Here is a 57,671-nt window from a genome sequence, read left to right on the forward strand (position 1 = left end):
TGCCTTTTCATATTTCCCTAAATCACTATAAATTATACCAGTAACATTATAATTAAACCCAATTTTTATATGATCTGAGCCTAATTCTCTTAACCTTATAGCGATTGCTTTTTCATTATATTCTAATGCTAACTTATATTTATTAATTCTGTAATTGAACATTGCCAAATTGCTATAAGATATGGCTAAATCAAGATGATTTTCGGGAAACAATTTCTTTCTTATATCCAATGCTTTTTGAAAATAAATCAATGCTTCATCATAATTAGATAAACCCTGAAAATAAACCCCCTGATTATCATAAGCATTGGCTTTTTCCGGATTATCTTTTTCTAGATACGTAGAACTTATATGTAAAGCTTTTTTAATATTATCCAAAGATTTATCAAATTTCATTGAATTTCCGTAATTCTCAGAAATTTTATTATAGCAACTTGCAACCTGTTTCCAAGATTTATTTTCCCTATAAATATTTAATGCTTCTTTAAAATAGGTAATAGAGCTATCTGCTTTTTTTTCCAATAAAAAGTAATTTCCTTTTTCAAAATATTTGTATGCTGTAATTGTATCGTTATTAACTTGGGAATAATTTTTATAAAACGAATGAAATAGAATAACAAAAAATACGAATCTGTTTAAAGAAATTAGTTTTATTATTTTCATAAACTGGGACAATATTACTTTATATACTTAATTATAATCGGGAGAATGTTGTGAACATATGATCACAATTGTCGATATTCTTCTAAAATTGCATTCCAAACTTGTTTTCGTTCATATCGTTGGCATATCATGTCTCTTGCTTTCAAGGACAACTCGTCAGCATATTTTTTGTCAGATACAAACTTCTTCATGGAGTCATAAAGTGCTTCAGAACTTTTAACTGGTATAATAGTACCATTTACACTTTCTGAAACAATTTCGTTACAACCATTAATATTAGTAACAATACTCGGTAAACCCATAGATCCCGCTTGCATTACAACATTAGGAAAACCCTCTCTATAACTAGGAAATGCTAAAGCATCAGATATAGAAAAAAATGGTCTAACATCATTTTGCCAACCAACAGAAATAATATTAGGATTATTATCAATCTCATTTTCTGTTTCTGGTAATAGTGGATCAAGATCTCTCTCATACGTTCCTACAAGCAATAATTTTGTTTGCTTATTTTCGGTATTTAACTTCTTAAAAGAAGTCATCAACTCATTAATCCCTTTATCTTTTACAAATCTTCCAACAAATACAAAAACAAAATCCTTCTCATCAATACTAAGCTCTTTACGTAACTTTGCGTTATCTTGATCTGTATACTTAGAAGGATCAAAATGAGCTGTATCTATACCATTAGAGCTTCCCTCTCCGATTACTTTCAATTTTTTTGCTCGAGTATATTTATTTTCTAAAATGATATCATTAAGACCAAAAGAATTAGGGTATATCATAGTTGCACAAGCGTATGTCATTTTTTCTACTGTATCTAATAACAATCTTTTTGCTCCAGTAGCTTCTAACAATGGTAATCCAGCAATAGTATGTAATCTATGTTTAACTCCAGCCAATCTTGCTGCCAACATAGATAACGTTCCAGCTTTAGGAGTATGACTATGGACAATATCAGGCTTTTCTTTTCTAAAAACCTTGTATAATTTGTAAACAGCTTTTAGATCCTGAATAGGAGTAATTTTACGAGTCATTTCAATAGGAATTACCTCTATTCCTTCTTGTTTGGCTACTCTATCTAAAATATTTTCATCTTTACTAGAAACACCTATCACCTCATAATATTGAGACATAAACTTTAGTTGTCCTTGAAGTAATCCTCCTAGAGACCTAGGAACAGTGGTTACACGAATAATCTTACCCTTATTTTTCACTTGTTTATTAAAAATGTATGTTTTCGGTGCAAATATATAGATATAACAGGCTATTAAAGTTTTTATTTATATTCTTTTTTAACATACATATATTATATATATTGGAAAACATTTTAGATTCAAAGATCTAATTTAGAACATAAAAGAAAGAAAAAACTCACAGACATACTCCTTTTATTGGGGAATAAACCCATTAAATTTATGACTCATACACCCTCCATCAGTAATCCTATAACTTTTTCTAATTACAAATCAGGTTTTGATCTCGATATCAAAAAGAATTACGGTAAACCCATAACTGTTTAATTGTTTAATTATCAATTGATTAAGATTTGTAAATTTTAACATTTTTTTTCGACATAATGCACAATAGTATCGATGAAACTCCGTTAAAAATGAAATTAAAAACCAAAAACACCCCCCAACCAAAATGAAAAAGTTACCCTATTTTCTATTAATTGTATTTACTATGAGCTTCTTTGCTTGTAGTACGGAAAACATCGAAGATGTAATTTCTGAAGAAGAAGAAGTTATTGAAGACGAAGACGACGATCAAGAAGAGGAAGAAGATGATGAGATTGTCTCGGATACTTTATGTGATTTTGATCTTTCTGGTCTAGCTGCTAACTCTACAGTAACAATTGACTGTCTATTAGATTTAGAAGGACAAACTATTAATTTACCGCCAAATGTAACATTTGATTTTGATGGTGGTGATATTTTTAATGGTACTCTAGTTTTCTCTGGAGGAACTATTGATGGTAGACTTTTAAATTCTAAATTAGGAACTGAAGGTACTGTAAATCTTAAAGATCCAATATTTAAGTTTACAGCAACCAGATGGGAAAATATTGTTCAGGGACAGACTACATCTGATATTGCTTTGAAAAATACTGCTGAGTTCGAAAATTTAATGATCCGGATTAAAGAAATGGGTGGAACAACTTTTGAAACTAATGTTTTTGATGCATTTTTCGAAACTACCAAAGTAACTAGTACTACAGCAGATCAGAATTTTTATGCTTCTGTAGAAGCTATTAATGTACCATCTGACTTTCATTTAAAAATGTCCAATAGCACCAATTTACGTCAATTTCCTGCAGGATCAAGAATTGCAAACGGTGCGGTTTTAGCTGTTAGAGATTCTGATAATGTTACAATCTCTGGAGGAAATATAATTGGTGATCGAAATGTTCGTGAGTATGCAGCTGATGATGTTGGTTTATATGGAACTCACCTTCTTCATGTTCATTCTGGAAGAAATGTAACCATAGATGGTGTTAATTTTGTAGAAGGATCGAAAGGTGCTCTTGCAATTTATTCTTTAGGTTTCAGATTTAACCCTGATTATGTGCCAACATATGGTATCAAAGTTATCAATTGTTCTTTTACAAATATTAGAAGAATGGGTATTGCTCTTACTGATGGTAGTGATATATTAATCGAAGGAAATACCTTTACCAATGTAGGTCAGCCAATGTCTGGTTCTGATGGAGGTGAAGTTGGGTATGCTATTAATATAGAGGCTTTTAGAACTAGAGACGCTAATGGTGTTCTTATGGAAAATGAAAGAGCTTTTGATATTCTTATTACAAGAAATACCGAAATCAATAGTAGAGTTGGTTTTACAGCTGCTACAATTGGTCAAGACATAACAATTGATGATAATGATATAGAAACTAGATGTATTATCTCATTGGCTTCTGGTACAAAAATTACAAATAACAGGTTTAATGCGTCTGCTGCTGCTGCAGAAAGATTTGCAATTTTTGCCGCAGGTAGTCATAGTGAAACAGTTTTTGATAATGAAATAGCAGATAATAGCATTGTAGGGTATGCGATAGGAATTGCAACTGATACCAATGATATTAATGTTCATGACAATACAATTACTAATGGTGAAATAGGAATTCAATTAAAAGATACTTCGGATTCTATGTTTCACAATAACATTATCAATGTTAATGGAACTGGGATTAGTGCTACAAATACTTTTGTAAATAATACTAGTATTAATGAAAATGAAGTTACTGCTGGTGGATTTCATTTGTTCCTTACAGGATTTAATAATACTACGGAATCTAATGGATATACAATTTCTTTTGAAAGAAATAAATTCTTGAATTCTAAGAAAATTACTATCAATAATGCCAATGGTATTACATTTAAAAATAATGAAGTAACAGGTGGTATTGAATTAGGCACTTCTGCTAATATTGATATCTCTTCAAATACTAAAATAGATCCTAACGATAGTGATGGAATAAGATTATATGGATCTCATTCTGACGTTTCTATTACTAATAATAATATTTTGGAACCATCAGGTGCTGAAAGATTCGATTGTATTAATAATAACTCGGATACCCCTAACGCTATTGTGTTAAGTGGTAATACATGTGCTACTAGATAAGAATTAACCTTTTGTATATATAATTAAGAAGGGATGTCAAATATGATATCCCTTTTTTTTATTATGAATGTTATTTTATTGATTTATATGTTCAGAAACAAGTTTAGTAAAATACCTTGCTCCTTTATCATTAAGGTGTGATGGATCATGAAACAAATCTAATCGATTATTAAAATTTTTATCCTGAGAAAAGTCTAATACACGTATCTCCTCTTTATCAGCAATTTCATTAATTAATGTTAAAGATTTATTATTAGAACTAATCTTTCTTAACGTTGGAGAAATTACAAAAACTAAATCGATATTATTAGATTTTGAATTATCTATAAACTGTCTTAAAGCAGAAACAAAGTTTTCATCAATTTCTTGATCTTGATCACTAACATTTATTAAATGAGAGTTGATCTGGTCCTTACGTAATGTACCATGAAGAGGTCTATACCCATTATAATCTTTTTGAGGAGACGCATAATATCGAAGTATATGAATGATTGTAGAGTTTAATAAATATGATTTAAAAAACATCTCTACATCTATAAATTTAGAATTTAATCTAAATAATGGTCTTAGCTCATCTTTAAATTCGCTATAATATGGATGTAAGTCATTAAGTCTATCATAAGCAATATCAGAAGAATACAAAAAATCTTCATCTATATTAAGAATAAACAAACCAGGAGTGCTACGTTTTAGAAGCATTTCTTGCAATGCTAAATGATATAACAACTGTTGCCCTTCTGCACCAGCATTATAGGCCGTAGTATTAAATTGTTTCTCCAAAACTTCAGGAACATAATGTCTATGCGCGTGTGAACTTCCAAAAATCAATACTTCTGCTTCTGTTTCATAGATTGCGTGATTAGCTCTGGCATATTTACCCGTTTCTTGTAAAAAAAACACATGATTACTAACTACTCCTAAAAGTACATCTACAATCAAAATAATTATTACAAACTTTATGATTTTTGAAAATATAGAAGTGTATCCTTTCATAAATGAATCCTTAAAATTGAAAATAAATAAATTGGCTATGTCCGAAAACACCTAAATAAAGAATTAAATATATTAAGGTCGCATATATAAACATCCTTCCAACTTCACTTTTTGTAATAACAGCTACGAATGTATTATTGTTCCAATATTCTCTTTTAAGTTCAAGTATAACTAATAAAAGTATAGCCAATACAGCATATATAGAAGCAGCTATATCATCACCACTGCCAATATATAACTTACCGGGTTTAGTGAAAATTTTATTAATAATGTAAAAGGCATCACCTACACTATTAGCTCTAAAAAATATCCAAGCAAAACTTATAAAACAAAAAGTACTTATAATACTAAAAACTCCTTTTCTTTTTTTACCGCTACAAAGTATTTCTATGATCAAATAAACCCCATTAATAGCTCCCCATATAACAAATGTCCACTTAGCTCCATGCCATAAACCACTTATTAAAAATGTAATGAATAAATTAAAAAACCATCGGTATCTACCAACACGATTCCCTCCTAAGGGTATATATAAATAATCACGAAACCATGTAGATAAAGAAATGTGCCACCTATTCCAAAATTCATGAATTGATGCAGAAAAATAAGGCCTTTTAAAATTCGTCATTAAATCAAATCCAAAAAGTTTTGCAGTTCCTATTGCTATTAAAGAATACCCTGCAAAATCACCATAAATTTGAAATGCAAATAAAATAGTTGCAAAAACTAAACTTAAACCATCATGATACTCGACATTATTATAAACAGAGTTTACATAAATAGCGGTTCTATCGGCAACTACTAGTTTTAAAAAAAAACCCCATATAATTAGTTTTATTCCATAAGAAATTGACTCTTTTGTATATTTTCTTTTTTCTAAAAACTGTGGTAATAAATGTGTTGCTCTTTCAATTGGTCCTGCCACTAACTGTGGAAAAAAGGAAACGAAAGCCGCAAAGGATATAAAATCTCTTGTAGGTTGTAGTTTACCTCGATAAACATCAATTGTATAAGACATCGTTTGAAAAGTATAAAAAGAAATACCAACCGGAAGAATAATATTTAAGGTTGTAACATCCTGTATATCATAACCTATAGAACTACATAAGTCAACCCAAGAATCAATAAAAAAGTGGCAATATTTAAAAAATGATAACACACCTAAATTAAAAAAAATACTTACTAAAAGCCATCTTTTCCTTAATTTTTGAACATCACAAAGGTTTATTTTGATACCTACCAAATAGTCTACTATAGTACTTAAAGCAATTAATGCTAAAAACCTATAATCCCACCAACCATAAAAAATATAACTTGAAATTAACAATATTATATTTTGAAATTGAAGGTTGCCTTTCTGGAAGAGCCAATAAACAACAAAAACAATTGGGAGAAATATTAAAAAATCAAAAGAATTAAAATACATGATCTAAATGAGTTCTTTAAATCTCTATTGTAAAATTTCTTTTTACTGCATCAAATTTTCCATTTGGTCCTAATGGAATATCCTCAACAACATGTATTTGATAGTTTATGGTTTCACCTAATCTATCCTTCATATTGTATATAAGTTTTTGCCTCATGTGATCATCAAACTTTTCATCAGCAATCAAATTAACTATAATCTCATTAGGGCTTTCTTGTACAATTTGACTTTTTACTATTCCTTCTAGACCTTTATATGCTGTATCCATTCTACCAACATATCCTTTTTCTTTGGTCCATAATATATCATCTTCTCTACCTGTCAATTTCTCTATCATTGGCATTAGACATCCACAGTCACAGGTCTTCCCTGCTTCAGAAAGTAACACTGTATCTTCTATATTATATCGAATCAAAGGTGTTTTAAGATTTGTAAAACTCGTAACTACTAATTGAGCAACTTCTCCAGCCTTTGCTTTTTCTCCTTTATTATTTATAAACTCAAAAATTCCTGAATCTGTATTTAAATGCAAATTACCTTGAGTACATTCGGTAATAAAAGGACTACCTTCACTAGAAGCGTATTGATTATATACGTGGCAATTAAATGCCTTCTCGATCTCCAGTCGTTGATAATCATACAATGTTTCTGCCGTAACTGCAATTGCTTTTGGAGTGAAGTTTAATGTCAAATTATTCTTATTAATGAACCTACTAATAATATAAATAGCAGATGGATATCCATCTAACAAAATAGGTTTAAAACGATTTAGTTTTTTTACATAATGACCTAAATTATCATCTGTTAAATGATATGTAGACATTAGTAGTTGATTCTCGAAATAATTATATACCCAAAATGGCGGTTTTTTAGAATCTGGTTTTACAATTAACCTTCCAGAAAACCTAACTTGTTTCACCCTCTTTGTTTCTAGACCAATCGCTTTATGAAACCTTCTCCATAAGGCAAATGATCTATTGATTGATTCCTTATCTAAATAATTAATGGTAGGAGCGCCTGATGTTCCGCTGGTATAACCAACACCATCAGTATTTCGGCTTTTATTAACCAAAACATCTGGATTCTTTTTACGTTCTGCTTTGGTAAGAATCGGCATTTGCTTAAGAGCATTGTAAGGATTCTCCTCTATATCCTTAAGTGTTATTCCTAATTCCTTCATTTTTTCGCTATACCAATCAGAGTAATTAAAAGCTTCGGATAATAAGAGAACTAATCTACTCTTTTGATATGCATCTATTGTTTTACTATCCGCATTCCACAAATCAACATACTCTTTTAAGAACGCATCAAACTCTTTTGTATATCGCTGTTTAGAATTTTGAAAAGCCTTAATATTGAGTAATATAAACTTAAATGGATAAGGCAAATTATTATAAATTTTCTCTTGCAACTTTCCCATAACTACCGTCTTACTTGTTCTTTATAAAATTCATGAATTTTTTTAGTGTTCGAAACGATGTCATAATCTCCTTTTACTATTTTTTCTGTATTGTCATTCTTTTTGGAAGCATCCGTCTCGATTATTTTTCCGGCCCAATATTCCGCAGGTTTATCAATAGACAAAAATTCTATATCATCGGTAAGGCTAACTTCTGTAGTAATACTATCCGAAGCAAAAACTTTAATTCCTGCAGCTTGCGCCTCAATCAATGTAACCGGCAATCCTTCATAAAAAGATGGAAAAACGAACACATCAAACATTTGAAATAATTCGGGTACATCTGCTCGCACTCCTAAAAAATGTACATTATTTTGAATCCCTAAATTCTCTACTTCTTTTTCAATTACTTTTCTAAGAGGACCATCTCCTATCATAACCAAATCACAATCTGGTTTTTCATTCAATACAGCTGAGAAAATTTTTAATAAAAAAGCATGGTTTTTTTGACTAGCAAAACGTCCTACATGACCAATTACTAAACGATTCTTTAAATTAAACTCTTCCTTATATTTATTTGCTACCACTGAATTATGGGCAAACTTTTCTGTATCAATCGCATTATTCATGGTAATAAATGAAGTACTATTTCCAAATAACCATTTCCCAGCTTTATCTCCACAAGAAAATAGATGCGTAGCATCTTTCTTTACCTTCTTTTTAAGCTGAAGTTTGATTAATTTCTTAAAAGTTTCTTTTTTACTTTCCTTATTAGAAAATAATGACATAAAACTAACATCATCAATTGCAATATGCGCGTGTGCAATTCTACAAGGAATATCAAACTCTTTAGCTATTTTAAGAGGAAAACAACTAAAAGTATTTAAGTGAGAATACACGACATCATACTCTTTATGTTCTTTAAAAAACAATCTAAGTTTTTGGTAATAGTCTCCTGGAAAGAGTGGGTTTATAGGATCAAATCTATATATTTTGCCTCCTCGACTCTCAATTTCGTCATCAAAAGCAGCTTTTTCTTTCCTATGCACCAAAAAGTCAAATTGTACTTTATCTTTATCTATCTTTCTATAATAATTCATGATCATAGATTCCGCTCCTCCTCTATTCATGATCGTAAAAACTTGCAAAACACGTATTGCCCCCATTAGAATTCTCCTTTTGTTTTATATCTTATATATAGGTTTAATAGTATTCCAAATGGTATAGCTAAAACAGTTGTCATTTTTTTTGGAGATTCACTAATAAAAGATCCATTTTTAGTAAAAATTGCACTCGATACATAATGAATTGCATTCTTAAATTGATCTTTAAAATTTTCCGCTAGTTTCATTCTACTTTTTCTAGAAAAAGCGAAACCTTTAGGATGTCTTCTATATTGTTTTAAGATATTCATACTAGATCCATCTTGCATATACTCTACCTCGCATAACACTTCATTAATAGGTAGTAATTTATAATCTTGATCTATTAATTGATACAAATACCCTAGAGGAACAAAACGTTCTCCTTCGAAAATAGGATACGCAGGGTATTTTTTTACAACCTCAGTTCTGTACACTAACTTTTTATCTCCAAGTACTTTATGTACGTTATATAAATCATATAGTGTAGTTTCTTTTATATGCTCAGGAATTTTAGTTCCTATAATTTTTCCTTCAGGATCGGCATCTAAGCCTACCAATCCAGCAAATTCGGGTTTGTCCTTTATTTTTTCCCAAGCAACAAGAATTTTTTCTATTGCTTCTTCTCCTATACAATCATCACTATCAATACATACGTTTAGTGCAGTTTCTGTCAATCTATACGCAGCATTGTGCCCTCCATGCATCCCTTGATTCTCTTGATAATGATATTGTATATCAATTTTTCCTTCCTTAATCCAAGAAGACACCAACGTTTCTGTATCATCAGTAGAACCGTCATCAATAATTAACCAAACAAAATCCTGGTTAGACTGCTTGATTAAACTCTCATAGCACTTATGCAAACAGTAAGCTCTGTTATAGGTTGGTGTAAAAACGGTTATAGTTTTCATTAGTTAATTTGTTGTTAGTGATTATCCCCAATATAAATAGTACATCATATATGTAAAAGAAAAATAGGCCAGCATTACTTTCCCTATCATAAAATGCTGGTCTTTAAAAAATTGTTTCTTCAAAAATGGATATATGATTATTATTGCCATCATAAACCAAGATAGATAAGCAAATCTATTAGAATAGTTTGCTTTTATAACTAAAATCCAAAAACCATTACAAATCAAATATGTATTAAGCAATTGGAAGTAAAATTTATCTTCAAAATTCTTTTTATAAATAAAGTACCATCCTGCAAATACAGCAAAAGCACTATGAAATAAAAAATCCCATCTAAATCCAGTACTAGCAAATGCATTTGCATCTACTTCTGATGTTAAATATCCAGTAAGTCGATCATCTCCAAAACCTAAACTAGCAAAAAGCGTAACCCATAAACTTCCCATTACTAATGACAATGGAATACAAGCTAACCATCCTTTAAAAAACACTTTAGGATTGTTATAAAAATTAGTAATTACATAAGCGAAAATTGGCAAGAACAATGTTTTATGAAAAAAGGTAGCAGCGAGAAAGAATAGCCCCATAACAACCTTATTTCGGTGATAGCATAATCCCCATAAAAAAAGCGATGTCGCGGCTCCGTTACGCATACCATTCACTCCATATGTCCAAAATGAAAATGAAACAATAAACATCACAAAAGAATAGTACCAATACTGACCAAATAATGTTTTTGATATTTTATATAGTGGAAAAATGTATATAAATGCGCAAATCGTAAAAAAAGTATGGGCTGATACAATCTGTGCCAATGTTTTCATAAACACATGCCAACCGTAATCATTTACCTCAGGAATATCTCCTCCTAATCTATATCTATCAAATGTGACTATATAATTGACGGTATCCCCAAAAATCCCACTAATTGGTCGTTGACCAATATATAAAATTAAAAAGATCAATAGAAAATAACCCGAAAAGTTTACAAACACGATATTTTTGTGCTCATTAATCTGTAACAGTCGGGTATGTAGTAATGTAAAAACAACCAAAAAGAAGCATAAATTAATATACAACGGGTAGTAAAACTCTAAAGGCACAAAAGTGTTCATTCTACTAATTAATTTTAACCGTTATGTTATTACTATTTTGCTTCACTTTTTAAGATCTTCTCTTTTGTTTTTTATAAAAATATAAAATTATACTTTTTTACCATCTTGCTTAATAATTCTTGCTGGATTTCCAACTACAACGCAATTGTCCGGAACATCCTTAACAACCACAGAACCGGCACCTATTGAACAATTATTACCAATCTTAATATCTCCAATAATAATAGCTCCCGTGTAGATAGATACGTTATTACCAATTGTAGGTCTTTTTCCATTTACTTCTCCTACAGTAACCAAATGATTTACATATAGATTTTCTCCAATTGAATCTGCATTTAAGATAGTACTATAAGGGTGTCCTGTTAACACACCTCCTCCTAATTTTGTACTAATATCAATTCTAAAATACTTTTCTTTCTTACAGTAAATGTTGAGTAAAATCGATACAATACCTCTATTTCTGAAATAGAATAATGTTCTAAAATCTGGAGAGTTTGCTAAAAAATTTAAAAGTAATGATATCTTACTTCCTTTTGTTCCTTTAGCAGTTGCCCACCTATCTATATCCATATCAATAATCCCTCTATTTTTACTCGTCTTATAAACGAATACATGAGGCAACAAAAAGATTTTATATATATTTAAAATTAATGATCTCATTTCTTTGGTATTAAATCATTAAACATTTTTTGCCAAAGAGTCATCACAGCATCTAACTGGTAGTTCTTTGCATTTTCTCTAGCATTCTTACCCATTTCCTGTATACGATCTCGATCACTCATTAATTTATTAAGCTGATCTACAAATGTATTATTATCATATGGAGGTATCAGGACACCTGTATTTTCGTCAATAATATTTCTTGGTCCATATGGACAATCAAAAGATACAATTGGTAACCCACAAGCTTGTGCCTCCAATAAAACTAAAGGAAAACACTCATTATGAGATGTCATCACAAAAACTGATGATTGCATCATCTCTTCCTTAATTTTATCTGTTGACCCCATTAACTTAATAGAACCCTGTATACCTGCAGCATCAATCTTATCCTGAAGTTTCCTTACATAATTAGCTTCTCCACTACCAAAAATATCAAGCTCACAATCTTTTCGGATTTTCGAAAACTCTTGCCAAATATCTATCAAAATATCATACCCTTTCACAGCAGCAATTCTTCCTGCTGTAATAATCCTATTATTAGAAAGGTCTGATACATTATCTGGATAAAAAGTTAACGGGTTAGGGATAACTATAGTATTGTTACTCTTGTAGTAATTGGATTCGTCTTTATTTAGAATAACCAACCTATCGTATTTTGACTCTACGTAATCCGCAAACTTGAAAAAATATTTTTTAAAGAAACTCGGATTTTTCCGCTTTTCCTTCTCAATAAATCTGGAATAATGAAACTCTTTTACTTTTGGAATACCCTTAACTATAAATGGCACAAAATACGTATCTACACTATGACTACAAACAACTACGATGTCCGGGTTTATATCTTTTAATACAGCTTTAGTTTTAGAAATATGTTTAGGTAGTTTCTTAAGATTTTTTGGATGAAAATAAGATTTCCTTCGATTATAATTAATCCCTAGATCTCTAAAAATTATTCTTTGATCAAAAGTGTAACAGGGTTTTTCTTCTTTTTGTTCTGTTGTAATAATATGAACTTCATTACCTTCTTGTTCCGCTAAATAATTAGCTTTTATAGAAAGTACTCTTTCTATTCCTCCGTGTAGATATACTTGATCAATAATAAAGACTATTTTCATTCTGATCTTGGATTCATTAAATTAGAGAATAACTGATCCCATTCTTCTGCAATAGTCTCAGGTAAGTATTTTTTTACTGCTTCTTTTGCCTTAAGCCCCATAGATTTTCTTTTCCCTTCATTCTCTATTATGGCAATTATCCCTTCTGCAAAAGCATCAATATCTCCGTTTTCTATTAAAAGTCCATTCTCTGTATCTGTTATAATATCAGACGGTCCATACGGACAATCAAATGAAATACAAGGAACACCATACGCCATAGCTTCTGTAAGCACCATACCAAAACCTTCAAATCGTGAAGACATTGTATAGATGGAAGCTTGTTCATATTTTTCTGCTATGTTTTTTACAGGAGGATAAAAATTAATTGTCTTTGTTATATCTAAGTTCTCCGCTAATACTGCTAAACCTTCTGATTCACTAATAGTGCCATATATATCTAGTGTCCAATCAGGGTATTTTGATACAACTTGTTTCCAACTCTTTAACAATCGATCATATCCTTTTTGAAAACTATGCTTACCTACGGCAAGTACTTTTTTATTTTCAAGTGTACTTTTTGACTCAGGATAAAATGATAAAGGATTAGGAATTACCTTAAGATTTTTAAAAGACCATTCATTAAGGTTTCCTTTTGTTAATACTATAAAATGATCATAGTATGCTCCTCCAAAATTCATGAAACCAAACTTAGTAGCGGTTGTGATTCTTTTGATAATAGATCTTTTCCCTTTTTTAATCTCTACACTTCTAGAAACATGCCTTTCATAAATCATAGGACAAGGTTTTCCTAGTATTAAAGGAACGAAAAAACCTTTTAGACCATCATCACATACAGCAATTATATCAGGGTTTAAACCCCTAATAACACTACGCAAACCAGAAGCATATCTGTACATTCTAGATATCGGATTACCTTTCGCTCGCACGTTATGATATGAAATTTTAAGGCTGAAATCGTAGAACAAGTCCTTGGTTTCTTGATTTAATGTAACTATATGTATATCGTAATTATAATCTTCGGCAAGTTTACTAGCTTTAATAGAAAGTACCCTTTCCAGTCCACCAGGACCATCTATACGATTAACAATATATACAAGTTTCATCAAGTTTGACTTTAGAAAATGTCTGATCTATTTATTATTTTTTTATTACAATATCCAAATAAGGATAACAGAATCCGCTGGTTAAATTTTTATTCAGTGATTTTAAAAACTTAATATATCGTAATCCTTTAAAACCTACTTTCAAAAAAGCAGACTTTTCAAATTTCATTAAACTACTAACCACGTTTATTTCATTTAAAGGCGCAATCGCTACTTCGAACTCATGATAACTTGCTCCTCTCCCCCATCTTTTAAATTTCATCATACTTTCATCATCTAATTCTCTATAAGAATCTTTGAAATTTTTTCTACTAGAAAACTTAGAATAATAATATCCTAAATCATCCGGTAGCCAATCGTAAAAGGGTAATGCAGCAGTATGCGAATCATAGTACCACAATCTATTAGGCGTTTCAATAACCGCTAGATATCCACCTTTTGATAACATACCCCAGGCTTGTTTTAAAGATTCTAATCGTTCACTAACAGTCATATGCTCCAATACAGCATAATAGATAATAAAATCAAATTTTTGATCCTTAAAATTCTTTTCTATTTCCTCTCCATTCACATGATGCAACTCTGCTTCATATCCTGCAATCTTCATTCTATCTTTAGCTACTTCTAAAGCTCCTGCATCAACATCGACACCAACTACTTTGGCCCCTTGCTCGCTTAAAGCTAACGTAGAAATACCAGTCCCACATCCAATTTCTAAAATACTTGCTCCATTTAAGTCCTTAACACTATGTAACCAAGGAGCTATTCTATTTCTATTATAATATAGGCGTTCAAAAAGCTGTCCACTTATCGCTTGATTATATTCTTCAGTGGACAATCTACTTTTAGTGTTTCCTCTGTCTAAATAATTTTCTTTAAGCGATTTTGTTAATTCTTCTAATTGCTCTTTGCTAAATGCAGTGTGTTTTTGTTGCATTTTTTTTGGAGCTGTAAAGAATCTATCTTTTAACAGTTTTTTGAATACCCTTTTCATCGTTTGTGCGGTTGATTAGATTTTATTAGTAACTTTTTCTTTTAATGCATTGGCAAGTTCGTGGTGTTTTTCGAGGTTTTTTACGGTTGTATCGTTGGTTATTTTTCCTTCTAATCCAAAATTAGAAGTATATGATCCGGTTTTACTGTCAATATCAATTCTATTAAATAATTCTAGAATACCATCAAATCGACAAGAATCTACAAAACTATCAAAACCGTTAACAAAAATTACAGGTGTTCCCATTGCTAAACAAGGCAATGCGCAATGAATTCTAGAGGTAATAACAAGTTTTGCTCTTGCATATTTATTCAATAAATCTACGGCCATATCAAACTTTTCTTCATCTGTGTAGGTATTAGAAGGTGGTTCTTGATTAATAAATGTTGCTGTATCTAATACTTCTTTACTGATAAATTTTTTGATATGTTTATTCTTCTTTCCTAATTTAAAAGCCGATCCATTAAGAATATTTTTTATCGTAATCTTTGTGTTATAAAATACTTTTTCGGCTCTTGGGTAACTGTATAAAGGATCTACGATATAAATATCATCTCCTCTTTCTGAATCATCAACTTTATAAGAATCCAATGTTAATGTAAGGCATCCTGTAAAATGCGCATCAATACCTTTCGCTTTTAATGTATCTGCAGTAAATTGATCTCTACATCCAATCGGTTCGTGCTTCTTTAAATAAGCAATACCTTTTTCGCTTAACATTGCAGGAGCAGCAGTATTGTTCATATGAAAAGATACGAATACAGGATCTATATCTTCTGAAGGAACCCAATTATGAATATTGTGTGTAAACCACCCATTCATTATTAACTTTATTGGATCTCCCTTGTATTCTCCTAATCGTTCTCTATTTAATAGCGTATCAACTTTTGGTAAAAATTGTTTAGCTGCTAAACTTTGAATATTATCTCCAACATTAAAGAAATTTTTATTCTCATCGTATGTAAGTAGTCCGTATTTCATGAATTCTACAATTTACCTAGTTTTTATCTATTTGAATTTTCTATATATCTTTTGCAACCAAGGGAACTTATTTCTGATAATAAATTTCAATCTGTTTGTTCCTTTATTTGCATTATTTAATTTTTCTTCTAAAAGCCTGTCCACCTTACCGTTTCTAAAATCATTCATATGTTTAGTTTCGGTTTCAAGATCATCAAAAACAAAGAAAGTATCCACATTTTTAGCCTTTTCCATAAGTTCCCACCAGAAGTATTTTACTCCCTTGCTTCCGGAACCTATATGTAATATTTGATAAATTTTATCATAAACACTACTGTCAACATTAAATCCATATTCATTAGGATTTTGATTATTAAGTATCAATCCTAGTATTGTTCTAAAACATTTTTCGCAGTAGCTACAGTTAAACTCCGTTCTTTTTTCAGAATAGCAAACACGCAATCGAAATCTTTTATCTTTCTCTGATGCAAATTTGGCAATCAAGTCTACCTTATCTTGCCTTTTTAGTTCATACCCATCATGAAATACCTTAAAACCAGATCCCCAAGTAATCTTCTCATCAATCTCAGGTGTTGATCCCCAGTCAATATCTATATGATCTGTATAAGAAGAAGCAATATGAACTGAACCATATTTATTTACAAATGACAAAGGTGCAATCGAACCTACAAGAGCTAATCCATGTTGTACTTTTCCCCACCATCCAATATCATTTAACAACAGTTCTACTTGATAGGTATAAAAATCTCTAAGATTCGTTTCTATAAACTCCTTATTATTATCATTTAAAAGCTCTTCGTTCTCAATAAAATCCGTAAAATCATTCCATTGCTCTTTATCCTTGATTGTAATATCAGCTCCGTGAAGTGTTATTAAATCCGGTTTTTGGTCATAGATTCTAATATATGTTGCAAACGCATCTACTCCTCCACTAAAAAGCATTGATGACTTAGATTTTTCTATTGAATTTTTTATTAACTTTTTTGCAACCAATGTTCCTTCAAAACTACTAGAACTATCTCTTTTAACAAATTCTTGTTTTATTTTCTCTTGCGCATTATAAAAATCTTCATCTACTTCATCCACCTCAATGGTAAAACCAGCAAACCAAGCCATTGGTAATACATTGGACAAAAATGGAATTACCGCAATACTTAATGGAGTTTCACTAACATCTATTTGATATTTTACGTAAAACAACTCATTATCAGTAAATAATTTTTGGATATTAGCATCTACCGAATATTCATAGTTAATCTTACGACCATCTTCTGAATATGTAATTGCATGTAGCTTTAGTGTATCCATTTTTAAATTTATTTTCGTTTCAATAATGAAACTATAGGTTTTCTGAATAATTCTCTTTCATATTCCAACATACCGACAAAATACATCATAATCGAAAAAACAATGGTATATGAAACTCCTTTAGCTATAAAGTTAAACCATCCCTCTCCAGGAATATAGTTAATAAAATACCCTACGGTTACTACCAGTAAAACTACCAATAAAACCTTATGAAATAACTCTTTAAAAAATCGTATAATATTCAATCCAATTTTATTATGATAATAAAAATTCATCACATTCTGTACAATCATCCATCCACCGACAAGCCCAACTATCATTCCTACTGCACTGTGCTTCATTGCTAGAAAACCACCAACAACAACTCCAAAAATCATAAACACTAGATAAAGAATCGCCTTGAACGATAATTTATTCTTCGCTTCTAATATAGAATTCCCAAAAGCTTGTAATAAAGGTAGTGTATACCCTATCATAATAATTAGAGCAATCATATAAATTTCTCTACATTCTTCTATTCCATACCTGCCATCTGCAGAAGAATCTCCTCCACCAACCCAAAGGCTAATAAACTGTTCTCCATATAACATAAAAGCCCCAAAAATATACATCAATATAATAAAGGATAATCTTCCAAGTTTAATCATCATATTAGTTAGCTCTTCTCCAGTAGCATTATTAACCGACATCTGTGTTGCTCTTGGTAAAAACACACTTGAAATTGCTGTAGAGAAAGCGCCGTAATACGTTCCTAATGCGATTCCTATTCCGTAAATACCTAAAACTTTTGGTATACTAATAGCACCTAAAACCCAACTACCTGATTTCCATTGTAACATATTTACAATTGCAAATAGAAAAATCCAGCTAGAATATTTGAAAATTTCTCTAATAAAATCTTTAGAAAATTGATGTAATTTAAATCTTACTTTTAGTTTAACCAGCACATAATAGGCAGATACTGAAATCGTCAGAATATTAAACACGGTATCTACAATTACTAAAGCGATAGCTCTTCCTCCAAAAAATAAGACGGCTACAATAGTTAAAGATCTTAGAATATATCGAATGATCCCAACAGATTCTGGAAAAACAAATTTTTCATATCCTTTACAAATCCCAGTAAATATCATTCCAGGAAGCTGAATTGCTAAATTAAAAACTAGAATAACAAACATCATTTTTGCAATTCTTAGTTCTTCGGGATTAAACTTCGTAAAGTAGGTATCAATAAAGAAGTAAAATATAGTTCCAGAAATAACCACCAATGTAGAAACCGCGAAATAAAGTATCCTAACCGTTCCTAAGAAATTCTCTTCCCCCTTTTTATCTTTCTCTGCTCTATATTTAGCTACAAAACGAACTACCGTATTGGTCAATCCGAAATCGAGTAATGCAATTGTACCGATTAAAGCACCAATTGCATTAAATATACCGTACTCATCCTTACCTAAATAACTAACTATCAATGGAGTTATCATAATCCCAATAACGTTAATCAAAAAGATTTTTAAGTACGTAAGTAAAGCTCCTTTTTTTAGTTGGCTCAATGCGGTTGGTTTAAAGTTAGTTTTGTCGCTTTATCAAAAAGATTATTTCCGTTATAATCTTCCGTGTACTTCTTCTTCTTTTAATATTCCTTTTACATCATACAAAACACCATTTGGTTTTAACAATGATTTTAAATCAATGTCCAAATACTCTTTATGTGCAACGGTTAATACAACAGCATCAAATTTAGAATCAGGTAATTCGGTTATAGTTTCCAGACCATATTCGTGAGCAACTTCTGACGGACTAGCCCAAGGGTCATATATATCTATATTAGTACCAAAATCTATAAGGTTTTGTATTACATCTACCGCCCTTGTATTCCTAACATCTGGGCAATTTTCTTTAAAAGTAATTCCTAATACTAATATGTTAGCTCCTTTGATTTTGATATCGTGATTAACCATTAACTTAATCACCTCTGAAGCAACATATTGCCCCATACTATCATTTAATCTTCTACCTGCTAATATGATTTCTGGATGATATCCAAATTCTTGTGCTCTTTGAGCTAAATAATATGGATCAACTCCAATACAATGTCCTCCTACCAAACCGGGTTTAAAAGGAAGGAAATTCCATTTTGTCCCAGCAGCTTTTAAAACTTCATTAGTATCAATATCCATGAGGTTAAAAATTTTTGCTAGTTCATTAACAAATGCAATGTTAATGTCTCTCTGCGAATTTTCTATAACCTTAGCAGCTTCTGCTACCTTTATTGTTGGCGCTAAATGAGTTCCTGCGGTAATCACTGAAGCATAAAGTGCATCAACTTTTTTACCAATTTCTGGTGTAGAACCTGCAGTAACTTTTAAAATTTTTTCTACGGTATGTAATTTATCTCCTGGGTTGATGCGTTCTGGTGAATATCCAGCATAAAAATCCTCATTAAACTTTAATCCACTTATTTTCTCTAAAACAGGAATACATTCTTCTTCTGTAACACCAGGATACACTGTGGATTCATATATAACAACATCTCCCTTTTTTAATACTTTTCCAACAGTTTCGCTAGACTTATACAAAGGCGTAAGATCAGGCCTATTATTTTTATCTACTGGTGTAGGAACGGTTACAATATAATAATTACAATCTTTAATATCTTCTAAATCCGCTGAACAGTATAATCCTTTATCCATATGAGAATCATCTTTCAATACAGACTGTAATACTTCATCTTCAACTTCTAAGGTAGTATCCTTTCCAGATCTTAATTCTTTAATTCTATTTTGATTAATATCAAAACCAATAACAGGAAATTTTGTTGCAAATAATCTAGCTAAAGGAAGTCCTACATATCCTAAACCTATGATTCCTATTTTAATATCTTGCATTTTTGTGGTTATTTAGTTTATTTATTGGTGACCTATAATTACTTCAAATTATCCCAATACCATTTTACAGCTTCTTTTAATCCTGATTTTATATCAAATTTAGGATCATAATTAAGAAGTGCCTTAGCTTTATCAACAGAAGCTAAAGAATGTGGCACATCACCCTTACGCTCAGGTCCCTTTTTAACTTCTACATTACTTATCTTTGAATCAAACTCTGACAAATATTCTTTTAACAAAGTAACTAATTCATTTAAAGTAGTTCTTTCTCCAAAAGCTGTATTATATACATTGTTTAAAGCTTTCTCATTATCGGAAACGATAGCTCTCAAATTCATTTGAATCACATTATCAATATATGTAAAATCTCTTGAAAAAGATCCATCACCATTAATTACCGGCGACTCATACTTCATAAACTGCATTACAAATTTCGGAATTACCGCAGCATACGCTCCATTAGGATCTTGTTTTCTCCCAAAAACATTAAAATATCGTAAACCAACAGTATCTAAGTCATATGTTCTTTTGAAATTATCTGCATACAACTCATTTACATACTTAGTAATTGCATATGGTGATAAGGGTTTCCCTATATTGTCCTCTATTTTTGGTAATGCTTCTGAATCACCATAAGTAGAAGAGCTCGCTGCATAAATAAATCGTTTAACTCCCGCATCTCTTGCAGCTACAAGCATATTTAGAAAACCTCCTACGTTAACATCATTACTCGTGATTGGATCATTAATAGATCTAGGCACAGAACCTAAAGCCGCTTGATGTAATATATAATCTACACCTTTACAAGCTTTATTACAATCTTCTAAATTACGAATATCCCCTTCGATAAATGTAAAATTTGGATTTTCCTTTAATGCTGTTAGGTTTTTCTTTTGGCCAGTAGCAAAATTGTCTAGCCCCACAACTGTACTGTTTGCTTCTAATAATGCTTCGCATAGGTTTGACCCTATAAAACCTGCCGCTCCTGTAACTAAAACAGTAGAAGAACTAAGTAGTTCTAATTGGTTAGTGTTCATGTATTTTTATTTACCCCTTGATTTTTAATCCCCTACGCTATGTTTATTTCATAGACAGCGCGAAATTAATATTTAACAATAGAACACACAACTTATATTCAAGGGGATTTTAACCCTTAATATTCGCTTAATGTTCTGTTATCCTATAAAGAAATCAATTCACCGAATCAAAAAAATGTAATTAACTGAAATTCAACTATATAAATTCCTACTTGATTTTATTAACAAAAACGTTTTCGAAAGGCAAAACAGGTATTAATACCTATAAAGTTCTATTAATTCTTTTTCGAATCTATTTTTTGCTAAATATTGAGATTCTAAACCTGTTTCAAAAGGAATTGGAGTTTCTAAACTAGATACTCTTTTTACTGGAGCATCTAAGAATTCAAAACAATTTTCCATAATCATGGCGGAAATATCTGATGCGATCCCTCCAAACATAGAATCCTCTTGTAATATAATTACTTTACCTGTTTTCTTTACAGACTCAAAGATAGTATCAATATCTAATGGTTGTAATGTCCTAAGATCAATCAAATCCGCACTTATTTCAACATTACTTTCCAATGTATCTAATGCCCAATGTACACCTGCCCCATAACTAATAATAGTTATTTGATCACCTTCTTTTAACTTAGCAGCTTTTCCAAAAGGAATTGTATAATATCCATCAGGAACTTGCTGTCTAACACTTCTATACAATGCTTTATGTTCAAAAAATAATACCGGATTTGGATCTTCTAATGAAGTTAACAACAACCCTTTTGCATCTGCAGGAAATGCAGGATAAACCACTTTTAAACCCGGCGTTTTTGTAAACCAAGCCTCATTCGTTTGGCTATGAAATGGTCCAGCTCCTACTCCACCACCACAAGGCATTCGCACTACTACATCTGCAGATTGCCCCCATCTATAATTCGATTTAGCCAATAAATTTACGATTGGATTAAAACCAGAAGAAACAAAATCCGCAAACTGCATCTCAATAACTGCCTTTATATTGTTAACAGACAATCCATACGCGGTAGAAATAATTGCTGATTCGCAAATAGGTGTATTACGAACTCTATCCTTACCAAATTCTTCTAAAAAACCTTCAGTAATTTTAAAAACACCTCCATAATCCGCAACATCCTGTCCCATAATCACAAGATCACGATATTTACGCATTCCTTCCTTTAAACCATCAGAAATCGCATCTATAAGTCGTAATTCATTGGTAGTATGATTAGGGTCTACTCTCCTAAAATCAAATGTTTTATAAACATCTTGTAATTCTTTATTCAAATCAACTTGAACCTTTTCTTCTTCATTTGTTAGTTGCCAATGTTCTTCAATTTCTACTTTAATCGTAGATTTCTTTTGAAGATCATCTACTATTGAAAGAATATTATTTTCTATAAGATATTCCTTATAATTATCGATAGGATCTTTTAAGGACCAATGTTGCATTAATTCTTCTGGCACATACTTTGTACCACTCGCCTCTTCATGGCCACGCATTCTAAAAGTCTTAAACTCTAATAATACGGGCCTCGGTTTTTGTCGTATGCTCTCCGCTAGTGTACTCACTTTATCATATACTTCTAATACATTATTGCCATCAATAATGTGCGACTCCATGCCATATCCTGATCCACGATCAGCGAGATCTTTACAATTATATTGTTCTCTAGTTGGTGTAGACAATCCGTACCCATTATTCTCAATACAAAAAATCACTGGTAAACTCCAAACAGAAGCTACATTTAATGCCTCATGAAAATCTCCTTCACTAGTTCCTCCTTCTCCAGTAAAAACCGCAGTTGCTTTGTTATTGTTTTTCAAAAGATTACCCAAAGCAATGCCGCAAGCGACACCTAGTTGAGGGCCTAGATGAGAAATCATTCCGACCACATTATATTCTTGCGTCCCAAAATGAAATGATCGATCACGTCCATTAGTAAAACCATTAGACTTTCCTTGCCATTGACTAAACAGTCTGTATAAAGGAATATCACGACTCGTAAATACTCCCAAATTACGATGCATAGGCAATATATATTCATTTTTATCTAAAGCAGCAGTAACCCCTACAGAAATAGCTTCTTGACCAATACCACTAAACCATTTAGAAATTTTACCTTGTCGCAGTAATATGAGCATCTTTTCCTCGATCAACCTAGATTTTAACATTTTAAAATACAAAGAAGTTAATAGGTTGTTGCTATACTCTTTCTTATCATACTCAAATAACAATTTCTCTTCTGCCATATTGTTAAAAAATCAGTTTATTTATATGCATAATAGTTTTCCAAATTAGAAAACTCTAAGTAAATGTAATTATTTTTATCTCAGAAAAACAACCAATATCACAATACTATTAAGCAGTTGTTAATTTATCATAAAGAATTCTAAGAATTAATTAAATTTACTATGTTTTACTAGTTATATGTTAAAATATAATTATTTTGACAGTTATAGATTATATTTTAAAAAAAGACATAATTCGTAATGTATTTTTAATGAAATACATCTATTTTAGTTAAAGAAAATAATACCACCATGAATAATATACCAAGTGTAGATCTTGCAGATTTTTTATCCGAAGATCCTTCACAAAAACAAAAATTTGTTGATGAAATAGGAAAAGCCTATGAAGAGATAGGTTTTGTAGCTTTAAAAAATCATTTTTTAAGTGATAATTTAGTAGAAGAATTATATAAAGAAGTAAAAGAATTTTTTGCTTTACCAGTAGCGGATAAACAAAAATATGAAATTGAAGGATTAGGAGGACAAAGGGGATATATTTCTTTTGGAAAAGAACACGCAAAAGGGAAAAAAGAAGGTGACTTAAAGGAATTTTGGCATTTCGGACAAGAACCTTCTGAAGACGCTAACTTAATAGAAGAATACCCTCCAAATGTTATTGTTGAAGAATTAAAAGATTTCAACAATACAGGAATGGAAGCATACCGAATGTTAGAAAAAACTGGGATTCACGTGTTAAGAGCCTTAGCTATATATATCGGATTAGATGAACATTATTTTGATCACTGGGCTAGTAACGGAAATAGTATTTTACGTCCTATACACTACCCTCCAATAACAGAGGAACCAAAAGGAGCCGTTCGTGCTGGTGCTCACGGAGATATCAATTTGATTACACTACTAATGGGTGCATCTACTGGAGGTTTACAAGTGCAACGTAAGGATGGCGAATGGATAGATGCAATACCTCAAGAAGATGAATTAGTAATCAATGTAGGAGATATGCTAGAACGTCATACCAACAATAAACTACGATCTACGATTCATAGAGTAATTAACCCTCCTAAAGAACAATGGGGTAAACCTAGATACTCTATTCCTTTCTTTATGCATCCTAGAAGTGATATGAAATTGAATTGTTTAGAAGAGTGCATCACGAAAGATAACCCTAAACAATACGATGACATTACAGCTGGAGATTTTCTTCATCAGCGTTTAGTAGAAATTGGATTGATTAAGAAATAACCACTTCTTATGGACTTAAAAGATCAATTAAAAAATTTATTTCCTGATCACGAACCTGTTGAAGAGGAAAAAGTTATAGAAAAAGAAGATGATATATGGATGCAAGATGATCCTATTATTTGTAAATATGAAAAAAGAAAAGGAAAACCAATTACGATTTTAGAAGGATATACCGGTGCGGACCAAGATTTTAAAAAACTAGCCAAAGAAATAAAAACAAAATTAAGTGTTGGAGGTAGTTTTAAAGATGAACGCATTATTATTCAGGGAGATTATCGGGATAAAATTATGGGTATCCTTAAGGAAAAAGGATTTAACGTGAAAAGAGTTGGTGGATAAAAAATCATCATATAATATTATAGAAAACTGAAGATAATTGGGGGCTAAGACATTACATATAACTAATGGCGACAGTTTAACTGATCGCCTAAAAGAGCTACATCTTGTAGATGGAGAATTAATAACATGGCGTGAAATGCTCTGCGAAGGCCCCACTAGTATAAAAATTGAAACCGAAAAAGCAATAGCAAAGCGAAAAGAGTTTCTTCAGAAATATTATAGAATTTCACCAGCGGATTATCAAAAAAAATTCGTTTCTCAACTGGAAAAACTAAATACTCCAGGAAAATATGAGGAAATCATATTGTGGTTTGAATATGACCTTTTCTGCCACATAAATATGATAGCAGTAATAAGTCTATTACTTCGAAAAAAAATTAAAGACACTCCTGTATATCTAGTATGTAGTGGTCGTGTAGAAAACGAAAAAAAATGCCTAGGCCTGTGTGAATTATCTGATATCCAATTAAAAAAACATTTCGAAGACAAGACCTTATTAAATTTAAATGATTTAGAACTTGCATCACATATATGGACCTTATATTGCGAATCAAATCCTAAAAAGATCGTAGGTCAAATTAAAAAGCAATCCTCGTTCGAGTACTTATCAATATGCTTAAGAGCACATTTGCAAAGATTTCCCAATATGCTTACCGGACTAAATATATTAGAGCATAATATTTTAGAAATGGTAGACACTTATCAAATCAAAAATATTAAACAATTGATGGGGTATGCCCTAGAGTATCAAGGATTTTATGGATATGGTGATATGCAAATGAAGCGAGTTCTTGCTAGACTTTTTCAGTTTTTTGATCAAACTAAAGAGCGTCTTTTATTATCCGAGAGAGGAAAATTAGCACTACAGCAAAAAAAGAATTTTTACAACACGCAAATGTTGGATTGGCACTACGGAGGTGTCAAGAAATATGACTACCTATATAATAACGAAACGCACAATTTATTAAAATTATAATATGGCTATAGCCGAATCTGAACTTATTCTTAATAAAGATGGTAGTATATATCATTTAAATATTAAACCAGAACATCTAGCAGAAACAGTAATAACAGTAGGTGATCCGGATCGTGTTAATCTAGTTACTCAATATTTTGACACTATAGAACACAAAATAACTAAAAGAGAGTTTCATACTCAAACTGGAGTCTATAAAGGAAAAAGAATTACTGTACTATCTACAGGAATTGGAACAGATAATATAGACATTGTTTTTAATGAACTAGATGCTCTTGTAAATATTGATCTAGAAACAAGAAAGGTAAAGTCCAACCATACCTCTCTCAACATTATTCGTATTGGTACTTCTGGAGCTATCCAACCAGAAACCCCTATTGATAGTTTCATTGTTTCTGAACTTGCAATTGGATTCGATAGTTTACTTCACTTTTATGATAGCAAAGATATACAGTTCCCTCAGATTTCTGAGCCTCTAATGAAACATTTAGACTGGAACAAAAATAAATCAACACCCTATGTAGTTTCTTTTGACAAAAAATTAGGAAGACATATGCAAAGTGATCTAACTAATAAAGGATTTACTATAACAAACGTCGGTTTTTATGGACCTCAAGGAAGAGTACTAAGATTACCATTATCTGATGCAAATCTGAACAAAAAAATAGCATCTTTCAGCTATGCCGATAAGAAAATCACGAATTTAGAAATGGAAACTGCAGGTATATATGGAATGGCAAAATTATTAGGCCATCGTGCTGTTTCTATGAATGCTATGATCGCTAATAGAGCAACCGGGAAGTTTAGTAACAATCCGGGGAAAACAGTTGATAAACTTATCAAATACACTTTGGATAAAATTGTTAGTTATTCAAATTAGATTTAACTTTTACTTAAAACTAAACAATATCCTATAACTTAACTTTAAATATGGATCAGAAGAAATACCCTTTTAAAGATAGAGATGTAAATTGGTTGAGTTTTAACGAACGTGTTTTACAAGAAGCAGAAGATCAATCTAACCCTCTTTACGAGAGATTAAAATTTTTAGCCATCTTTTCCTCTAATCTCGATGAATTTTTTAGAGTAAGAGTTTCGCGCTTACGTCAAATTAAAAAGATCGACAAGAAGCTTCGAAAAAAACTAGCATTAAAACCCAACAAACAAGTAAAAGAAATTTTACAAAGGGTAAAAAACCAACAAGAACGATTTGGTCAAATTTTTCATCGACAACTAATCCCAGAACTTGCTAAGCATAATACTTATCTAGTACAAGAAACAAACTTTGATTTCAATCAACAAGCATTTGTAACCGAATATTTCATTTCTAAAGTTTTACCTCTAATTACATCTGAAATAGTTGACTTATCCAAACCTAAAAGTGTATTTCTCGAAAACAACAAGTTATATTTTCTTGTAACATTCGAAGAACAAGATAGCTTTGGACTAATTAATATTCCGTCGGATGACTTAGGGCGATTTGTATGTCTTCCGACCAAAAACAACAATACTTACATTGCTTTTTTAGACGATATCATACAACTTAATATCGATCAAATATTTGATAATCAAAAGATTAAAGGTTCTTTTGAAATTAAATTATCTAGGGATGCCGAATTATATATTGATGATGAATTTGAAGGTGTATTAGCCGAAAAAATAAAGGAATCATTATCTCAACGAAACGATGGTCAACCAACTCGTTTATTATTCGACTCTTCTATGCCAAAAGAGGTTAAAAAAAGAGCTCGAAACTTTTTTGGTCTTGGCAAAATAGATATGATGCCTGGAGGCAAATATCATAACTTTAGTGACTTTTTTAGTTTTCCTGACCCGACTAACAATCCATTTTTGCATTATCCACCAGCAACAGAAATAAAACATAAATCATTTGATAATAATACTGATTATTTCGATGTGATTTCTAAAGGAGACCAGTTAGTACATTTCCCTTATATGTCTTTTGATTATGTTCAGAATTTTATTGATCAAGCTGCAACAGATGAATGGGTTACGGAAATCAAGATTTCATTATATAGAGTAGCCAAACAGTCTGAATTAACAACTTCGTTACTAAAAGCCTTAGAAAATGGAAAAAAAGTTACAGTATTTGTAGAAGCCAAAGCACGTTTCGATGAGGAAAACAATTTAAAATGGGGTAAGATTTTTGAAGAAAAAGGAGCTATGGTTTTCTATAGTTATCCTAAAATAAAAGTACACTCTAAAATACTATTAATCAACAGAAAACAAAAAAACACTATTGCTTCTTATGCATATATAGGTACCGGTAATTTCAATGCAAAGACATCACAAATTTATTGTGATCATGGATTGTTTACTTCTAATCCAGAAATCACAAAGGATCTTATAGAAGTATTTGAAGTATTATCCTCAAAAATGATATTGCCTAGACCTAAAAACTTATTAATATCCCCCTTTACCACTAGAGATACTTTCGAAAAATTAATTAATACCGAGATAAGCAATGCAAAAAACGGAAAAAAAGCAGGTATCAAAGCAAAATTAAATAGTTTAGAAGATAAATCGATCATCAAAAAACTATATGAAGCTAATGCGGCTGGTGTAAAAATAGAACTATTGGTTAGAGGATTCTCTTGTTTAATACCTGGATTAGAAGGAATAAGTGAAAATATCACAGCAACCAGCATTATTGACAGATATTTAGAGCACGGTAGAATTTACTATTTCGAAAATAATGGTAACCCAAAGTTGTATATTGGTAGTGCAGATTGGATGACACGTAATCTTGACAAACGAATTGAAGTATTAGTCCCAATTATAGATGATAATTGCAAGCATGAATTAATACAGATTTTACACATTCAATTAAACGATAACACTAAAGCAAGAATACTAGATTTTGAAGAAAATAACTATTATAAAAAGAAAATGGACGAAAAACCGTCCATACAATCTCAATATCAAATAAGAGAATATCTCGAGGAAAGACATTCTCCAAAAAGTACCTTATCCAAACAATATCTTTAAACTAATTAAAAAATTAGTAGCTAACAATACAGCAATAAAAACAACAATTCCGTTTTCTAATGTATTACTTTTTAATTTAGCTACTTTAACTTGAGCATTTTTATTCTTTAAAAAATTCTTTTTCATAGCAAATATTGTTTTTATTTGGGGTTAATTATTTCAAATGTAGTCGTAATTATCAGATTTATATTTCAAAAGTAATAATATTATTTATTATTTAACGACAAAAAGCAAATAAAATCGATAAAATACACTTTTTTAACATTTCTTATATTATACAACATGCATACTATAAAAATTGGCGGTGTTCCTGAGCACTTTAACTTACCCTGGCATTTAACAATTGAAGAGGGAGCTTACTTAGAAAAAGATATCCAATTAGAATGGACAGATTTCCCTGGAGGAACTGGAGCTATGTGTGAAGCATTAAGAAAAAAAGATATCGATATCGCTATTATATTAACTGAAGGAATCATAAAAGATATTATAGGTGGTAACCCATCAAAAATTGTCCAAACATATATTCAATCACCTTTAGTATGGGGGATTCATGTTGGTCATACTTCTAAATACACAAGTCTAAATGAGTTACAAAACACTTCTGCAGCGATAAGCAGATATGGTTCAGGATCTCATTTAATGGCATACATTAACGCACAAAACACTGGATGGGATACTACTAATCTGCAGTTCGAAGTTGTTAAAAATCTTGATGGAGCTGTAGAAGCTTTGACAGATGGTAGTGCCGATTATTTTATGTGGGAACATTTCACAACTAAACCATTAGTAGATAATAAGACATTTAGACGCATCGCCGACTGCCCTACTCCTTGGCCATGTTTTGTAATAGCTGTTAGAGAAGAAATATTAAATACAAAAAAAGATCAGCTAAAGGATATATTACAAATTATAAATAATACGAGCTTAGATTTTAAACAAATACCTAGTATTGATAAAACGTTAGCACACCGATATGATCAGAAATTAGAAGATATTCGAGAATGGTTACAAATTACCGAATGGAGCCAATCTATAATAGATCAAAAAACATTAAACGAAATTCAGAATCAATTACTTACGTTAGATATAATTGATAAAACAATAAATTCTAAAGATTTAATTTTTGAAGTTTAAGCAACCTTTTAACTATTTGCTCATCTTGTTTACGTAGGAAAACAAATTAATTATCATGAAACAGATATCAACATTCGTTATTATTTTATTTTCATTTCAAATTTCTTTTGCCCAAAATCAAACTGATCTACCAAAAAGAGACATTAAAAAAAATGAAATTAGTATCAATCCTCTTAACTTAATAGCATTCGGAGCATTAGACATAGGTTATGAAAGAGTTCTCAATAACAATAGCACCTTAGGTTTCGACTTGTTTTATAGTCTAGTAGATCGTGATAATGATGAAGATTTTATAAGTACAGACGATATATTTGATAAAGAAATAGCATTTACAACAAGTTTTAAATATTTTTTTGGAAATCGAATTGCTAGAGGGTTCTATGTAGAAGGCTTTGGAATGTTATCTTCTGGTGAACACGAAGAATATATAGAAGTTTTTGATAGTCAAGGAAACTTTATCAGCGCAAGTGATGTAGAACAAGACTATACCGATTTTGCCATAGGTTTTGCTGTTGGAGGAAAATTTGTCACTAAAAACGGTTTTTTCATTGATATTGGATTCGGTATTGGACGAAATTTATTCAGTAATAAAAGCCCGGATATTATTGTAAGACCAAACTTATATCTAGGTTACCGCTTTTAAGCAGAGTTATTTAATACAATAACATACAATTTTCTCCTTTTCTTAGTAGGGTATATTTTTATTAGTTTGTTTTAGGAAAGAAATCAAGATCATTTTAGAATAACATTAGCACCTAAATATCTATTGATTTTAAAAAGCAAAGACGATAAATTAATTTAAAAACAAACGAATGAGATTTTTTACCACAATAGTTGCTATTATTTTTACATTGCATTTAACTGCACAAGACCAATCTAGTTCTACGCCAAGAGATATCAATAAAAATGAATTTAGTTTAAACCCATTGAGTATTATTGCTTTTGGAGCTTTAGATATTGGTTATGAAAGGGTACTTAATGATAATACTACTTTAGGATTCGACTTATTTTATAGATTTAGCGATGAAATAGATAAAGATGATGATATCATCGATAGAGATGGGATTTATGATAAAGAAATTGCATTGACCGTAAATTATAAATATTTTTTTGGAAGTAGGATAGCCAGAGGATTTTATATTGAAGGATTTGGTATGTTATCCAATGGAGAGCACGAAGAATATGTACAATTTACGGATCCATCTGGTGACTTTATAAGAGGTAGTTATGTAGATATGGAATTTACTGATTTTGCAATAGGATTTGGTGTAGGAGGTAAATTTGTAACAAAAAAAGGGTTCTTTTTAGATATTGGAATTGGAATCGGTCGAAATTTATTTAATAATAATAGCCCTGATATCATCGTTAGACCTGATTTATATATAGGATATAGATTTTAAAGGTAGGGTATTCCATTATAGAAACGTTATATAATAGAGCGGTAAAGATGGTAAATGTTCAAATTTTTAGTATTTTTTTATCATACCTTAAATTAAATAGAATAAATATTTAAGACATGTTTAATTCACACATCTTATGGGCTTTCCGTAAGAAAAGATTGAAATATTTTTGTACATTTGCCTCGCCTACCCCAATAAACCAATTATTAAAATGTACGCAACCTTTTTGGAAAATTGCATCTAATAATTAACTAACAAATCAGACCATGGCAACATTTTTATTAATTCTTGGAGGGCTTATAGCATTCAATTTTGTTCTTTTAAAATTCAGTATGCAATCAGTAGATTCCGAAAAGAAGAAGAATAAAGCAGTAAAATCTGTAACAAATTCTAAAATTAAAGAACCTAAAACTTCCGGTATCCCTAAAGCTGCATAGTTCATTTACCATTGTATAGGTAATTGATTTGTACTTTTCAGATATTCATTAGTTTTCTCAAAGTGTTTATTTCCAAACCAATAACCTCGGTTAGCACTTAAAGGAGAAGGATGTCCACTATTTAAGATAAAGTGTTTATTATCATCTATTTTAGCACCTTTTTTCTTAGCAAAACCTCCCCACAATAAGAAAACGACATTCGCTTTATTTTTTGATATATATTGAATTACGGCATCTGTAAATTTTTCCCATCCCTTACCCTGATGAGATCCTGCTTGATGTGCTCTTACAGTTAAAGTTGCATTTAACAATAAAACTCCCTGATCAGCCCAACGTTTTAAGTTCCCATTAGAAGGAAAAGGAATACTTAGATCTGATTCGATTTCTTTAAAAATATTTACTAATGAAGGAGGAATAGCAATTCCACTATTTACAGAGAAACAAAGACCATGAGCCTGTCCTATACCATGATATGGATCTTGACCAATGATCACTACCTTAACATTATCAAAACTACAATAATTAAAAGCTGAAAAAATCTCTGATTCGGGAGGAAAACAAGTTTCTTTTTTATATTCTAATTCAATAAAATCAATTAAACTCTTAAAATATGGTTTATCAAATTCACTTTCTAAGTGTGTCTTCCAACTATTCTCAATATTTACATTCATCTTAGTATCAAAAAAAATCGCAATTGTTTACATTTGCTTTCATATAAAATTATAATAAATACTTTTCTAAAAATAAACTTCTGTCAAGTTTTATAATAAAGAAATTAACATAAAAGAATACCTCCTAAAAATTAGGATAACAAGATGATCCGAATTTCAGAAAAAACACTTAAAGATCTAGAATTCCATACGGTACTTAGTCATATCCAAGACTTATGCAATACAGATTATGGAAAAATAAAAGCTTTACAAATTGTTCCGTTATCCACGAAAGAAGAATTACACACATCATTACAACAAGTATTTGAATATAAATCTTCATACTTGAATGATGCAAGAATACCCAATCACGGATTTGATAGTATTGATAAGGAACTTCAACTATTAGGAATAGAAAATACTTTCTTAGAAACTTTTAATCTAAAAAAGATTATATCAATTAGTATTACTACTAATGATTTGCTAAGTTTTTTTAGAAAATTTAAAGAATTATATCCAATATTATATCAAACATCATCTGAAGTACCTTTTACAAAAGAAGTAATCAACTGTATCGAAATCGTAGTAGATAAATTTGGAGAAATTAAAGATAACGCCTCTCCTACCCTTAGTATACTTAGAAAAGACATACATGAAGTACAAGGGAAATTAAATGGAAGTTTTGGACGTGATCTTACTAGATACAATAGTTTAGGATATTTAGATGATATCAAAGAAAGTGTTGTTGATAATAGACGAGTACTTGCTGTAAAGGCTATGTACAGACGGAAGGTAAAGGGTTCTATCATGGGAAATTCTAAGACCGGAAGTATTGTCTATATAGAACCCGAAGCGACCTTGCAATTTAGTAGAACATTAAGCAATCTACAATATGAGGAACGAGAGGAGGTCGTTAAAATATTAAAAGATCTTACAAATAGAATAAGACCGTTTTCTGAACTATTAGCACAATACCAAGAATATCTAAGTCATATTGATATTGTTGCCGCTAAAACTAAATATGCTAATAAATTTAATGGGGTATTACCCAAAATAACCCAAGATCGAGAAATAACGATTAAAGATGCATACCATCCTCTACTCTATCTTAATAACCAAGAAAAAGGAGAAAAAACACATCCTCAAACAATTTCTTTAGATAAAAACAATAGAATTATTGTAATATCTGGTCCCAATGCTGGAGGAAAAAGTATCACTTTAAAAACCGTTGGCTTATTACAAATTATGTTACAAAGTGGTATGCTTATACCAGTTCATGAATATAGTAGAATGTGTGTTTTTAATACTATTCTAACTGATATAGGAGATAATCAATCTATAGAAAATCATTTAAGTACCTATAGTTATAGATTAAAGAATATGAACTATTTCCTAAGGAAATGTAATAATAAAACCTTATTTCTTATTGATGAGTTTGGAACAGGAAGTGATCCCGAATTAGGTGGAGCGCTAGCTGAAGCCTTTTTAGAAGTTTTTTATGAACGTGAATCTTTTGGTATAATCACCACACATTATGCTAATCTTAAAATGTTAGCAAATGAACTTCCAAATATGACAAATGCTAACATGCTTTTTGATTCTAGAACATTAGAACCTTTATTTAAATTATATTTAGGAGAAGCCGGAAGTTCTTTTACATTCGAGGTAGCACAAAAAAACGGAATACCATATAGCTTAATCAATAAAGCTAAGAAAAAGGTAGAACGTGGTAAAATTCGTTTTGATAAGAGTATTGCCAACTTACAAAAAGAGCGATCAAAACTTCAAAAAACTACTTCATCTTTAAAATCTAAAGAGCAAAAAGCAGAAGATGAAAAAGAAAGATTAGATAAAATTAATAAAAGATTACAAAACAAATTAGAAAGCTACCAGGAATTATACGACAGTAATCAACGAATGATCTATTTAGGACAAAAACTAAATGAAATCAGTGAAAAATATTTTCATAATAAGAAGAAAAGAGAACTTATTGATGAATTTATGAAAATAGTACAGGTAGAGAATTCAAAGAGAAAAAAGCAATCCACCAAACAAAGAAGAGCGAAAAAAGCTCAAGAAGAAAAAATAGTCAAAGAAGTAGAGAAAAAGGTTGAAGTAATAAGGGAAAAGAAAAAAGAGCAAAAGAAAAAGGAAGAAAAAATAGAAAAGGAAAAGCCTAAAGTAATTCTCAAAATTGGTGACAGAGTAAGAATGATTGATGGAAAATCAATTGGTACAATCGATACTTTAGAAAAAGGAAAAGCAGTAGTTAATTATGGTATATTTACTACCAACGTAGCAATTGATCAATTAGAGTTTGTAGAACGAAAAAAATAAGTATTAAAATATAGTTTAATAAAAATAAAAAGCCCACTAATCAAATGATTAGTGGGCTTTTTCGTAGGTTAAGTTCAATCGATTATTACTTTCCTCCTGCTAACAACACAAATGAATTAGCTGATACAGGAGATACACGATAACTTTTTACTTTTTTTAATGTCTTTATATACTTTTCTGTTTCTTCGAATGCTAATTCCATAGCGCTAGAAGATGCCTTCTCATTAATCTCAATAGTCTTAGAAATAATATCTCCATTAGAATATTCTATTGTCATTTTCCACTTCTTAATTGAATGAAAATTTCTTGACACTAAACTATTCGAATTAGTGTCTTCTTTATTTTCCTTTTTGTTTTTCTCCTTCTCATTTGTTGGGTTTGAATGTAAAGGAGCTGCATATCCAAATGTCACGCAAAATAATGCAATTAATAGTGAGAGTTTCATTTATTAGAGGTTTTGATTTGTATGATTCGAATATACAATTAATTTTTGATTATACAAATATTTTTTTAATAAAAATTTATTTGTATATTTAATTCCTATAACCATATTAATCAATGATTAACAAGAAATTAAAAAGGTTACTTAAAAAAAGTAAAGGGACTAAAACTATTTATGGTATATCCAAAAAATTAGGTATTAGTCCACAAGCGGGAGATTATATTGTAAAGCGAAAAGATTTAGCAAAAGACTTTGAACGGTTACAAAAGATTGCTGATTATATGGGTGTAGATATTATTGATATTGTTGATTACAAAAAGAAAAAATAGCACCAAAATTCTAGCTATTTACATAACTCTTTTTACAACGAATAGAAAACAATTATTCTAAATGCTTTTCTTTACTTTTGAAGCACAACAATTCATATTACATGGAAATTTACCTTTATCTATCTACCTACATTATTTTAATTATCGGCTTATCTACTTATATATCTCGATCTACTAATACAGAGGATTTCTTAATTGGTGGTAGAAACCGTAGCGGCTTAACAATTCTATTATCGAAATTTGCTGGAGCAATTGGTGTAAGTACCTTAATCACATACACTGGGTATGCTTATAAATTTGGTTGGGGTCTTTTTGCAATGTCCATTGGATCTGTAATTGGTTATCTCCTATTTGCTTTTTGGGCAGCACCAAGAATTAAAAAACTATCACTAGAAGGAGTTTTTTATACGCAAGGAGATCTACCAGCTTTTGTAACAAAAAATAAAACAACAGGAATTGTTACGAATAGCATAACTATTATTGTTCAGTTTTTTTGGATACTTCTTTCCCTAGCTGGAGGAGCAAAAGTAATAGCATACTTTGATTTATTCTCATATGATATTGCATTACTAATTACATCTTCAGTTGTGTTGATGTACGTTTTATTATCAGGATATAAAGCGGTAATAATAACAGATATTATTCAAGCAATTATTATAATAGCCTTTTTATGTCTTTTAATTTCGGGAATATTAGATATGAGAGATCTAAGTAATGTTCTAAGTACATCCACTAGCGAGACTGTTCAATTAGGGAGTATCATTGGTCTTATATTATATGGCGGATTATCGGTATTTGGACTAGCCGACAGATATCAATTATGTTATGCGGCAAAAGATGTCAAATCTTTGAAAAAAGGTTTGAGTATGGCAATCCTACCCGTACTGTTCGTTGCATTTCTATTACTAATCATTGGACTATATGCGTATAACCAAAATCAAAATCTAGATCCAGATACTGTATTCGTATACGCAATGCAACATCTAGTTAATCAATCTTGGATTCCAATATTATTAGTACTTTTCTTTGCAGGGCTAATGAGTACCGCAGACACGTCAATATTTGCTGTTTCATCTCATTTGGTATATAAATCTAAAAAAAATAAAAAAGTTAAATTCCTGCGATATGCAACTATAATAACGGTACTAATAGCATACATCATCGCTCATTTTTGGAAAAACATCGTAGACATAACCATAGTGGGCGCAGCCTTAAGAATGACCTTATCTATAGCAATGATCTATGTTATTAATAAAAAAGGAAATCCTGGTCGTTTTATTGCAAGTGCACTGGGAGGTATAATTGGTTTAACAATAGGTCTAATGGCCTTTGGACCTAAACCAACAATAGCGATTACTGTGCTTTTAGGTTCCTTGCTTGGATTAATATACAGATCAAAATAGTCCTGTTAAAGTATCCTTAAACGTAAAAACTGAGAATTTTATCTTTTTATATTTGACGAAATACTCAAAACTATTATCAAATCTTTATTATGAGAAAATTACTTTCTATAATAGTTTTCAGCGCTCTATTTATCAATGTTGCTGAAGCACAACAACCTAAAAAACCAAACTCTGTAGAAATTCATGAGGCCATAAAAAAATTAAACTTTTTAGGTTCCGTTTTATATGTTGCTGCACATCCAGATGATGAGAATACCAGATTAATCTCTTACATGGCTAATCAAGTAAAAGCAAGAACCGCTTATTTATCCCTTACACGTGGTGATGGTGGTCAAAATTTAATTGGTCCAGAAATAAGAGAGTTATTAGGTGTTATAAGAACACAAGAATTATTAGCGGCTCGTAATACGGATGGTGGAGAGCAAATCTTTACTCGTGCTAATGACTTTGGATATTCTAAACATCCTGATGAAACTTTAGCAATTTGGGATAAAAAAGAAGTTCTAAATGATGTCGTTTGGGCAATTAGAAAATTTCAACCCGATGTTATCATAAATAGGTTTAACCATAGAACTCCGGGTAGTACTCACGGTCATCATACATCTTCTGCCATGCTAAGCGTTGAGGCTTTTGATTTAGTAGCTGATAAAAACGTTTATCCAGATCAATTAAAATATGTAGATACTTGGCAACCAAAAAGACTTTTCTTTAATACTTCTTGGTGGTTTTATGGAAGTAGAGAAAAATTTGAAAAAGCTGATAAATCAAATCTTCTAGAGTTTGATACCGGAATTTATTATCCTGATTTAGGACTTTCTAATACCGAAATAGCTTCTCTGAGCCGTAGTCAGCATAAATCACAAGGTTTTGGAAGTACTGGAACTAGAGGCGCGCAAACCGAATACGTAGAACTGATCAAAGGAGAATTACCAAAAGATAAAACAAATATTTTTGATGGAATAGATACTTCTTGGAATCGAGTTAAAGGAGGAAAAGCGATTGGTGATATTTTATATCAGGTGGAAAAAGACTTCGACTTTAAAAACCCAGCTGCCTCGGTTAGTGAATTAATCAAAGCATACCAATTAATTCAAGCATTAGAGAATGATCATTGGAAAGTAATTAAAACCAAAGAAATAAAAGAAATTATAACAGCTGTAACCGGTCTTTACATAGAAGCAGTTGCAACAGAAGCCTATACCACTCCAAATAGTGATGTAACTATAAAGATTGAAGCTATTAACAGAAGTAATGCTACGATACAATTAAAATCAATTGACATTTCTTCTATTGGAATTATAGAAAACATTGGAACTAGCCTAGAAACTAATAAAAGAAGTAATTATGAATTAAAAGGTAAGATAATCCCGAATACTAAAAATACGACTCCATATTGGTTAAATAGCAAAGGTACTTTAGGAATGTATAGTGTAAATGATCAAAAACTTATTGGGACTCCAGAAACTGAGCATCAAACTAAAGCTATTTTTAACATTGAAATTGGAGGAGTTATTATTCCATATCTTAAAGACATCGTTTACAAAACTAATGACCCTGTAAAAGGAGAAGTTTATAAGCCTTTCGAAATAATCCCAACAGTTTCTGCTAGCATAAAAGATAAAGTGATTATTTATGCCAATAATCCTTCAAAACAAATTCCTATAACACTAAAAAGTTCTGAATCAAATATTAAAGGAACGATATCACTAAAACGTCCTGAAGGATGGAAAGTATCACCGGAAAAAATAGATTTCAAACTAGCTCAAAAAGGCGAAGAGAAAACAGTAATTTTTACGTTAACCGCTCCACAAAACCAAAGTGAAGGGTATATTTCTCCACAAGTAAATATAAATGGAAAGACATATTCCGATGAAATTATAAACATCAATTATGATCATATCCCTTATCAAACAGTAGTATTACCTTCTGAAACTAAAGTAGTACGATTGGATATAAAGAAGAAAGGACAAAATATTGGTTATATCGAAGGTGCTGGTGATGTTGTTCCAGAAAGTTTAGAACAAATTGGGTATAAAGTAACTACCATTTCCCCGGAATCAATTGCTCTAGAAACTTTACAAGCATTTGATGCTATTGTTATTGGAATAAGAGCCTACAATACCGTTGAAGAACTAAAGTTTAGGCAAAAACATTTGCTTGAATATGTCAAAAACGGTGGAAATTTAGTAATTCAATACAACACTAATAGAAGATTAAAAGTTGAAGATAATCTTGGCCCTTATCCTTTAAAACTATCTAGGGATCGAGTTACAGATGAAAACGCTACCATAAAACTTTTAGCAAAGGATCATGCTGTACTAAATACTCCAAATAAAATTACCAATAAAGATTTTGAAGGTTGGGTACAAGAAAGAGGTCTATATTTTCCTAATAAATGGTCCGATGAATACGTTCCTATTATCGCTGCAAATGACAAAGGAGAATCCGAAAAAAAGGGAGCTTTGTTAATTGCTAAATATGGAAAAGGATATTACGTATATACGGGTCTTAGCTTCTTTAGAGAGTTTCCTGCGGGAGTATCTGGAGCTTATAGGTTATTTGCAAATATGTTATCTTTAGGAAAATAATATGTAATATGAGAGATTCAAATACCAAGATAGTTTGGAAAAAACTATACTCAATTGTATTAATTGCTAACGTATTGTATTTGCTTTTCTTTTATTGGATAACTACTGCTTTTTCCTAAAAACAGTAAATAGACCCTTAAAAGTTTACCATATACTATTATTTTTCTAATACTTACCACATACAACTAACATATGCAACTTATAGATTGGATCGTATTAATAGGAACTCTATTGTTTATAGTACTCTATGGAGTTTGGAAAACTCGTGGCAGCAAAAGCGTACAGGACTATATTCGTGGAGGAAATGAAGCAAAATGGTGGACTATAGGGCTTTCTGTAATGGCAACACAAGCATCTGCTATCACCTTTCTTTCTACTCCTGGTCAAGCGTTTCATAGTGGAATGGGCTTTGTCCAATTTTATTTTGGTTTGCCTATCGCGATGATCATTATCTGTATTGTATTTATTCCATTATATCATAAACTAAAAGTATATACAGCTTATGAATACTTAGAAAGTAGGTTTGATTTAAAAACTAGAACTATAACTGCATTTTTCTTTTTAATTCAACGAGGATTAGGAGCCGGAATTACAATTTTTGCTCCAGCAATTATACTTTCTGCAGTATTAGGTTGGGACTTGACAACATTAAACATAATTATTGGAATATTAGTAATTGCATATACCGTATCTGGAGGTACAAAAGCTGTAAGTGTTACCCAAAAACAGCAAATGGCGATTATTTTCACAGGAATGTTTATTGCTTTTTTTCTTATAATAAGCTACTTACCTAATGACATAACCTTTTCTAAAGCTCTAGAAATTGCTGGAGCTAGCGGGAAAATGGAGGTATTAGATTTCTCTTTTGACCTAAGTAATAGATACACCGTTTGGACTGGTATTATTGGAGGTACATTTTTGATGCTCTCATATTTTGGTACAGATCAAAGCCAAGTGCAACGTTATCTCTCCGGAAAATCTATAAAAGAAAGTCAGTTAGGGTTATTATTTAATGGGTTACTGAAGATTCCGATGCAATTTTTTATATTACTAGTTGGAGTCATGGTATTTGTATTTTATCAATTTAATTCCGCTCCTCTTAATTTTAATCCTACTGCTTCAGTAGCTGCAGAAAATTCGGAATATGCGCAGGAATACAAAGAATTGGAAAATAAACTATCAGAAATTCAAAATTATAAAGAGTCTTCAATTAAAAAATACATTGGTGCCACTAATGATAAGGAAAAACAAGAGGCTAAAGAATTGATTGTAGCGCTAGATAAATCTGATAAAAAAACAAGGCAAACTGCTAAAGAACTAATTAAAGAAGCAAATTCTGACGTAGAAACAAATGATAAAGATTATGTTTTTATACATTTTATTTTAAACAATCTTCCAAAAGGATTAATTGGATTATTATTAGCTGTTATATTATCGGCAGCTATGTCTTCTACGGCTTCAGAACTAAATGCATTAGCATCCACTACTGCTATTGACTTATACAAACGAAATGTTGGGGAAGAAAAAAGTGAAAAACACTATGTCAATGCTTCTAAATTCTTTACTTTAATATGGGGATTATTAGCAATTTTAGTAGCCTGTTTTGCTAACTTATTTGATAATCTTATACAGTTAGTAAACATTATTGGCTCCGTTTTTTATGGAAATGTTCTTGGTATCTTTTTATTAGCTTTCTTTATAAAGTTTGTAAAAAGTAATGCTGTTTTCGTTGCAGCAATTGTAACCCAAGTGATCATCATTTATGTTTGGTGGCAGGATTGGCTTCCTTTTTTATGGCTTAATGCGCTAGGATGCGGAATTGTAATGTTTTTGGCAATCTTGTTAGAGATGTTCATTCCAACTAGCGAAATTGAACTAGAGTCCGAATAAACTCTAAGAAATTAGATCTATAGTTATACTAAAAAAACTTATTACTCTTATTAAGTGTAAGACAAAGACCATATAAAACTTTTTAAATACAGTTTAATAAAAAATCCACGAATAATATTCGTGGATTTTTTTCTTTCTTGATAACTTACTTACAATATGCTACACTAGAAATTCTAATAACAGCAGAATCGCAATATCTATAAATTACATTTTGACATCCTTGTCGTTCTTCTCATAATTAAATAGATAATCTATATCCATCTCCTTAACATCTCCTAGTTTATTCAATGCATTCATATCTACATCTTTTTTGTTACCTATCACCAGAACATTGTAATTTTCACCTTTAATATTTTCATTAAAAAACTTCTTCAGGTCTGCTAATTCCATATTCTTAATGGTATTATACATCTCTTCTCTATTATCATTATCAATGCCTCTTTTCTTAAGGTTTTCATAAGTCCAGAAGATATTGGATTTCGTTATACGTTGCGCAGCAATTTTCTTTAATGTAGCTTCTTTAGCTTGATTGAACTGCTCCTCTGCTTCTGGCATATCCGTCATTAACTCCATCATTGCATCTACTGCTTGTGGCATTTTATTTGCCTGTGTACCAACATAAGCCATCACATAATCTGATTGACCCACCTCTCTAGCTTGACTATAACTAGAAAATGCAGAATAAGCTAATGATTTAGATTCGCGTATTTCCTGAAACACAATAGATGATAATCCACTACCAAAATAAGTGTTGAATAATCTAGAAGCTGCCATCTTTTTAGGATCAAACTCTGCTCCTTTTGCTAATAAAAGCATTTCACTCTGCACCATATCATAATCCACAAAATATACGTTCCCTCCAGTTTCTTTTTCTAAATATTGAGTCTTCTCTGGATACTCTAACAATTCTGATTTTACGATATGATTTTTATCTAAAGAAGCTATCGCTCCATTAACATCATTACCATAATAAAAAATACGTTGTTTAAAATTGCGCAATTCTTTTACCTTATCTACAAGTTCTTGTGGATTCATTGCTTGTAATTCCGAAGCTGTATAAATATTACGTAAACGTGAATTCTCACCATATTTTCCATAACTCATAAGTCCATTCCAAAAAATGTTACCCTTTTGAGTTTTATTATCCTTACGCCCTTTTAAAACTTTATCCACATATTTATTATATGTTTCTTGATTAGGTACTGCATTATTCCATAAATCTTCTAATAAAGTTAAACCTGCATCAAGGTTTTCCTTTAATCCAGAAATCCCAACATACGTTTTATCATCAGCAGTAAAAACATTGTAGCTCACACCAATTTTATAGAATTCTTGTTTAAGTTCCTCAGGCGTATATTTACTCGTACCTAAATAATCCAGATAACCAGCCGCTAAAGACATTTTTGGATCATGATCTTTACCCATATCAAAAATGATATTAAGACTAAATATATCATTATTAGGGTTTTCTATATGTGATACAGTTAACCCACTATTTGTTTTGTTCTCCTTAATAGCGGTTTTGTAATCGATAAACTGCGGAGATAAACTAGGTGCTTCTAACTTATTAAATTCTTGTAAAAAATTAGATTCCTTGTCTCTATTAAGCTCAATAGGTGTAATCCCAGGATTCTCTACTTTTACAATACTTTTATCTTCACCTTTAATCTTATGAACTTCTACATAGTTATTACCATAAAGAGTATTCGCAAAAGCTACTACTTGCTCTTTTGTAATCTCCTTCATATTATCCAACATCGCTAAGCGACTTTTCCAATCCTGGAAACCAATAAATGCATCCAAATAAGAATATGCAGTAGAAGATGCGTTTTCATATTGTCTAATTTGTGATAAACGTAAGTCGTTCACAACAGCATCCAACAACCATTCTTCAAATTCACCTTTTTTAACCTTCTCAATTTGAGCTAATAATAGATCTCTAACTTCATCTAATGTTTGATCTTCTTTTGGGGTTCCATATAACAAATGGAATCCATAATCATTGTCAAAATTTGTAAATGACGAAGCATTTTGAACTAATTGCTTTTGATTTAGATTTAAATCGATCAATCCTGCTTGAGAATTTGCAAGCATATAATCTATAAGAGTTACTATAACTTCTTGCTCAGTTCCTTTGCCTTCAGTTCTAAAAGCTACATAAATAGACTCAGCTGTAGGTCCATATACTTCTTTCTTAACAGGAGTTGCAAGTGGCTCTAATTTTTCGAATGTAGGATGCGAAACGTCTTTCTTTTTATATGATCCAAAAGATTCATTTACCTTTTTTATTGTAGTATCAAAGTCAATATCTCCAACTAATATTACTGCCATATTATTTGGCACATAATATTTATCAAAATATGCATGAATTGCCTCCATCGAAGGGTTTTTAAGATGCTCTGATATTCCTATTGTAGATTGTGTACCATATGGGTGTGTTGGATACAAACCTTCTAATACTGCAAAATACTGCTTACGTCCATCACTATCTTGCCCTCTATTAAATTCTTCATATACCGCTTCTAATTCTGTGTGAAATAAACGTAAAACTAACTTACTAAAACGCTCACTTTCTACAGTTAACCACTTATCTAATTCGTTGGTTGGTATTTTATTTACATATACTGTCTGCTCATTAGATGTAAAAGCATTTGTTCCTTCTGCTCCTAATGAACTTACCATCTTATCATATTCGTTGGCTATAGAAATCTTAGATGCTTCTTGAGAAATCTCATCTATCTTCTTATATATTTCTTTTTTCTTTACAGTATCTGTTTCTTTTTTATGTGCTTCATATAAATCCGAAATTTGCTTTAGAAAAACATTCTCTTTTTCAAAGTCTTGTGTACCTATTTTATCAGTCCCTTTAAAGACCATGTGCTCTAGATAATGAGCCAAACCTGTATTGTCAGAAGGATCATAAGTTGACCCAGCTCGAACTGCAATTAACGTCTGGATTTTTGGTTCTTCTTGATTTTTACCTAAATAGACTTTTAAACCGTTATCTAAGGTATACAGGCGCAATCCTGTTGGATCATTTGAAACTGTCTCGTAAGAAAACCCTGCAGGATCTGTATGTGTTTCTACTTTAAGTTCTTTTTCGGAAGTTTTTTCTTGATTTGATGAATTCTTACAATTACTAAGTAATACTACTAAACATAATAGTAAGAGAGATTTTAATGATTTCATTTAAATAGTTTAAGTTACTGTTTCTTTAACATTCTATTAAACGCAAAATGTTAATACATGTTACGATTTTTAAGAATACTTTAACACATATGCCAAAAGAAAAGTCCAAAAGGAAAAACCTCTTGGACTTTATATATTATTAAAAAAGAATTAAATACTCTTTTCTGTATTTATTAGCCTAATACTTCAGCTACTTTTTTACCAATTTCTGCCGGAGAATCTACTACGTGAATTCCACATTCTCTCATAATCGCTTTTTTAGCAGCTGCAGTATCTTCACTTCCACCAACAATCGCACCAGCATGTCCCATTGTACGACCAGCAGGAGCTGTTTCTCCAGCGATAAAACCAACCACTGGTTTAGAAGTACCACTCGCTTTAATCCATTTAGCTGCATCAGCTTCTAACTGACCTCCAATTTCTCCTATCATTACTACACAACTAGTCTCAGGATCATTAATCAATAATTCTACAGCCTCTTTTGTAGTAGTTCCAATAATAGGATCTCCTCCAATACCAATCGCTGTAGTAATTCCAAGTCCTTGCTTAACAACTTGATCAGCCGCTTCATAAGTTAACGTTCCAGATTTAGAAACAATACCTACATTTCCTTTTTTGAAAACGAAACCTGGCATAATACCAACTTTAGCTTCTCCTGGAGTAATAACACCTGGACAGTTAGGTCCAATCAAACGACATTCCTTATCTTTTATATAATTAGACGCAGTAATCATATCCGCAACAGGAATACCTTCTGTAATAGTTATAATAACTTTAATTCCTGCATCTGCAGCTTCCATAATAGCATCCGCAGCGAATGCTGGTGGAACAAAAATAATAGTGGTGTCAGCTCCCACTTGCTTAACTGCTTCTTCTACAGTATTAAAAACTGGTTTATCAAGATGTGTTTGACCACCTTTACCTGGAGTAACTCCTCCGACAACGTTAGTACCATACTCGATCATCTGACCTGCATGAAAAGTACCTTCACTACCTGTAAAACCTTGAACTATTATTTTAGAATCCTTATTTACTAGAACACTCATTGCGTTATGATTTTTTTATTTTTTTTAGCAGTTTCAAAAGTACGGTTTTGAACATTATAGTTAAAATGAAAAATCAAAAAAAAACATTTTTTTGATTTTTTGATTTTATCGAGCTTTTAATAAATTTTTATAAAAAACCGAACCTATTTTCTTAGATATAAATAATCTATTTCGAAAAAAATGATTTTAAATTCTCTTGAGTATTATCTCCTTGTTGACTAATTTGATATCCTCTATATAATTTATCGTTCTTTAATTCCCAGATCGCGATAAAATGTGCTATTGCTTCTTCCTTATCTGGTCTTTCTATTGTCGTAGCAACATACGTATATCTAATAGTTACCATACCATCTTCTTCCAAAAGATGGCTAATTTCACATTTAAAAGTTTCAAATGAACTAGACATTTCCTTAAACATCATCTTAATATCCTCGAAACCTTTTTTATTATAGCCGAAACTGCTGTTCCAGTTTAACTCAACTTCCGGATGTAAATATTCAGAAAAGGCATCTATATTATGAATCAAATCCGTTTGATAAAAGGACTTCACTACCTCTTTTGCTGTTTTACTCATTGTTCTTCAATTTTTCTATTATTTCAGGTATTTGCCTAATGGCTGCGATTTCCTTATATTTTTTTCTGAAATCATCTGCAGGCGTTCCAAAATAACTTTTATTTCCTTCCAGCGATTTGCTAATACCTGACTGGGCAGAAACAACAGCTTTGGTTCCAATAGTAATACCACTGGTAACCCCAACTTGTCCCCACAAAGTAACTTCATCTTCGATTATAACACATCCTGCAATACCAACTTGGGATGCAATTAAACATTTTTTACCGATTACAGTATCATGACCTATGTGAACTTGATTATCGATTTTAGTACCTTCTTGGATCGTAGTATCTCCCGTAACACCTCTATCTATAGTGCATAGAGAACCTAAATCAACATTATCTCCTACCACAACTCTACCTCCAGAAATCAATTTATCAAAACCTTCTGGTCTTTTTTTATAATAGAAAGCATCAGCTCCTAATACTGTTCCGGAATGTATTGTAACATTATTGCCTATAATGGTATTGTCATATAGACTTACATTGGAATGAATTAAACAGTTATCTCCAATAACGACATTATTACCAACAAAAGCGCCTGGTTGGATTACCGTATTATCTCCAATTTTTGCGGTGTCTGCAACTATAGAAACAGCTTTCTCGAAAGGCTTAAAATATGTAGTTAACTTATTAAAATCTCTAAAGGGATCATCCGAAATCAACAACGCTTTTCCTTCAGGACAAGATACTTCTTTATTAATCAACACAACAGTTGCATCACTTTCCAACGCTTTGTCGTAATATTTGGGATGATCTACAAAAACGATATCACCTGGTGTTACCACATGAATTTCATTCATGCCGAGAACCGGAAAATCAGGGCTACCAACAAATTCCGAAGATATTATGGTAGCTATTTGTTTTAATGTGTGTTTCTGAGGAAATTTCATTCTATCATTACAAATTCAGAATTAATAATTGACTTCCGAATTATTCTTTAATACGCTCTTTATATGTTCCTTTCTCTGTCTCTACCTTAATTTTATCACCTTCGTTAATAAAAAGAGGAACCATAACTTCTGCTCCTGTTTCTACTGTAGCAGGCTTTGTCGCATTTGTTGCAGTATTCCCTTTTACACCAGGTTCTGTAGCTGTAACTTCTAAAATCACACTTGCCGGCATTTCTACAGAAAGAGGCATTTGATCTTCAGAATTTATAATAACAGTAACTACTTCTCCCTCCTTTAACAATCCAGGAGCATCTAAAGTAGACTTCTCTAAAGTTATTTGATTATAATCTTCTGTATTCATAAAGTGATATGTATCACCTTCTGCATACAAAAACTGAAACTTATGAGTCTCAACTCTAACATCCTCAATCTTATGACCCGCAGAAAATGTATTGTCTATTACTTTTCCTGTAGTAACACTTTTTAATTTAGTTCTTACAAAAGCAGGGCCTTTTCCTGGTTTTACGTGTAAAAATTCAATAATCTTATATATATCGTGATTATATTTTATACATAATCCATTTCTAATATCACTCGTACTTGCCATTGTTATTTCTTGTTACTTAATTGCTATTTTATTTATTAATTAGAGAAATATCCTTTCATAATTCCTCTCTGAGAGTTTTTTATGAACTCTAAAACTTCATCACGCTCTGGAGTAGCTTCCATCTCAGCTTCGATAATTGCTACAGCTTGCGAGTTATTATAATTACTTTGATATAATATTCTATAAATAGATTGTATCTCTCTTATTTTTTCTGTGGAAAAACCTCTTCTACGTAACCCAATTGAATTTATCCCCACATAAGATAATGGCTCACGTGCTGCTTTTGCATATGGAGGAACATCTTTACGCACTAATGAACCACCAGTTACAAAAGCATGATTCCCAATGCTACAAAATTGCTGTACCGCTGCCATACCGGCTAAAACTACATAATCTCCGACATTAATATGACCAGCTAACGTACTATTATTAGAAAAAATACAATTATCTCCCACTATACAATCATGAGCTATATGGCAATACGCCATTATCCAACAGTTTTTACCTATTTTGGTTTTCATTCTATCCGCAGTACCTCTATTGATAGTTACACACTCGCGAATAGTTGTATTATCCCCTATTTCGGTAGTAGTATCTTCATCATTAAATTTTTTATCCTGTGGAGTTGCAGAAATAACCGCTCCAGGAAAAATACTACAGTTTTTACCTATCCGAGCACCTTCCATTATAGTTACATTAGAACCAATCCAGGTTCCTTCTCCTATAACTACATTATTATGAATCGTAGTAAAAGGTTCAATAACTACATTTTTTGCAATTTTTGCTCCTGGGTGAACATATGCTAAAGGCTGATTCATTTATTCTGTTTTAATGTTTTAATATATAATAACTGATATACTAAATAATTATTTTGATTTGACTATTTGTGCCATAAGTTCTGCTTCAGTCACTAACTTTCCGTTAGCGTATGCAAATGCTTGCATATGACAAATTCCCCTTCTAATCGGAGTAAGCAATTCTAACTTAAATATTAACGTATCCCCTGGCAGTACCTGCTGTTTAAATTTAACCTTATCAATTTTCATAAAATAAGTAAGGTAATTTTCTGGATCAGGAACTGTACTCAACGCTAAAATACCACCTGTCTGAGCCATCGCTTCTACTTGCATGACTCCTGGCATAACAGGTGCTCCAGGGAAATGCCCAACAAAAAACGGTTCATTCATAGTCACATTTTTCATCCCAACAACATGTTTGTCCGACATTTCTAAAATCCGATCAATCAACAAAAATGGAGGTCTATGAGGAAGCATAGACATAATTTTATTGATATCCATTAAAGGCTCTTGATTTAAATCAAATTTAGGAACTTTATTACGTTTCTCAATTTTTATAATCTTAGAAAGTTTCTTAGCAAATTGCGTGTTTACGTAATGTCCAGGTTTATTTGCTATGATTTTACCTCTTATTCGTGTTCCAATAAGAGCAAGATCTCCTATAACATCTAATAATTTGTGTCTCGCAGCCTCATTAGGATAATGCAATGTTAAATTATCTAATATCCCATTTGGTTTTATAGCGATAGATTCTTTTCCAAAAGCAACTTTAAGTTTTTCCATGGTACTAGGACTTAATTCCTTATCCACATAAACGATTGCATTATTTAAATCTCCACCTTTTATCAAACCATGTTCTAATAACATCTCAAGTTCATGCAAAAAGCTAAATGTTCTAGCATCTGCTATTTCTTCTTTAAAATCAGAAAGATGCTTTAAAGATGCATTTTGCGTTCCTAAAACCTTAGTGCCAAAATCCACCATTGTGGTTACTTGATACTCATCAGATGGCATTACGATAATTTCACTTCCAGATTCTTCATCTGTATATGATATTACATCTTTAACTATGTATTCATCTCTTTCTACTTCTTGCTCTACAATACCTGCTTGCTCTAAAGCTTGTATAAAAAACTTACTAGATCCATCCATTATAGGTGGTTCAGAAGCATTAAGTTCTATCAATAAATTATCTATTTCTAGACCAACACAAGCTGCTAAAACATGTTCCGAAGTTTGAATACTTACTCCATTTTTCTCAAGATTTGTTCCTCTTTGAGTATTTACAACATAGTTAGCATCTGCCTCTATAATTGGATTGCCTTCTAAATCAACACGGCAAAAAGCGTATCCATGGTTCTCAGGTGCAGGTTTAAAAGTAAGTGTAACTTCTTTTCCTGTGTGAAGCCCTACTCCTTTGAGCTCTATTTCTTTCTGAATAGTTCTTTGTTTATTCGCAACGGAATTACTCATTGTCATCTATCTTTTTCTCAAGTTTGTATACTCTATCTACAATTTTGGGTAAATTTTTAAAATGTACATAAGATTTGTTATAATCTGAGTACCCTAATGCTGGAGAACCTTGAATAGCTTCTCCATCTTTAATATTTCTTCCTATTCCTGATTGTGCCTGAATTCTAACATTATTGCCTATAACTAAATGTCCGGCAATACCAACCTGGCCTCCTATCAAACAATGTTTTCCTATTTTAGTAGATCCTGCAATACCAGTTTGCGCAGCAATTGCAGTATGCTCTCCGATCTCTACATTATGTGCTATCTGAATCTGATTGTCGAGTTTTACTCCTCTTCTAATAATTGTTGATCCAAGTGTAGCTCTATCAATTGTTGTTCCTGCGCCAACATCTACGCTAGATTCGATAATAACATTTCCTGTCTGAGGGACTTTACTGTACTCCCCCTTTTCATTAGGTGTAAACCCAAATCCATCCGCACCAACAATAGCACCACTATGAATAACACAATCGTCACCTATTATTGATTCAGAATATATTTTTGCTCCTGCGAAAACAACAACATTATTTCCTATAGTAACATTATCCCCTATATATACATTAGGATAAATCTTAGCATTTTCTCCAATACTTACATTATCTCCTAAATAAGAAAACGCACCTAAATATATATTATCTCCATACTTAGCTGTTTCTGAAATAAAACTGGGCTGTTCTATTCCCGTTTTATTCATTTTTACCATATTATAATAATCCAACAACTGAGAAAATGCTTTATACGCATCATCCACTCTAATTAAAGTAGTCTTAATATTAGACTCAGCTTCAAATGTTTTATCTACTATTGTAATTGACGCATCAGTAGAATAAATGTATGGAGTATATTTGGGGTTAGACAAGAATGTTAGCGAACCTTTAGTCCCTTCTTCTATCTTTGCTAGTTTTGATACTTCTACGGTTTCATCTCCTTCGATTTCACCATTTAGAATACCTGCAATTTGTGTGGCTGTAAAAATCATTAGCAACAAAAGTATAAAAAATGTGTTAATCTATGTACTTTGGATAACATATAAAATATTTAGTCACTGGTTTTGATAACGCCTTCAAATTAAATTGATCCGTAGCACTCACAATATCAACTATTTTGCTTGATTTATATAAAATATTTATATTCTGTTTATTTTGATGATAAGCCTGATTAGAAATCATTCCTGTAAATATAAAATAACGTGCTTCCTCTTCAGAAATGTTAGATTTTAATCTAAAATCATTTATACGTTTATCTATTTTATCCGCATTAAATGTTTTCTTTTTAATCTTTATACGCAATAAATCTCTATCGATAATCATATTGCACAAATTTCGTAAAACAAAATCTTCAGAAGTTGCCCATTCCTTCATAGCTGATACTATATCATAATCATCCAACTTCGAAAAAGTTTCTAAAACCTCTTTTGTAAAATTATCTGCAGTTATTTTATTTTCTAGAAAAAACAACAAAGGTTTACTAGCATTTAATTTTTCTCCTTGATCAACTAATTCTTTTGCTCTTTTTAGAACTCTAATCAATAGACTTTCGGCTACTATACTAGTTTTATGTAAGTATACTTGCCAATACATAAGTCTTCTTGCTAATAAAAACTTCTCTACCGAATATATCCCTTTTTCTTCAACTACCAATTCATCCTCTTCAACATTTAGCATGGTGATAAGACGTTCACTATTAATATTACCTTCTGCGACTCCGGTATAAAAACTATCTCGCTTTAGATAATCTAAACGATCCATATCTAATTGTCCAGAAATCAACTGATGCAGGAATTGACGGTGATACTCTCCTTTAAAAATTTGTATAGCGAGCGTTAAACTCCCGTTAAATTCTTTATTGATTTCCTCCATAAACATCAAGGAAATTGCTTCGTGATTTACTTCATTAACTATACTATGTTCCATCGCATGAGAGAAAGGACCATGTCCTATATCATGTAATAATATAGCTATATATAATGCATCTTCTTCATCCTCAGAAATACTAACTCCTTTAAAACGAAGGACTCGCACTGCATTTTGCATTAAATGCATACATCCTAAAGCATGATGAAATCTAGTATGATGCGCCCCTGGATACACTAAATATGATAAGCCCATCTGAGATATTCTACGTAATCTTTGAAAATATCGATGTTCTAAAAGATCAAAAATTAGTTCATTAGGTATGGTAATAAAACCGTAAATTGGATCGTTTAATATTTTGAGTTTATTTCTTTTTTTCAAGTTTATAGTACTTTTATCAACAAATATATATGTATGGATTCAGAATTACGAATTAACTGATATGAATTATACTATATCCTTATATATTGATAAAGTAAAATTGTAATTATTTAAAATAGAAACAGTCACTAAATGAAATGAAACTAAAGAGTAAGAATTATATAAACTATACTCATTTAGTCGTTTTGTGACATAACCATCCGGTAATAACGAATAAAAAAATAACATAATAATGAGCAACATAAAGATACTTTGGGTAGATGATGAAATTGATTTATTGAAACCACATATATTATTTCTCGAAAAGAAAAATTATCAAGTTACCAAATGCCAAAGTGGTACTGAAGCGATTGAAACACTTGAAGATGAAAATTTTGACATCGTTTTTCTTGACGAAAATATGCCCGGACTATCAGGAATTGACACATTAGCGGAGATCAAAGAAAAGAATGACAGCCTTCCTGTGGTAATGATTACTAAAAGTGAAGAAGAATATATTATGGAAGAAGCAATTGGAAGCAAGATTGCTGACTATCTAATTAAACCCGTAAATCCGAATCAAATTTTACTGAGTCTAAAAAAGAATTTAGATCATTCTAGATTAGTTTCTGAAAAAACGACTTCAAATTATCAGCAGGAATTTAGAAAAATAGCTATGGATATGGCTATGGTAAATTCCTATTCTGAATGGGTTGATTTATACCAAAAACTAGTGTATTGGGAAATTCAATTAGAAGATATTGAAGATACCGGAATGTTTGAGATTTTAGAATCTCAAAAAGTAGAAGCAAATTCTCAATTCTGTAAATTTATTGACAAGAATTATCCGGACTGGTTTAACGGAGATGGAGACGCTCCAATTATGTCTCATACACTTTTTAAAGAGAAAGTAGTTCCAGAGTTAAGTAAAGAACAACCAACACTTTTTGTAGTAATTGATAATCTTAGGTATGATCAATGGAAAGCATTTGAACCCATTGTAAATAACTATTACAAAAAAGAAGAAGAAATATCGTATTGTAGTATTTTACCAACTGCAACACAATATGCCCGTAATGCTATTTTCTCCGGTCTTATGCCTGCCGACATGAAGAAAAGACATCCGGATCTTTGGTTAGACGATGTGGATGAAGGTGGTAAAAACATGAACGAAAATGAGTTTCTTACTGCGCAATTACAAAGACTAGGTCTTGACATTAAGCACGAATATTATAAAATCACAAATGAAAGATCTGGAAAAACCTTGGCAGCTAATTTTAAAGGACTTAAAGACAATGATCTAACAGTTGTTGTTTATAATTTTGTAGATATGTTGTCGCATAGTAAAACTGAAATGGAAGTGATTAAAGAGTTGGCTTCGAACGACAAGTCATACAGGTCATTAACCCAAAGCTGGTTTAAAAACTCTCCTTTGTTAGAGATGATACAACAAGCACAGCAAATGGGATTTAAATTATTAATTACTACAGATCACGGGACCATTAATGTAAAAAACCCTTCTAAGGTGATTGGTGATAAGAATACTAGTTTAAACCTAAGATATAAAACTGGAAAGAGTCTTACTTATGAAGATAAAGAAGTATTAGCAGCTACAAATCCGAAATCTATTCATCTACCATCCATTAATATGAGTAGTTCATTTATCTTTGCAAAAGGAGATTATTTCTTTGCGTATCCAAACAATTACAATCATTATGTTGGATATTATAGAAATACATATCAACACGGAGGAGTTTCTCTTGAAGAAATGATTATTCCGTTTGCGGTGTTAAATCCGCGATAAATAAAACATTTATTATAAAAGCGTATGTACTATTAAAAAATATAATAGTACATACGCTTTATTAACTTTGACAAGTCATTCTAAAAACAAACTGTAGTGAAGATAACGTATACCCTAGACGAACTTTCGCAAACTGCACAACACATTATTACCCACTCCAAACATAAAACATTGCTTTTTGATGCAGAAATGGGAGTTGGCAAAACAACTTTAATTAAAGAGATCTGCAAACAACTAGGTGTACGTGATACCATTTCTAGTCCTACCTACTCTTTAGTAAATGAATACCAAGGTGAAGAAAACACCATTTATCATTTTGATTTTTACCGAATACAAGACGAAGAAGAAGCTTATGATATTGGTTTTGAAGAATACCTAGACACCAATGCTTGGGTATTTATAGAATGGCCAGAAAAAATATCCAATTTATTACCAGAAAATAGTGTTAAAATTAAAATTGAGCTATTAAACGATGGTAAAAGAGTACTTTTTTTAGGGTAAAAAGATGTTAAAAAAGTCATTTTAATAAACTTTAACAGAGTTACGCTTTTTCTTACAGCTAGAATAACCTATTTTTATTGTTGTTTTTTACTAGTACTTAATCGATAAAAATATGTTTTTTAACAGGAATCACGTAAGGAATATACTTTTTTGCAGTAACAAAATAACCTTCTTACAGCTTGCAAAACTACAATTTTTTTGAATTGAGCTACCGATAGATTTTCATCTAAGTTTGGGACCATAACTAATTTAAACCCTATAAAGATGAAAATCACAACAACCATTATTTTTAGTTTTTTATTTTCCCTAACAACCTACATATTCTCCGATGTAGATAATGACAACCAGACAAAACTCAATACCTCAACCACACAAAATGACAACACCCAACAAGGAAAAAACATCCCCAAATCAATGTCAACACACATCAAACCAAAAATTAAAAAGCCTGCGAACGGGTAGTATAATAGCAGTTTTAATAGCTTTTATACCTTTCTTGTTTTATTTCACAGATATTTTCCCAGATGGTGCCATCTGGGAAAATTCTTTTTTCACTTATCAAAGCAAATACTACGAAAGCGTAAGCACTTTTATATGGGTAGCTTTAAGTAAATTAATTCCTCTTACACTCTTTATAATATGGTTTTTCACCTGTAAGCATTGGTGGAGTAAAATAATTCTAATACCAATTGGGTTATATTTTTTTCAGCTTATATCCATCCTAAATGAAGACTCTGAAATAGTTGATAATCAGGAGATTTATTATTCAATCCCTTTCGTTGTTGTAATAATTTCTATTGTCTATACGATTCGCGTCAAAATATTTGACAAAATCCATAATATTGATTTATCTGAATTAGATGAAATTAACAAATCGAATAAAAAATCTTGGTGGAATCGATTTCGCTAGTTGTGAAACATTAATAATTTATGTGTATTTAAATATACAAGGGGTTTATTTATGTAATTCTGCATTACTTATATAAACCTTTGCAAATACGGTAATACTAAATTTGGATGCTATCCTTTTTTATTCGTAATTTGAGATAAAGAATATCACACAGATGAGCAAACCAACCTCTCCTTTTACCAAAGAACAGCTTCTGCCTCAAGAAGAAATGATTGAAGTCGCTCGAAAAAAAGGAAAACTTTTTATAGGCATACCTAAAGAAACTAGTTATCAGGAGAAGCGAGTATGTTTAACTCCGGATGCCGTTGCTGCGTTAACAGCTCATGGTCATCGAGTATTATTAGAAACTAATGCAGGATTAGGAGCAAGTTTTACTGATCGCGAATATAGTGAGGCTGGTGCAGAGATCACAAATGATACTAAAAAAGTTTTTGGTTGCCCTATTATTCTAAAAGTTGAACCACCATCAATAGAAGAATTAACGCATATCAATCCACAAACAGTTTTAATTTCTGCGTTACAACTAAAAACACAATCCAAGATATATTTCCAAGAATTGGCAAAAAAAAGGATTACAGCTTTAGGATTCGAATTTATTAGAGATGCAGACGGAGCTTATCCCGCAGTTCGTGCATTGAGCGAAATTGCAGGAACGGCAGCTGTATTAATTGCTTCAGAATTAATGAGTAGTTCCACTCAAGGTTCTGGATTAATGATGGGGAATATAAGTGGTGTTCCTCCCGTAGAAGTAGTTATTATTGGTGCTGGTACGGTAGGAGAATTTGCAGCTCGTTCTGCTATAGGATTAGGTGCTAATGTAAAAGTTTTTGACAACTCTATTACAAAACTTAGATGTATTCAGACTAACATAGGACGACCATTATACACCTCAACAATACAACCCAAAAATTTATTAAAAGCCTTGAGACGCTGTGATGTAGTTATTGGAGCTGTTAGAGGAAAAAACAGATCGCCAATCATTGTTTCTGAAACTATGGTAGAGCGCATGAAAAATGGTGCTGTAATCATAGATGTTAGTATCGATATGGGTGGTTGTTTTGAAACCAGCGAGGTAACCTCTCATGATCATCCAACTTTTGCAAAACATGGTGTAGTGCATTATTGTGTTCCTAATATCCCATCACGATATGCAAAAACTTCATCTTTATCTATTAGTAATATATTTACTCCGTACTTATTACAAATCGGAGATGAAGGTGGTATAGAGAATGCAGTTCGTTTTGATCGAGGTTTAAAAAGTGGATTATATTTTTATCACGGAATTCTCACAAGTAAATCTATAGCTGATTGGTTTGACCTGTCGTATAGAGACATCAACCTTTTAATACTATAATTTTAATACCTGAAAAACACTAAGGAAAAGGATTTTTTTTATAATCTTCTTTCCTATTTAGAAAGTTTGTAACTCCAAAACTTTCCTTACTTTTGAAGCTTCATTTTAGAAAGATATGAAACTAGCACATAGACTGGGATTTTACTTTTTTGGATTTATTATCGGATTATTTTTACTCCTGTTTTTCTTAGGAGGAAAAAACGCGTCTTGCGACTATTCTCCCAATGCTCGAGTATTAAAAAACATAAGAATTAAAGAGCGTGTATTCTCCGAAGATATTTTAAGTTCCATGCAAATCCATAACATAGATACTGCAGACATCTCATCTATATTAATTACTGGAAATGTGGATTTTGGAAAAAGCAATACTAAATTAGATTCATGTAACACCTATTTTATAGAAGGGCAGATTAAAGAAAAAAATATTGG

General features: G+C 31.3%; 50 protein-coding genes (2 of these 50 only partly in view). 20 read left to right on the top strand and 30 right to left on the bottom strand.

The genetic code is table 11. The features are described from left to right. Nucleotides 1–522, bottom strand: the start of a protein-coding gene (locus NMK29_RS09520) for a CHAT domain-containing tetratricopeptide repeat protein (RefSeq protein WP_159092271.1). It extends 2,601 nt beyond the left edge of the window; only the first 522 of its 3,123 coding nucleotides appear in the window; it begins with the start codon at nt 520–522; its stop codon lies beyond the left edge, outside the window. A gap of 203 nt (nt 523–725) precedes the next feature. Next, a complete protein-coding gene (locus NMK29_RS09525) occupies nt 726–1,880 on the bottom strand; it encodes a glycosyltransferase family 4 protein (protein ID WP_234424291.1) in 1,155 nt (384 codons plus the stop codon). A gap of 430 nt (nt 1,881–2,310) precedes the next feature. On the opposite strand from NMK29_RS09525, the gene NMK29_RS09530 reads away from it, so the two are divergent. Then, nucleotides 2,311–4,293, top strand: a complete 1,983-nt coding sequence (locus tag NMK29_RS09530; protein WP_108804114.1) for a NosD domain-containing protein — start codon at nt 2,311–2,313, stop codon at nt 4,291–4,293. 75 nt (nt 4,294–4,368) lie between these two features. Here the strand turns inward: NMK29_RS09530 and NMK29_RS09535 are convergent, their stop codons facing one another. From NMK29_RS09535 to NMK29_RS09610, 16 genes are all read right to left on the bottom strand, one after another. Further along, nucleotides 4,369–5,286 (bottom strand): hypothetical protein, encoded by a 918-nt coding sequence (locus NMK29_RS09535; RefSeq protein ID WP_159092270.1) that lies wholly within the window; start codon nt 5,284–5,286, stop codon nt 4,369–4,371. Nucleotides 5,287–5,296: 10 nt separating this feature from the next. After that, the gene (locus NMK29_RS09540; protein WP_369863014.1) at nt 5,297–6,613 is read right to left on the bottom strand and encodes an MBOAT family protein; all 1,317 of its coding nucleotides are present in this window, start codon (nt 6,611–6,613) and stop codon (nt 5,297–5,299) included. Nucleotides 6,614–6,728: 115 nt separating this feature from the next. Next, on the bottom strand, nt 6,729–8,132 hold the full coding sequence (locus NMK29_RS09545) for a phenylacetate--CoA ligase family protein (RefSeq protein WP_108804111.1): 1,404 nt from the start codon (nt 8,130–8,132) through the stop codon (nt 6,729–6,731). A gap of 2 nt (nt 8,133–8,134) precedes the next feature. Further along, entirely contained in the window at nt 8,135–9,277 is a 1,143-nt protein-coding gene (locus tag NMK29_RS09550; RefSeq protein ID WP_108804110.1) for a glycosyltransferase family 1 protein, read from the bottom strand. Next, nucleotides 9,277–10,167, bottom strand: a complete 891-nt coding sequence (locus NMK29_RS09555; protein ID WP_108804109.1) for a glycosyltransferase family 2 protein — start codon at nt 10,165–10,167, stop codon at nt 9,277–9,279. The genes NMK29_RS09550 and NMK29_RS09555 overlap by 1 nt, the downstream gene beginning before the upstream one ends. A gap of 21 nt (nt 10,168–10,188) precedes the next feature. Beyond that, the gene (locus NMK29_RS09560) at nt 10,189–11,283 is read right to left on the bottom strand and encodes an EpsG family protein (protein ID WP_108804108.1); all 1,095 of its coding nucleotides are present in this window, start codon (nt 11,281–11,283) and stop codon (nt 10,189–10,191) included. Between the two features lie 87 nt (nt 11,284–11,370). Beyond that, nucleotides 11,371–11,943, bottom strand: coding sequence for a serine O-acetyltransferase (locus tag NMK29_RS23840; RefSeq protein WP_108804107.1), 573 nt, complete (start codon nt 11,941–11,943; stop codon nt 11,371–11,373). Beyond that, nucleotides 11,940–13,061, bottom strand: coding sequence for a glycosyltransferase family 4 protein (locus NMK29_RS09570; RefSeq protein WP_108804106.1), 1,122 nt, complete (start codon nt 13,059–13,061; stop codon nt 11,940–11,942). The genes NMK29_RS23840 and NMK29_RS09570 overlap by 4 nt, the downstream gene beginning before the upstream one ends. Then, on the bottom strand, nt 13,058–14,167 hold the full coding sequence (locus NMK29_RS09575) for a glycosyltransferase family 4 protein (protein ID WP_108804105.1): 1,110 nt from the start codon (nt 14,165–14,167) through the stop codon (nt 13,058–13,060). The genes NMK29_RS09570 and NMK29_RS09575 overlap by 4 nt, the downstream gene beginning before the upstream one ends. 34 nt (nt 14,168–14,201) lie before the next feature. Next, nucleotides 14,202–15,161 carry a bifunctional 2-polyprenyl-6-hydroxyphenol methylase/3-demethylubiquinol 3-O-methyltransferase UbiG gene (locus tag NMK29_RS09580; protein WP_108804104.1) on the bottom strand — a complete coding sequence of 320 codons (960 nt, stop codon included), beginning with the start codon at nt 15,159–15,161 and terminating at the stop codon, nt 14,202–14,204. A 15-nt stretch (nt 15,162–15,176) separates the two neighbouring features. Beyond that, nucleotides 15,177–16,142 carry a polysaccharide pyruvyl transferase family protein gene (locus NMK29_RS09585; protein ID WP_108804103.1) on the bottom strand — a complete coding sequence of 322 codons (966 nt, stop codon included), beginning with the start codon at nt 16,140–16,142 and terminating at the stop codon, nt 15,177–15,179. A gap of 27 nt (nt 16,143–16,169) precedes the next feature. Beyond that, nucleotides 16,170–17,450: a hypothetical protein gene (locus tag NMK29_RS09590; protein WP_108804102.1), complete on the bottom strand. Its 1,281-nt coding sequence runs from the start codon at nt 17,448–17,450 to the stop codon at nt 16,170–16,172. A gap of 8 nt (nt 17,451–17,458) precedes the next feature. Then, nucleotides 17,459–19,000, bottom strand: a complete 1,542-nt coding sequence (locus tag NMK29_RS09595; protein ID WP_108804101.1) for an oligosaccharide flippase family protein — start codon at nt 18,998–19,000, stop codon at nt 17,459–17,461. 51 nt (nt 19,001–19,051) lie between these two features. Beyond that, entirely contained in the window at nt 19,052–20,335 is a 1,284-nt protein-coding gene (locus NMK29_RS09600; protein ID WP_108804100.1) for a nucleotide sugar dehydrogenase, read from the bottom strand. 38 nt (nt 20,336–20,373) lie between these two features. Beyond that, nucleotides 20,374–21,372: an SDR family oxidoreductase gene (locus NMK29_RS09605; RefSeq protein WP_108804099.1), complete on the bottom strand. Its 999-nt coding sequence runs from the start codon at nt 21,370–21,372 to the stop codon at nt 20,374–20,376. 255 nt (nt 21,373–21,627) lie between these two features. After that, nucleotides 21,628–23,625 (bottom strand): thiamine pyrophosphate-dependent enzyme, encoded by a 1,998-nt coding sequence (locus NMK29_RS09610; RefSeq protein WP_108804098.1) that lies wholly within the window; start codon nt 23,623–23,625, stop codon nt 21,628–21,630. Nucleotides 23,626–23,916: 291 nt separating this feature from the next. On the opposite strand from NMK29_RS09610, the gene NMK29_RS09615 reads away from it, so the two are divergent. Genes NMK29_RS09615 through ppk1 form a run of 5 tightly spaced genes read left to right on the top strand, consistent with a single transcriptional unit; the run spans nt 23,917 to nt 29,191 of the window. Beyond that, on the top strand, nt 23,917–24,867 hold the full coding sequence (locus tag NMK29_RS09615) for an isopenicillin N synthase family oxygenase (protein WP_108804097.1): 951 nt from the start codon (nt 23,917–23,919) through the stop codon (nt 24,865–24,867). 9 nt (nt 24,868–24,876) lie between these two features. Then, nucleotides 24,877–25,206, top strand: coding sequence for a translation initiation factor (locus NMK29_RS09620; protein WP_108804096.1), 330 nt, complete (start codon nt 24,877–24,879; stop codon nt 25,204–25,206). A 37-nt stretch (nt 25,207–25,243) separates the two neighbouring features. Beyond that, nucleotides 25,244–26,182: a DUF1835 domain-containing protein gene (locus NMK29_RS09625; RefSeq protein ID WP_108804095.1), complete on the top strand. Its 939-nt coding sequence runs from the start codon at nt 25,244–25,246 to the stop codon at nt 26,180–26,182. Nucleotide 26,183: 1 nt separating this feature from the next. Beyond that, nucleotides 26,184–27,062, top strand: a complete 879-nt coding sequence (locus tag NMK29_RS09630; RefSeq protein ID WP_108804094.1) for a nucleoside phosphorylase — start codon at nt 26,184–26,186, stop codon at nt 27,060–27,062. A 50-nt stretch (nt 27,063–27,112) separates the two neighbouring features. After that, nucleotides 27,113–29,191 (top strand): polyphosphate kinase 1, encoded by a 2,079-nt coding sequence (gene ppk1 / locus NMK29_RS09635; RefSeq protein ID WP_108804093.1) that lies wholly within the window; start codon nt 27,113–27,115, stop codon nt 29,189–29,191. Here the strand turns inward: ppk1 and NMK29_RS09640 are convergent. Then, complete coding sequence (locus NMK29_RS09640) at nt 29,171–29,317, bottom strand: hypothetical protein (protein WP_155839603.1); 147 nt, start codon at nt 29,315–29,317, stop codon at nt 29,171–29,173. The two genes, ppk1 and NMK29_RS09640, sit on opposite strands and share 21 nt — an antisense overlap. Before the next feature lie 156 nt (nt 29,318–29,473). On the opposite strand from NMK29_RS09640, the gene NMK29_RS09645 reads away from it, so the two are divergent. From NMK29_RS09645 to NMK29_RS09660, 4 genes are all read left to right on the top strand, one after another. Further along, complete coding sequence (locus tag NMK29_RS09645) at nt 29,474–30,325, top strand: substrate-binding domain-containing protein (RefSeq protein WP_108804092.1); 852 nt, start codon at nt 29,474–29,476, stop codon at nt 30,323–30,325. A gap of 55 nt (nt 30,326–30,380) precedes the next feature. Next, nucleotides 30,381–30,968, top strand: coding sequence for a hypothetical protein (locus NMK29_RS09650; protein ID WP_108804091.1), 588 nt, complete (start codon nt 30,381–30,383; stop codon nt 30,966–30,968). Between the two features lie 169 nt (nt 30,969–31,137). Next, nucleotides 31,138–31,725 carry a hypothetical protein gene (locus NMK29_RS09655; protein WP_108804090.1) on the top strand — a complete coding sequence of 196 codons (588 nt, stop codon included), beginning with the start codon at nt 31,138–31,140 and terminating at the stop codon, nt 31,723–31,725. 266 nt (nt 31,726–31,991) lie between these two features. Then, nucleotides 31,992–32,162 carry a hypothetical protein gene (locus tag NMK29_RS09660; RefSeq protein ID WP_155839604.1) on the top strand — a complete coding sequence of 57 codons (171 nt, stop codon included), beginning with the start codon at nt 31,992–31,994 and terminating at the stop codon, nt 32,160–32,162. A 5-nt stretch (nt 32,163–32,167) separates the two neighbouring features. Here the strand turns inward: NMK29_RS09660 and NMK29_RS09665 are convergent, their stop codons facing one another. Further along, nucleotides 32,168–32,833, bottom strand: a complete 666-nt coding sequence (locus tag NMK29_RS09665; protein ID WP_108804089.1) for a uracil-DNA glycosylase — start codon at nt 32,831–32,833, stop codon at nt 32,168–32,170. A gap of 144 nt (nt 32,834–32,977) precedes the next feature. Here NMK29_RS09665 and NMK29_RS09670 point away from each other — a divergent pair, with 144 nt between their 5' ends. Beyond that, the gene (locus NMK29_RS09670; RefSeq protein WP_108804088.1) at nt 32,978–35,149 is read left to right on the top strand and encodes a DNA mismatch repair protein MutS; all 2,172 of its coding nucleotides are present in this window, start codon (nt 32,978–32,980) and stop codon (nt 35,147–35,149) included. A gap of 85 nt (nt 35,150–35,234) precedes the next feature. Here NMK29_RS09670 and NMK29_RS09675 read toward each other — a convergent pair whose 3' ends face one another. Then, nucleotides 35,235–35,594 carry a hypothetical protein gene (locus NMK29_RS09675; protein WP_159092269.1) on the bottom strand — a complete coding sequence of 120 codons (360 nt, stop codon included), beginning with the start codon at nt 35,592–35,594 and terminating at the stop codon, nt 35,235–35,237. 113 nt (nt 35,595–35,707) lie between these two features. Between NMK29_RS09675 and NMK29_RS09680 the strand changes: the two genes are divergently transcribed. The 4 genes from NMK29_RS09680 (at nt 35,708) to NMK29_RS09695 (ending at nt 41,801) form a co-directional block, all read left to right on the top strand. Continuing rightward, entirely contained in the window at nt 35,708–35,920 is a 213-nt protein-coding gene (locus tag NMK29_RS09680) for a helix-turn-helix domain-containing protein (protein ID WP_108804086.1), read from the top strand. 101 nt (nt 35,921–36,021) lie between these two features. Beyond that, complete coding sequence (locus tag NMK29_RS09685) at nt 36,022–37,323, top strand: hypothetical protein (RefSeq protein WP_108804085.1); 1,302 nt, start codon at nt 36,022–36,024, stop codon at nt 37,321–37,323. A gap of 89 nt (nt 37,324–37,412) precedes the next feature. Continuing rightward, complete coding sequence (locus tag NMK29_RS09690; RefSeq protein ID WP_108804084.1) at nt 37,413–39,911, top strand: PIG-L family deacetylase; 2,499 nt, start codon at nt 37,413–37,415, stop codon at nt 39,909–39,911. A gap of 192 nt (nt 39,912–40,103) precedes the next feature. Beyond that, nucleotides 40,104–41,801: a sodium:solute symporter gene (locus NMK29_RS09695; protein ID WP_108804083.1), complete on the top strand. Its 1,698-nt coding sequence runs from the start codon at nt 40,104–40,106 to the stop codon at nt 41,799–41,801. Nucleotides 41,802–42,005: 204 nt separating this feature from the next. On the opposite strand, the gene NMK29_RS09700 is transcribed toward NMK29_RS09695, so the two are convergent. The 9 genes from NMK29_RS09700 to NMK29_RS09740 all read right to left on the bottom strand — a co-directional run bounded on the left by NMK29_RS09700 (nt 42,006) and on the right by NMK29_RS09740 (nt 52,694). Further along, on the bottom strand, nt 42,006–44,990 hold the full coding sequence (locus NMK29_RS09700; RefSeq protein ID WP_108804082.1) for a pitrilysin family protein: 2,985 nt from the start codon (nt 44,988–44,990) through the stop codon (nt 42,006–42,008). A gap of 173 nt (nt 44,991–45,163) precedes the next feature. After that, a complete protein-coding gene (gene sucD, locus NMK29_RS09705) occupies nt 45,164–46,036 on the bottom strand; it encodes a succinate--CoA ligase subunit alpha (RefSeq protein ID WP_108804081.1) in 873 nt (290 codons plus the stop codon). Nucleotides 46,037–46,202: 166 nt separating this feature from the next. Further along, complete coding sequence (locus NMK29_RS09710; protein WP_027391651.1) at nt 46,203–46,610, bottom strand: nuclear transport factor 2 family protein; 408 nt, start codon at nt 46,608–46,610, stop codon at nt 46,203–46,205. Then, nucleotides 46,603–47,541 carry a UDP-3-O-(3-hydroxymyristoyl)glucosamine N-acyltransferase gene (locus NMK29_RS09715; protein ID WP_108804080.1) on the bottom strand — a complete coding sequence of 313 codons (939 nt, stop codon included), beginning with the start codon at nt 47,539–47,541 and terminating at the stop codon, nt 46,603–46,605. Before NMK29_RS09715 ends, NMK29_RS09710 begins: the two co-directional genes overlap by 8 nt. A 40-nt stretch (nt 47,542–47,581) precedes the next feature. Then, nucleotides 47,582–48,148: an elongation factor P gene (efp, locus tag NMK29_RS09720; protein ID WP_108804079.1), complete on the bottom strand. Its 567-nt coding sequence runs from the start codon at nt 48,146–48,148 to the stop codon at nt 47,582–47,584. A 35-nt stretch (nt 48,149–48,183) separates the two neighbouring features. After that, nucleotides 48,184–48,966: an acyl-ACP--UDP-N-acetylglucosamine O-acyltransferase gene (gene lpxA / locus NMK29_RS09725; RefSeq protein WP_108804078.1), complete on the bottom strand. Its 783-nt coding sequence runs from the start codon at nt 48,964–48,966 to the stop codon at nt 48,184–48,186. Nucleotides 48,967–49,014: 48 nt separating this feature from the next. After that, nucleotides 49,015–50,418, bottom strand: a complete 1,404-nt coding sequence (locus NMK29_RS09730; RefSeq protein ID WP_199726755.1) for a bifunctional UDP-3-O-[3-hydroxymyristoyl] N-acetylglucosamine deacetylase/3-hydroxyacyl-ACP dehydratase — start codon at nt 50,416–50,418, stop codon at nt 49,015–49,017. After that, entirely contained in the window at nt 50,411–51,439 is a 1,029-nt protein-coding gene (gene lpxD, locus NMK29_RS09735; protein ID WP_108804076.1) for a UDP-3-O-(3-hydroxymyristoyl)glucosamine N-acyltransferase, read from the bottom strand. Before lpxD ends, NMK29_RS09730 begins: the two co-directional genes overlap by 8 nt. A gap of 25 nt (nt 51,440–51,464) precedes the next feature. Further along, nucleotides 51,465–52,694, bottom strand: a complete 1,230-nt coding sequence (locus NMK29_RS09740; RefSeq protein ID WP_108804075.1) for an HD domain-containing protein — start codon at nt 52,692–52,694, stop codon at nt 51,465–51,467. A 232-nt stretch (nt 52,695–52,926) separates the two neighbouring features. Between NMK29_RS09740 and NMK29_RS09745 the strand changes: the two genes are divergently transcribed. The 5 genes from NMK29_RS09745 to NMK29_RS09765 all read left to right on the top strand — a co-directional run. After that, nucleotides 52,927–54,477 carry a PglZ domain-containing protein gene (locus NMK29_RS09745; protein WP_027391658.1) on the top strand — a complete coding sequence of 517 codons (1,551 nt, stop codon included), beginning with the start codon at nt 52,927–52,929 and terminating at the stop codon, nt 54,475–54,477. A 96-nt stretch (nt 54,478–54,573) separates the two neighbouring features. Continuing rightward, nucleotides 54,574–54,978, top strand: a complete 405-nt coding sequence (gene tsaE, locus NMK29_RS09750) for a tRNA (adenosine(37)-N6)-threonylcarbamoyltransferase complex ATPase subunit type 1 TsaE (protein ID WP_108804074.1) — start codon at nt 54,574–54,576, stop codon at nt 54,976–54,978. 376 nt (nt 54,979–55,354) lie between these two features. Next, nucleotides 55,355–55,888, top strand: a complete 534-nt coding sequence (locus NMK29_RS09755; protein ID WP_108804581.1) for a hypothetical protein — start codon at nt 55,355–55,357, stop codon at nt 55,886–55,888. Nucleotides 55,889–56,042: 154 nt separating this feature from the next. After that, complete coding sequence (locus NMK29_RS09760) at nt 56,043–57,242, top strand: alanine dehydrogenase (RefSeq protein WP_108804073.1); 1,200 nt, start codon at nt 56,043–56,045, stop codon at nt 57,240–57,242. A 115-nt stretch (nt 57,243–57,357) separates the two neighbouring features. After that, nucleotides 57,358–57,671, top strand: partial view of a DUF4258 domain-containing protein gene (locus NMK29_RS09765; protein WP_108804072.1) — the 5' portion only. It continues 61 nt past the right edge of the window; 314 of the gene's 375 nt are visible here — the first part of the coding sequence; its start codon is at nt 57,358–57,360; the stop codon falls past the right edge of the window.

The organism is Aquimarina sp. Aq107 (genome assembly GCF_943733665.1).
Taxonomy (GTDB): Bacteria; Bacteroidota; Bacteroidia; order Flavobacteriales; family Flavobacteriaceae; genus Aquimarina.

Excerpts from the sequence above, each read along its gene's own strand:
- NMK29_RS09695 (WP_108804083.1), top strand. The coding sequence starts at position 40,104 with ATGCAACTTATAGATTGGATCGTATTAATAGGAACTCTATTGTTTATA.
- NMK29_RS09745 (WP_027391658.1), top strand. The coding sequence starts at position 52,927 with ATGAGCAACATAAAGATACTTTGGGTAGATGATGAAATTGATTTATTG.
- ppk1 (WP_108804093.1), top strand. The coding sequence starts at position 27,113 with ATGGATCAGAAGAAATACCCTTTTAAAGATAGAGATGTAAATTGGTTG.
- NMK29_RS09615 (WP_108804097.1), top strand. The coding sequence starts at position 23,917 with ATGAATAATATACCAAGTGTAGATCTTGCAGATTTTTTATCCGAAGAT.
- NMK29_RS09710 (WP_027391651.1), bottom strand. The coding sequence starts at position 46,610 with ATGAGTAAAACAGCAAAAGAGGTAGTGAAGTCCTTTTATCAAACGGAT.
- lpxD (WP_108804076.1), bottom strand. The coding sequence starts at position 51,439 with ATGATTTTTACAGCCACACAAATTGCAGGTATTCTAAATGGTGAAATC.
- NMK29_RS09650 (WP_108804091.1), top strand. The coding sequence starts at position 30,381 with ATGAAACAGATATCAACATTCGTTATTATTTTATTTTCATTTCAAATT.
- NMK29_RS09575 (WP_108804105.1), bottom strand. The coding sequence starts at position 14,167 with ATGAAACTTGTATATATTGTTAATCGTATAGATGGTCCTGGTGGACTG.
- NMK29_RS09755 (WP_108804581.1), top strand. The coding sequence starts at position 55,355 with ATGACAACACCCAACAAGGAAAAAACATCCCCAAATCAATGTCAACAC.
- NMK29_RS09700 (WP_108804082.1), bottom strand. The coding sequence starts at position 44,990 with ATGAAATCATTAAAATCTCTCTTACTATTATGTTTAGTAGTATTACTT.
- NMK29_RS09680 (WP_108804086.1), top strand. The coding sequence starts at position 35,708 with ATGATTAACAAGAAATTAAAAAGGTTACTTAAAAAAAGTAAAGGGACT.
- NMK29_RS09670 (WP_108804088.1), top strand. The coding sequence starts at position 32,978 with ATGATCCGAATTTCAGAAAAAACACTTAAAGATCTAGAATTCCATACG.
- NMK29_RS09675 (WP_159092269.1), bottom strand. The coding sequence starts at position 35,594 with ATGAAACTCTCACTATTAATTGCATTATTTTGCGTGACATTTGGATAT.
- NMK29_RS09685 (WP_108804085.1), top strand. The coding sequence starts at position 36,022 with ATGGAAATTTACCTTTATCTATCTACCTACATTATTTTAATTATCGGC.
- lpxA (WP_108804078.1), bottom strand. The coding sequence starts at position 48,966 with ATGAATCAGCCTTTAGCATATGTTCACCCAGGAGCAAAAATTGCAAAA.
- NMK29_RS09640 (WP_155839603.1), bottom strand. The coding sequence starts at position 29,317 with ATGAAAAAGAATTTTTTAAAGAATAAAAATGCTCAAGTTAAAGTAGCT.
- NMK29_RS23840 (WP_108804107.1), bottom strand. The coding sequence starts at position 11,943 with ATGAGATCATTAATTTTAAATATATATAAAATCTTTTTGTTGCCTCAT.
- efp (WP_108804079.1), bottom strand. The coding sequence starts at position 48,148 with ATGGCAAGTACGAGTGATATTAGAAATGGATTATGTATAAAATATAAT.
- NMK29_RS09605 (WP_108804099.1), bottom strand. The coding sequence starts at position 21,372 with ATGAACACTAACCAATTAGAACTACTTAGTTCTTCTACTGTTTTAGTT.
- NMK29_RS09760 (WP_108804073.1), top strand. The coding sequence starts at position 56,043 with ATGAGCAAACCAACCTCTCCTTTTACCAAAGAACAGCTTCTGCCTCAA.
- NMK29_RS09530 (WP_108804114.1), top strand. The coding sequence starts at position 2,311 with ATGAAAAAGTTACCCTATTTTCTATTAATTGTATTTACTATGAGCTTC.
- NMK29_RS09730 (WP_199726755.1), bottom strand. The coding sequence starts at position 50,418 with ATGAGTAATTCCGTTGCGAATAAACAAAGAACTATTCAGAAAGAAATA.
- NMK29_RS09590 (WP_108804102.1), bottom strand. The coding sequence starts at position 17,450 with ATGGATACACTAAAGCTACATGCAATTACATATTCAGAAGATGGTCGT.
- NMK29_RS09665 (WP_108804089.1), bottom strand. The coding sequence starts at position 32,833 with ATGAATGTAAATATTGAGAATAGTTGGAAGACACACTTAGAAAGTGAA.
- NMK29_RS09610 (WP_108804098.1), bottom strand. The coding sequence starts at position 23,625 with ATGGCAGAAGAGAAATTGTTATTTGAGTATGATAAGAAAGAGTATAGC.
- NMK29_RS09570 (WP_108804106.1), bottom strand. The coding sequence starts at position 13,061 with ATGAAAATAGTCTTTATTATTGATCAAGTATATCTACACGGAGGAATA.
- sucD (WP_108804081.1), bottom strand. The coding sequence starts at position 46,036 with ATGAGTGTTCTAGTAAATAAGGATTCTAAAATAATAGTTCAAGGTTTT.
- NMK29_RS09660 (WP_155839604.1), top strand. The coding sequence starts at position 31,992 with ATGGCAACATTTTTATTAATTCTTGGAGGGCTTATAGCATTCAATTTT.
- NMK29_RS09585 (WP_108804103.1), bottom strand. The coding sequence starts at position 16,142 with ATGAAATACGGACTACTTACATACGATGAGAATAAAAATTTCTTTAAT.
- NMK29_RS09620 (WP_108804096.1), top strand. The coding sequence starts at position 24,877 with ATGGACTTAAAAGATCAATTAAAAAATTTATTTCCTGATCACGAACCT.
- NMK29_RS09580 (WP_108804104.1), bottom strand. The coding sequence starts at position 15,161 with ATGAAAAGGGTATTCAAAAAACTGTTAAAAGATAGATTCTTTACAGCT.
- NMK29_RS09560 (WP_108804108.1), bottom strand. The coding sequence starts at position 11,283 with ATGAACACTTTTGTGCCTTTAGAGTTTTACTACCCGTTGTATATTAAT.
- NMK29_RS09655 (WP_108804090.1), top strand. The coding sequence starts at position 31,138 with ATGAGATTTTTTACCACAATAGTTGCTATTATTTTTACATTGCATTTA.
- NMK29_RS09630 (WP_108804094.1), top strand. The coding sequence starts at position 26,184 with ATGGCTATAGCCGAATCTGAACTTATTCTTAATAAAGATGGTAGTATA.
- NMK29_RS09715 (WP_108804080.1), bottom strand. The coding sequence starts at position 47,541 with ATGAAATTTCCTCAGAAACACACATTAAAACAAATAGCTACCATAATA.
- NMK29_RS09545 (WP_108804111.1), bottom strand. The coding sequence starts at position 8,132 with ATGGGAAAGTTGCAAGAGAAAATTTATAATAATTTGCCTTATCCATTT.
- NMK29_RS09690 (WP_108804084.1), top strand. The coding sequence starts at position 37,413 with ATGAGAAAATTACTTTCTATAATAGTTTTCAGCGCTCTATTTATCAAT.
- NMK29_RS09550 (WP_108804110.1), bottom strand. The coding sequence starts at position 9,277 with ATGGGGGCAATACGTGTTTTGCAAGTTTTTACGATCATGAATAGAGGA.
- NMK29_RS09600 (WP_108804100.1), bottom strand. The coding sequence starts at position 20,335 with ATGCAAGATATTAAAATAGGAATCATAGGTTTAGGATATGTAGGACTT.
- NMK29_RS09555 (WP_108804109.1), bottom strand. The coding sequence starts at position 10,167 with ATGAAAACTATAACCGTTTTTACACCAACCTATAACAGAGCTTACTGT.
- NMK29_RS09535 (WP_159092270.1), bottom strand. The coding sequence starts at position 5,286 with ATGAAAGGATACACTTCTATATTTTCAAAAATCATAAAGTTTGTAATA.
- NMK29_RS09645 (WP_108804092.1), top strand. The coding sequence starts at position 29,474 with ATGCATACTATAAAAATTGGCGGTGTTCCTGAGCACTTTAACTTACCC.